Origin of the sequence: Amycolatopsis echigonensis, assembly GCF_014174495.1 — a bacterium.
GTDB lineage: Bacteria > Actinomycetota > Actinomycetes > Mycobacteriales > Pseudonocardiaceae > Amycolatopsis > Amycolatopsis echigonensis.
The window spans coordinates 55,043-110,832 of the sequence record NZ_JACJHR010000008.1 but is presented as its reverse complement, the minus strand read 5'-3'; the positions used below and the strand labels follow the sequence as shown (position 1 = coordinate 110,832).

The following is a 55,790-nucleotide window of genomic DNA, read 5'->3' as shown; positions in this document are numbered from 1 at the left end:
CGTCGATGGTCGTGGCGACGCTCGTGATGGCGAAACTGGCCGCGGTCACCAACGTTTTCTTCGCCTTGCTGGCCGGAGTCGCGCTGACCGTCGTCGTCGGACTCTTCATCGGCACCCTCGCGACGCGGATCAAGCTGCCCGCCTTCATCATCACGCTCGGCACGTTCACCGGCCTGACCGCGGTGGCGAAGCTGATCGCGGGCGGCCAGGCGGTTCCGGTGTCCGAGGGGCTGCTCACCTGGCTCGGCACGAAGCGGTACCTCTTCGGCGGCATCCCGATCACCTACGGCATGACGCTCGCGCTGCTGATGTTCCTCGCCGTCTGGTACGCGCTGACGAAAACCGCTTGGGGCAAGCACGTTTACGCGGTCGGCAACGCACCGGAGTCCGCGCGGCTGTCCGGGATCAAGGTCAACCGCACCGTGCTGTCGGTCTACCTGGTCGCCGGGCTGTGCTTCGGCATCGCCGCGTGGCAGGCGCTCGGCCGCACGCCGAACGCCGACCCGAACCAGTTCCAGCTCGGCAACCTCGACTCGATCACCGCGGTGGTGCTGGGCGGCACGAGCCTGTTCGGCGGACGCGGTTCGGTGCTGGGCACGCTGTTCGGCGCGCTGGTCGTCGCGGTGCTGCGCTCGGGTCTGACGCAGATGGGCGTGGACGGCAACTACCAGGACCTGGCGACCGGCGCGTTGCTGATCGCCGCGGTGGTCGTGGACCGGATCGCACGGAGGCAGCAGCAGTCATGACTTCCTCGAATTCGCAGCAGCCCACCCTTTCCGCGCGCGGCCTGGTGAAGCGCTACGGCCGGGTCACCGCCATCGACGGCGCCGATTTCGACCTCTACCCCGGCGAAGTGCTCGCCGTGGTCGGCGACAACGGAGCCGGAAAGTCCAGTCTCATCAAGGCGTTGTCCGGTGCGGTGGTGCCGGACGCCGGAGAGATCAAAGTGGACGGCAAGACGGTCCACTTCCGGTCCCCGCTGGACGCCCGGCACTACGGAATCGAGACGGTGTACCAGGATCTGGCGGTCGCGCCGGCGCTGGACATCGCGTCGAACATGTTTCTCGGCCGGGAAAAGCGGCGGAAGGGACCGTTCGGCATCGGGCTGCGCAAGCTCGACACCGCGACCATGCGCACCGAGGCGCAGCGGATCCTCGACGACCTCGGCATCAAGGTCAAATCCATTACCCAGCTGGTGGAAACGCTGTCCGGCGGGCAGCGGCAAGGCGTCGCGGTGGCGCGCGCGGCGGCGTTCGGCACCAAAGCGGTGATCATGGACGAGCCGACGGCCGCGCTGGGCGTCGCGGAATCCGCGAAGGTGCTGGAGCTGATCGGCCGGATCCGCGACCGCGGCCTGCCGGTGGTGCTGATCAGCCACAACATGCCGCACGTGTTCGAAATCGCCGACCGGATCCACGTGCACCGGCTCGGCAAGCGCGTCGCCGTGGTGTCGCCGAAGACGCACAGCATGAACCAGGTGGTCGGCTTGCTGACCGGTGCGTTGAAGCTCGACGAGAGCGGTGAAGTCGTCGAGGTCGCGTCCACCACGCACGCCGGGTTGACCTGACGTGCGAGTGCTGCTGGCGGGGTTGTGCACCGTCGATGTCGTGCAGCGGGTCGCGGAATTCCCGGAGCCGAGCGAGAAAGTGCAGTCGCTGCAGGTGGACGTCGCGGCCGGTGGGCCGGCGACGAACGCCGCGGTGACCGTCGCGGCGCTCGGTGCCGAAGCGACCCTCGTGACGGCTCTCGGTACACACCCGCTGGCCGCGCTCGCCCGCGCGGACCTCGAAGCCTGCGGCGTCGACCTGGTCGACCTCGCCCCGGAGCGCACGCAGGCACCGCCGGTCAGCGCGGTCGTGGTGCGGGACGGCGACGGCGAACGCACCGTCGTCTCCCGCAACGCCGCCGCCGACAAGCCGCTCGAACTGCCTGACCTCGCCCCGATTTTCGAGCGCGTGGACGCCGTCCTCGTCGACGGGCACCATCCCGAGCTAGCGCTTGCTGTCGCCCAGGAAGCCCGCACCCGCGAGGTGCCGGTAATCCTCGACGCGGGCAGCTGGAAACCGGTACTGGACCAGTTGCTGCCACTGGTTCACGTGGCGGCCTGTTCAGCGCGGTTCCGTGCTCCCGCACCGAGTTTGGCCGAACGCGGAGTGTCAGTGACGATCACGACGGCAGGCCCGGAGCCGGTCGCCTGGAGCACTACGGAAGACTCTGGGCAGGTCCCCGTGCCGCTCATCGAAGCGCGGGACACCCTGGGGGCCGGAGACGTGTGGCACGGTGCGCTCGCGTACGCCGTGGCGACGAGGGAAGGCGCGGTCCCCGACTGGATCGGATACGCGAACGCGGTAGCCGCGGAACGTGTCCGGCACGTCGGCCCGCGTTCGTGGACCACGCCGGTCGGGAAGCTGGCGAAGAGCAGAGAAGAGGGAGTGCGATGACGGCGTTCGAGGATCTGCTGGCGCGGGCCGAGAAGCTGGCCAAACCGCGGGAACGGCACGTGCTCGGCATCATCGGCGCGCCCGCCTCCGGCAAGACCACGCTGGCCTGGGCGATCGCCAACGCGCTCGGCTCGCGGGCCGCGGTCGTCGGGATGGACGGCTTCCACCTGGCCCAGGTCGAACTGCAGCGGCTCGGCCGCACCGACCGCAAGGGCGCGCCGGACACCTTCGACGCGGCCGGCTACGTGCACCTGATCCGCCGGCTCGCCGAAGGCCGCGAGACGGTGTACGCGCCGGAGTTCCGCCGCGAGATCGAGGAGCCGATCGCGGGCGCGGTCCCGGTGGCGCCCGAGGTGCAGCTGGTCATCACCGAGGGCAACTACCTGCTGCTTCCGGACGACCCGTGGAGCGGCGTGCGGCAGTACCTCACCGAGGCGTGGTTCCTCGCGCCGGACGAGCCGGAGCGGATCGAGCGGCTGGTGTCCCGGCACCGGCGCTACGGCCGTTCGCTGGTCGAGGCCCGGCAGCGCGCGCTCGGCTCCGACCAGCGCAACGCGGACCTGATCGCGAACACCCGCGACCGCGCCGACCTGGTGCTCGAGAACCTGCCGCTGACGAATTTCGCCCTCTGACCAGGTGATGTTCGACGACCCGGCGACGACGGACCCCTACGCCGGCGCGGTCACCTGGGACCGGGCCGGCGACGCCCGGATCGCCGTGCTGTATCCGCCGTACGTCCCGCTTGTGCGCACGCATCTGAACGGGCTGCGGGCGCTGGTCGACCGACGGCTGTCCGAGCCCGCGGCACCCGTCACGGACCCGAGGCTGGCGCTGCTGGTGGAGCGGATGCGCGAAACCACCAGCGAACCGCAGCGCGAGCCGGAGGTGCTCGCGGACGTCCGTACCCGGCTGGACTGGGCGTTGTCGGTGCTGCCGGAGTACGGAGGGGTCCTCGAACTGCACACGCCGATGCACCAATGGTGGTGGGGCCGCGCGCTGCTCGACGTGTGCACGGCGATCACCGCGCTGCTGGGAGCGTGGCTGCGAGGCGAAGCGGTCGACGGGCAGCACTGTCCGGACGACGCGACGTGGTGGATGTGGATGGCGCAGATGCGCTGGCTCGACGCCCAGTTCGTCGAACCGCTCAAACCAGGCTGAGGTGAGGAGTGACCTGTGGGGGTTTTGGTCGTCACCGGCGGCAGCCGGGGCATCGGCGCGGCGATCTGCGAACTGGCCGCGACTCGCGGTTACGACGTCGTGGTGAACTACTCCGGCGACCCGGCCCCGGCTGAGGAGGTCGCCGAAAGGGTGCGTTCGCACGGTGCGCAAGCGCTTGCGCACCGCGCCGATGTGTCTGACGAACAGCAGGTCAGCGGCCTTTTTTCGGCGGCGGCCGAGCTGGGCCCGCTCGACGGTCTGGTGAACAACGCGGGCATCACCGGCAACACGCCCGGCAGGCTCGACGAGCAGAGCGTCGAGACCGTGCGTCGCGTGCTGGACATCAACGTCACCGGCGTTTTCCTGTCCTGCCGCGAGGCGGTGCGGCGGCTGTCGACGCGCTACGGCGGTCCTGGTGGAGCGATCGTGAACGTCTCGTCCACGGCGTCGCGGAACGGGTCGTCGGGCGAATGGGTGCACTACGCGGCGTCCAAAGCGGCGGTCAACACGCTCAGCCTCGGCCTCGCGCGGGAGGTCGCCGACGAGGGAATCCGGGTCAACGTCGTGTCCCCCGGCCTGGTCGAGACCGGTTTGCACGCCGCGGCGGGGATGCCGGACCGGCTCGACCGGCTCAGCGCCGCCATCCCGCTCAAGCGCGCCGGCCAGCCGGAAGAGATCGCCGCGGCCGTGCTCTGGATGTTGTCCCCGGAGGCGTCCTTCACCGTCGGCGCGGTGCTGGAAGTCGGCGGCGGCCGCTGATCCATCTCGGACAGTGAGACGCCCGGCGACGGGCAGATCACGATTGACCCCGGAACTCGGTCAACTCGCCCGTAGCGGTCAGCCCGGTATGCGAGTCTGGGGCGAGGGGTTGAAAGGACGGCCGCGAAAGTCATGCCCAAGCTCACGTCTGTGCACCATCTGGCGCTCACCGTGACCGATGTGGACCGAAGTGTTCCCTGGTACGTCCGGGTGCTCGACCTCGAGGAAAGCCATCGGCGCGAAGACCCGGAAACCGGGGTGCGCAAAGTAGTTCTGCGTTCGGCGGGAGACGGATTCTCCGTGGTGCTGGTCCAGCATCCGGACACCGAACGTCCCGCTTTCGACGAACGCCGCACTGGTCTGGACCACGTCGCGTTCTCGGTGTCGTCGCGCGCCGAGGTCGCCGAATGGGAGGACCGCCTGCGGGAGTACGGCGTGTCCTACCTGCCCGCGACGGAGTCGCAGACCTTCGAGGGTTCCGCGGTGATCGTGTTCCGCGATCCGGACGGCATCCAGCTGGAAGTCTGGTCCGACCCGGCGTGAGAACTCAGGCGTGCGCGTCGTCGGGTTCTTCGACCGGACGCCGCATTTCCTGGCGGTAGCGCAGCACGCCGTACGCGGTGCCGAACACGAAGAACGCGATGCTCACCCACAGTGCCGCGGTCTTCACCCAGGGGATGGCGTCGAGCAGGCCGGCTCCGTAGTAGCCGAGCAGCACCAGCGTCGGCACCCACAGCAGCCCGCCGACCGTGGTGGCCAGCAGGAACCGCCGCGCGTCCATCCGTGCGGCGCCGGCGATGAGCGGCGCCAGCGTGCGGATCCACGGGATCCACCGCGCCGCGACGATCGCGAAGAATCCCTTGCGGTCCAGGAAGGCTTGAGCGCGTTCGAGGTTGTCCCGGTTGAGCATCCGCCCGCCGCGCCGGGCGATCAGCGTGGTGCCCGCGCCGCGGCCGATGTAGTAGCCGATCTGGTTGCCGACCACGGCGGTGAGCAGCGCGGCCGCGGACAGCAGCCACGCGTTGAGGTCCGAGCCGTGCTGGGCGAGCACCACGCCCGCGCCGAACAGCAGGGAATCGCCTGGCAGGAAGAGCCCGATGATCAGCGCGCATTCGATGAGCACGAACGACAGCACGATGACCCAGACGAGCACCGGGCCGGCGGTGTCCAGCCAGCTCAGGCCGATTCCCGCGGCGTGCGCGGGCTGGGCGGCGTCGAGGTTCACGCGAAGAGCCTACGTGGCTGGGACCGGCTGCAGTACGCAACCATCGAATCCTCCGCATACGGTGACTTTGGGTATTCCTGGGGTAACCAGACTGTTCACCCTTTTCGCCCAGGCAACGAACAGGCCGCCCGGAACAGTTCCCGGGCGGCCTGTCGCGGTCGTTCTCTAGAACTGCGGCAGGGACTCGCCCTGCACCGCCTCGATGTCCAGCTCGACCTTGACGGTCGTGCCGATCGCGGCCACGCCTGCCCGCACCATCGCGCTGTAGTTGATCGCGAAATCGTTGCGGTGCAATTGCGTTTCGGCGTGGAACGCGGCACGGACGCCGCCCCACGGGTCCGGACCGTGCCCGGTGTAGCGCAGGTCCAGCGTGACATCGCGGCGTTCGCCGTGCAGCGTGAGCACGCCGCGCAGCGCCCAATTATCCGTGCCCAGCTGGGAAAGCCCGGTGCTCTCGAACGTGATGAGCGGATACGCGTCGACGTCGAGGAATTCGGCCGAACGCAGGTGGTCGTCCCGCATCTTGATGCCGCTTTCGATGCTGCCCGCCTTGATCTCGGCGCGCACCGTCGACCGCTCGACCGGCCGGGCGACCTCGATCCGCCCGGCCACGTCCGGGAACCGCACCTTGATGCTCGCGATGCCCATGTGCCGCGCGGTGGCGACCACCGACGAGTGCATCGGGTCGATCGTCCACGGCCCCTCGGGCGGCAGCTCGACCGCGCCGGAAACCGGCACGAGCGCGATGTCGCCGAGCAGCCCGGCCCCGTCGGAGCCGATCTGCACCGTACGGGCCAGCGGCGTGTACCCCGGCGCGGTGATCACGGCGGTGTAGACGCCCGGGGGCAGCGGGTCAGTGACCACTGCCCCCTTCGCGTCCGTGACCTGCCGCGCGACCTGGCGACCGTTCAAGTCGGTGACTGTGAGCACCGCGTTCTCGACCGGCCACCCGCCGTTCGAGCGCAGCTGTGCGCGCAGGCCCCCGCTCATGCGCGATCGACCAGCTCGTCGAGCGCCTGGTCGTAGCCCAGCCGCACGTCGTGCTGGGCTTCGCCGTCGTTCAGCGTCACCTGGCTGGTGGCGGGCGGGTAGCCGCTCGCCACGACCGTGTAGGAGCCGATCGGCAGGTCGCTGACCACGTACCGGCCCTCGCTGTCGGTGCGGGCCACCGCCGCGACGTTGCCGTTCGCGTCGAGCACGGTGATCCGCGCGTCCGGCACGATCCGGTCGCCCTCGGTGCGCGCGACGCCCTGGAGCAGCACCGCGCCGGCGAGTTCGACGTCGTGGCGCAGCACGCCGCTGTCCGGCACCGTCAGCGTGACCGCGACCGGGCGGTAGTGCGGGCCGCTCGCGACCAGCGTGTACTGCCCGGCGCCGACGCCGCTGAAGGTGTAGACGCCGTCCTCGGCGGTGATGAACGCGCCGTTGACCTCGCCGCGCGAGTCGGTCAGCGTGACCGTCGCGTTCGCCAGCGGGGTCGCGGTGCCGATCGAACGGACCACGCCGGTCAGCTCGCCGGAGCCGGTGAGCGTCACGTCCAGGTTCGCCGGGTGCCCGCCGACCACCACGCTGGAGGCCTGCGGCTGGTGCCCCGGAGCGGACACGATCAGCACGTACGTTCCCGGACCCTGGGTCGGGATCGAGTAGCTGCCGTCGCCGTTGCCGGTCGCCCGCGCCACCTGACGGCCCTGCTGGTCGATCAGGGTCAGCGCGGCCGCGCTCACGTGGCTGCCGTCCTGACGGCGCACGTGGCCGGTGACCGGGACGCCGCCCGAGCCGGCGGTCGTGCCGAATTCGGCGTCGGCCACCGAGTTGGTGATCGGCATCGGCCGGGCGCCAGCCACCGCCTGTGCATCGCCGTGGCCGTTGGTCAACGCGTGCTTCCCTCCTGCTCCGACGAGCACTGGCTCCTTCGGTCCTTCCTCGAACAGCGAACCCGCGGTCTTCAGCTCCGCGGTGTCGTCCGCGGCCGGGGCGGGCTCGTCCAGGCCTTCCAGCAGCGCCTCGCCGCCTTCGACCGCGGCCGCCGCCGGGTTCATGCCCGCCAGCGGGATCTCCTTCATGAACAGCAGCACCAGCGTGGCCAGCAGCGCGACGCCGCCCGCGACGTAGAAGACCGTGGTGATGGACTCGGTGAAGCCGATCAGGATCGGCGTGCGCACCGCTTCCGGCAGCGTCTGGATGACGCTGGTGTTGCTGGACACGTCGCCGATCTTGCTGCCCGCGCCAGGGGGCAGGTGCCCGCCGAACGCCTTGGTGATGTTGTCCGGCAGCACGTTGAACAGAATCGTCAGGAACACCGCGACACCGGCGGTACCGCCGATCTGGCGGAAGAACGTGGCCGACGCGGTCGACACGCCCATGTCCTTGCGCGGGCCCGCGTTCTGCACCGCGATGATCAGCGTCTGCATGCACTGGCCGAGGCCGAGGCCGATGATCAGCGCGGCGACCAGCGGGTGCCAGATCGGGGTGTCGTACTTGACCTGGGCGAAGAAGAACGCGCCCGCCGCGATCAGCAGGGTGCCGATGACCGGGAAGATCTTGTAGCGCCCGGTCTTCGACGTGATCCGGCCGGAGATGATCGACGCGGACATGATGCCGACCATCAGCGGCAGCATCAGCAGGCCCGACTGGGTCGGCGTGTAGCCCTGCACGACCTGCAGGTACTGCGGGATCATCGTGATCGCGCCGAACATCGCCACACCGACGATCACGCCGCCGATGATGGCGACGGTGAAGGTCGAGTTCTTGAACAGCCGCAACGGGATGAGCGCGGCGTCCTTCATGAGTTTTTCGACGACGATGAACAGCACCACGCCGACGCCGCCGATGCCGTACATCCAGATCGACTTCGTGTCGCCCCAGCCCCACTTCTGGCCCTGTTCGGCGACGATCAGGAACGGCACCACGGCGATGACCATGGTGAGCGCGCCCCACCAGTCGATCTTGTGGTCGTGGCGGTTGTGCGGGACGTTCAGCACCTTCGCGACGACGAACAGCGCGATGACGCCGATCGGCACGTTGATCAGGAAGACCCAGCGCCAGCCGTGCAGGCCGCCGAGGGTGTCGAAGCCGGCGAAGAAGCCGCCGAGCACCGGGCCGAGCACGGTCGAAGTGCCGAACACAGCGAGGAAGTAACCCTGGTACCGCGCGCGTTCCCGCGGCGGGACCACGTCGCCGATGATCGTCATGGCCAGCGACATCAGACCGCCGGCGCCGAGACCCTGCACCGCGCGGAACGCGGCCAGTTCGTACATCGACGTCGAGGCCGACGCGGCCGCTGAACCGACGACGAAGATCGCGATCGCGGCGAGGTAGAACGGCTTGCGGCCGTAGATGTCGGACAGCTTGCCGTAGATCGGCGTGGCGATCGTCGACGTGATCAGGTACGCCGTGGTCGCCCACGCCTGCAGGTCGAAGCCGTGCAGGTCGTTGGCGATCCGGACGATCGAGGTTCCCACGATCGTCTGGTCGAGCGCGGCGAGGAACATGCCGCACATCAGGCCGCTGATGATCGTGACGATTTGGCGGTGAGTCAGCCGCGGACCGCTCTCGCTGTTTTCAGCGGGCGCTCCCCCTCGCGACTGAGGTTGTTTTTCAACGGTGGACGTCATGCGTTCGAGGCCCCCTTGGCCTGTGCCGTCCCTGCGGTGTCGGACAGGGACGGATTGTTCTTTTCGATACCTGTGTTGAGCCGCGCGAGAAGCTCGTTGAGCGTCTCGCGCTCCTCCTGGCTCCAATCGCCGAGTACTTCGGCCAGCCACCGGGCGCGGTGCTTGCGGTTTTCGTCGAAGACCCGGAGGCCTTCGGCGGTCGGGGCGAGCAAGCAGGCGCGGCCGTCCTCGGGGTCGGCCTGCCGTTCGACGAGTCCGTGCTGCACGAGCGAACTGGACTGCCTGCTGATCGTGGAGATTTCGGAGTGCAGGGACTCGGCCAGCTTGCTGGTGCGTTGCGGGCCTTCGTGGACGAGGCAGAAGAGGATCGCGTACGCGGCCCTTTCGATCCCGTCCGGCCCGTGCTTGGCGACCTGGGACTTCGCCTTGGTGATCAAGCGCATGAACCGGACCAGCTCGTGCCCGAGCTGGTCGGCAAGGTCGAGGTCGGCCTCTGGCCTGACGGCGGAGTTCTGAGGTGCCATGTGGGTCTTCCTTGGGGTGGAGCAAACCATTGGTTGGCGACTGCAACTAGTTGCCTTAAGCAAGAGTGTGCCCGTACGGCGTATTTCGCAAGCGGTCGGCCCATGGTTGTGTCACAAGACACTTTAGTTGCCGCATGCAAGCAGATTTAAACCGGAGGGGTAACGTCCGGTTTCTCCCGATTGGCGACGCCGCTGGTCATCCGGGGTGCGCGGCGGGAACAGATCCCTCGCGGCGGGCCTTCATAGGGGTATGACTGACGACACAGCGCTCTACGACCTCATTGCGGCGGGCAAGCAAGGCGTCCTGGCGACCCTGAAACGAGACGGCCGCCCGCAGCTGTCGACGGTGACGCATTACTTCGACCGCGACGCTCGCCAGTTGCAGGTGTCGATCACGGACACGCGCGCGAAGACGAAGAACATGCGCCGCGATCCGCGGGTGAGCTACCACGTGGCGTCGTCGAACGGCTGGTCGTACGCGGTGGCGGAGGGGCGCGCGGTGCTGACGCCGGTCGCTTCGTCGCCGGACGACGAGACGGTGGAGGCGCTGATCGCGCTGTATCGCAAGGTGGCGGGCGAGCATCCCGACTGGGCGGAGTACCGCGCGGCGATGGTGGCGGATCGGCGGCTGGTGCTGACGGTGGAGATCGAGCGGGTTTACGGGCTGGTTCGCTGAGTTTTCCCGGCTGGGTTCGGCCTCGCGGGATCGTGCTTGCCTCGATCTTCGGGCTCCGGTCCCGAGAGGAGGCTGCCGTGAACGGTCCCGGGCGAGGGTTGATCCGGCAGCCCTGAGGGTTCGCTTCGGCGGGGTGCCAGCCTGGCCGCCTTCAGCCGGTTTAGCTGGTGCCCCTGGGGCTTTCGGCTCGGCCTCGGGCCAGCCGAATCGCGCTCGTGCTTCGGTATGCGGGATGGCTCGGATTCGGGCTGCCTTCTCGCCGTGTCATCCCCCGGCGGCTCAGTCCTTGCGGCGTCCTGCCGCGACGGTCGCCGTGGCCGGTGCCCCGGCCTCGATCCGGTCCGCGATGTCCTCGATCTGCGCCAGCAGGCGGTCCGTCACCTCTTCGCCCAGCGCCGCGCGCATGTAGAGGCCCTCGCCGACCAGCATCACCAGCTCCGCCGTCACCGGATCTTCGACGTGCTCCAGCATCAGCTCGCGCGTGCGTTCGGTGCAGCGGCGCGACACCTCCGCCGCGACCGGGTCGTTGAGCACCAGGCGGAGCGCCGCCATCGTTGTGCGGTGCAGTGCCAGGTCGCGCGTGACGTCGGTGATCGACGAGCGCAGGTAGTGCCGGACCACGCCTTCCGGCGCGTTGCGCGCGCGTTCGAGGTCTTCGTCGGTCAGTCGCTCCAGGCGTTCGAGCAGGCCGTCGCGCAGAGCGTCCTTCGACCCGAAGTGGTAGAGCAGGCCGCCCTTGGACACCCCGGCGTGCGCCGCGACCGCGTCGAGCGTGATCTCGGCCGGGCCGCGGTCGGCGAGGATGACTTCGTACGAACCGAGGATGCGTTCGCGTGCTGAAGGTTTAGGCATCGCCTTGACTATACCGTCCAGACGGTTTACCTTCTACCTCAGGAACGAAACTGTACCGTCTGGACGGTACAAGAAAGGAAGAGTGCGCCATGGTGCGGCGCGGAGGCCAGTGGTGGGCTTTGGCAGTTCTGGTGCTGCCGGTCCTCTTGATCAGCGTGGACACGACAGTCCTGGGGTTCGCCCTGCCCTACCTCAGCGAGGACCTCGCGCCCACGGGCGCCGAGCAGCTGTGGATCGTCGACGTCTACTCGTTCGTCCTGGCCGGATTGCTGGTCTTCATGGGCACGCTGGGCGACCGGATCGGCAGGCGGCGGCTGCTGCTCATCGGCGGTGCGGCGTTCGGCGCGGCCTCGGTGCTGGCGGCGTTCGCCACGTCGCCGCTGATGTTGATTGTCGCGCGGGCCCTGCTGGGCGTCGGCGGTGCGACGCTGATGCCGTCCACGCTGTCGCTGATCCGCAGCATCTTCACCGAGGACCGCACGCGGCGCACCGCGGTCGCGATCTGGAGCGCGGCGTTCTCCGGCGGGATGGCGGTCGGCCCGGTCGTCGGCGGCTGGCTGCTCGAGCACTTCTGGTGGGGTTCGGTATTCCTGATCAACGTGCCGGTGATGGTGCTGCTGCTCGTCGCGGGACCGCTGCTGTTGCCGGAATTCCGCGACCCGAACCCGGGCCGCTTCGACCCGTGGTCGGCGCTGCTGTCGCTCGGCACCATGCTGCCGGTCGTCTACGGCGTGAAGATCGCCGCGACGGAGGGGATGAGCTGGTCGGCTGGTGCCGCGATGGTGCTCGGGCTCGCGCTGGGCGTGGCGTTCGTGCGCCGGCAGCGGCGGCTTGATCAGCCAATGCTGGACCTCGGGTTGTTCGCCAACCGCAAGTTCGCCGGTTCGGTGATCACAAACCTGCTGGGCGTGTTCGCCCTGGTCGGGCTGCTGTTCCTGCTGCCGCAATACCTGCAGCTGGTGCTCGGGCTGACCCCGCTGGTCGCAGCGCTGTGGATGCTGCCCGCGACGGTCGCCGGAGTCGTCGGTGCCCTCGCTGCCGCCTGGCTCGCCCGCCGAGTCCGGGTGCCGGTCCTGATCAGCCTCGGCCTGCTGCTCGGCGCGGCCGGCTTCCTGGTCCTGACCATGATCGGTGCCGACGCCGGACTTGCCGCGGTCGTGGTGGCGTTCGTCCTGGTCGGCGGCGGGGTGTCGCTGTCCGAAACCCTCACGAACGACCTCGTGATCTCCGCCGCCCCGGTCAACCGTGCCGGTGCCGCGTCGGCGATCTCGGAAACGGGCTACGAACTGGGCGGCGCACTCGGCACCGCCCTGCTGGGCAGCCTCGCCACGGCGGTCTACCAGTCCGGCCTGCCCGCCACCACCCCAGCCGCGGCCCACGACACCCTGGGCGGCGCCGTAGCCACCGCACACACCCTGCCCGCCGCCGAGGGCGCGGAACTGCTGAGCACCGCCCGAGAATCCTTCGTGACGGCACTGCACACGAGCGCGTGGGTGGGCGCCGCGATTCTCGTGTACACCGCACTGCAGGCGTACTTCCTGTTGGGCCGTCGGCGAAACCGCCCGCAGGAAGCTCAACCGGAGGAGCCCGCGATGTGCGCATGATCTGGTCCCGTCAGGCAGGCGAATGAGTCGCCTGCCTGACGGGCAGCACAGGTTGGCTACCTCGCAGGTGAGGGGTTCTGGTTGCCGCGCAAGGGAAATCCTCCAGACCGAGCTGCTGCCGTCACTGCTTGGCCGATGCGGATCGCATCCCGCCTGATCCGAGCCGGGCGGAGACGGCCGCCGGGACGCGTGGGTTCGTGGTGCCCCGTTTCGGCTTCTGCCCAAGCCGGTGCGCTCGTCTCCGAAGTTTCTCCTGCGCACCCGCCAGTGCTCTGCGGGAGTCGGCTCCTGGAGCTTCATGCTGGTCGCGGTCTTCACCCGAGGACGAGAGCCGCCAGCCTGACGGCCAGCGCGGGTTGCCTACTGCGCCGGTGAGGATTCTGGTTGCTGGGCATGGGCATGCTTCAGGCCGAGCGACTTCTGTCGGTGCTTGGCTGGCAGGCAGGACGGTAGCCGGGATGCGTGGGTTCGCGGGAGCCCGTTTTGGTTCTTGCCCAGGCCGGTGCGCTCGTCTCCGAGGCTTCTCCTGCGCGGTGCCAGGTGTTCCGCAGGCGTCGGCTCCTGGAGTTGCGTGCTGCGGCCTTCACCCAGGCGTCTGTCTGCCGGGCGACGAGGACTGGCTACAGCACCGGTGCTTGTCCGACAGGGAGGACGGTCGCCGGGACACGTGGGTTCGTGGCAATCCGCTTCGGCAGTTGTCCGGGCGCTCGTCTCCGAAGCTTCTCCAGCGCGGCCACCAGACGGGATCGACTCAGGTGACCCGACGATCTTCCGGAAGGAACTTTGCGGTTCCGGCAAAGAACCTTGTCGTCCGGCTCAGTCAGCGGAATCGTGAACGGCGGAGGTGGTAACGACAATGGCTCCGTCCGGGGAATCCGAAACCACGCAGTTCTGGGAAGACCTCTACCGCAGCCGTGAGCAGGTGTTCAGCGGCGAACCCAACGGGGTGCTCGTCACCGAGGTCGAGGGGTTGCCGCCGGGGCAGGCGTTGGACGTCGGGTGTGGCGAGGGGGCCGACGCGCGGTGGTTGGCGGCGCGTGGCTGGCAGGTGACGGCTATCGACATCTCGCGCACCGCGTTGCGGCGAGCGGCCGCCGCCAATGCCGGGATTGCTTGGGTGTGTTCGGATCTGGCCGCGAGTCCGCTTCCGGCCGGGGCGTTCGACCTGGTCAGCGTCCAGTATTTCCCGCTCCGCAAGGACGACCGCGTGGTGCGGAAGCTGCTCGACGTCGTCGCGTCCGGTGGGACCTTTCTCTTCGCCAGTCATGATCCGCGGGACCTGGGGCCGGAGCACTCCGGCTATTGCCAGCCTGACGACATCGCGCGGGTTCTCGGCGACGGATGGACCGTCCTCGTCAACGAGAGCCGGCCGCGGGTTGCACCAGCCCCGCCGGGCACGGCGCACACGCGCGACACCGTGCTGCGCGCCCAGCGGACCAGGCAAGATCGGAATTAATATTCCGCACTGCGGAGATCTCGGTTTACCATGCGGAGATGAGCAACGACGCCCTCCTCCAGCGGCTCCGGGACGACCTCGGCCCGGCCGCGGTGCTCACCGACGCTGACGTCACCGACGCGTACGCGCGCGACATGATGCCGCTCGCTCCCTCGGGCAAACCGCTGGCGGTAGTGCTTCCGGCGGATACCGCGGGAGTGCAGGCGACTGTCCGTGCCTGTGCCGAAGCGAGAGTCCCCATCGTGCCGCGCGGGGCGGGTAGTGGGCTTTCCGGCGCGGCCAACGCGATCGACGGCTGTGTCGTGCTTTCGCTGACGAAGCTGAACGAGATCGTCGAGGTCGACCCGGGCAACCGGCTCGCCGTCGTGCAGCCGGGCGTCGTCAACCTCGACTTCCGGTCCGCCGTCGAGAAGCACGGCCTGTTCTATCCGCCCGACCCGTCCAGCTACGACTGGTGCACCATCGGCGGGAACCTCTCCACCAACGCCGGCGGCCTCTGCTGCGTGAAATACGGCGTGACCACCGATTCGGTGCTCGGCCTGGAAGTCGTGCTCGCCGACGGATCGCTGCTGAAAACCGGCCGCCGCACGGTCAAGGGCGTCGCGGGGTACGACCTCACCAAGCTGTTCATCGGCAGCGAGGGCACGCTCGGCGTGATTACCCAGGCGACCGTCTCGCTGCGGCCGCTTCCGCAGGCCCCGGCCACTTTCGTCGCCGGATTCAACACCACCGAGGCGGCCGGCGAGGCGGTCGCGCGGGCGGTGCGCGAGGGGTTGGTGCCGTCGCTGCTGGAGATCATGGACGCGGCGTCGATCAAGGCCTCCGAGACCTACCTCAACACCGACCTCGGCGCGGGCTCCGACTGCCAGGCCCTGCTCCTCGGCCAGTCCGACGCCGGCGGCGAGGCGGCCCGGCGCGAACTGGCGCTGCTCGAGCAGATCTGCACCGACTGCGGCGCCGACCTCGTCTACGCCACGGACGACCTCGAAGAGGGCAAGATGCTGCTGCAGGCCCGCCGCGTCGTGCTGACCGCGCTGGAGACCTACGGCGTCTGGCTCACCGACGACGTCAGCGTGCCCCGCACCCGGATCGCCGAACTGATCCGCGGCTGCGAACGGATCAGCGAAAAAGTCGGGCTCAAGATCGCCGTCGTCGGCCACGCCGGGGACGGGAACATGCACCCGACCATCGTGTACGCCCCCGATTCCGAGGACGAGTTCGCGCGCGCCCAGCAGGCGTTCGACGAGATCCTCGACGTCGGCCTGTCCCTCGGCGGGACGGTGACCGGCGAGCACGGCGTCGGCAAGATCAAGCGCGAATGGCTCGCCCGCGAGATCGGCCCGGTCGGGATCCGCGTGCACCGGCAGATCAAACAGGCCCTCGACCCGGAAAACCTCTTCAACCCGGGTTCGATGTTCTCGATGACCGACTGACCCTCCGCACGACCCCAGTACGACGAAGCGGCGTCCGGGAATCCGGACGCCGCTTCGGTTTCAGAGCTCGGAAGAGTCAATCGCGCACGCGCGGGATCTGCTGCGTGACATCGGCCGAATTGTCGGCGGCGCGAGCCTTCTTGCCGCGGCGGCCGCGCAGGTACTCGATGGCGATCGGCACCACCGACACCAGCACGATCAGGACGAAGATCGCGTCGACGTTGTCCCGGATGAAGCCGATGTTGCCCAGCAGCGACCCCAGCACGGTGATGCCCGCGGCCCAGAGGATGCCGCCGATGACCGTGTAGGTGAAGTAGCGCTTCGGGTCCATCCGGCCGATGCCGGCGATCCAGGTGATGAACGTCCGCACGAACGGCACGAACCGGGCCAGCACGACGGCCTTCGGACCGTGCTTCTCCAGGAACGCGTGCGTCTTGTCGACGTACTCCTGCTTGAAGAACTTCGAGTCCGGCCTGCTGAACAGCTTCGGCCCGACGAAGTAGCCGAGGTAGTACCCGCCGACGTTGCCGACCAGCGCGGCGACCGTGACCAGCACGCACACCAGCCACAGCGGAGCCTTCAGCGTGCCGTTCGCGATGAACAGGCCCGCGGTGAAGAGCAGCGAGTCACCGGGCAGCACCGGGAAGATGCTGCTCTCGATGAAGATGATCAAGCACAGCACCGCGATCACGGGCACCGTCAGGCCGTTCAGCAGATGCTGCGGGTCCAGCCACGACGGCAGCAGGGACATGGTGGTCACTGTGTTCTGGGCGAGAATCACACCGAAAACGGTACAGGGTGACTCAGTGCGACCTCATCGGGCAAGGAATCGCAGGTCATCGGTGTGGGATCGGAGTGAAGAACTCGGCCCGGGAATGCCGTGCCGGAGCGGCCGTCCGGGCAAGCCGGGGCGGAACCGGCTCAGATCAGCGTCAGCAGGCCGATGACGGACCCGGCGGCCAGGCCGAGCAGCACCGCCAGCAGCAGGACCCAGTGCGCGGGCAGGGGGCCGTTCTGCGGCGTCTGGGCCGGGCGGCGGACGGTCGTGTCGCTGGCCCCGACCGGCGGGATCGAGCCGGTGGTGCCGGGCGAGGTGTGGTCGGCCGCGTCGAGGGCGGCGCGTTCGCGGGCGAGCGAATCGGCGCCGGCTCCGGACAGCAGCCCGTAGTTGGGCGGCAGTTCGGTGGTCGGGCCGGTTTGCGACGGCGCGCCGGCATCGGCCGGGGCGCTGAACGACGCGGAGCCGAACGAGCCGGAGCCGGAGATGCCGGGCCCGCCAGCGGCTCGGAACGAGCCGGAAGCGCCGGGCTGGACCGCGCCCTGCGAGCCGGTGCCCGAAGCACCGGAAGCGGCGTCGGAGCCAGCCTGCTCCTCGACCGGGTTCGGCAGGACGTGCGGAGCGAAGACGGCTTGTGCACGCAGCGCGTCGGCCAGTAACCGTTCCGGGTCTTTCGGCTCGCTCATCCGCTCCGTCCGCCTGTCGAAGTGCTAGCTCGTCACGTACTCAAGGTAGCCCGGCCCGCCTCGGCCACCCATTCGCCCCGGTGCAGGACCCGGGTCGGGCGCAGGTCGTCGTCCAGGATCACGGCGTCCGCGGCCAGGCCGGGACGCAGCGCTCCGGTGCGGTCGGCGATGCCGAGCAGTTCGGCCGGTCGCGCCGACGTCGCCCGGACGGCGTCCAGTACGTCGAGTTTGGCACCCTTCACCAGGTTGCGGAAGGCGTTGTCCATGGTCAACGTGCTCCCGGCCAGGGAACCGTTGTCCAGGGTGGCGACGCCGTCGTGGACGTCGACCTCGAGCCGGCCGAGGGTGTAGCGGCCGTCGGCGGCGTCGGTGGCCGACATGGCGTCGGTGATCAGCACGGTCCGTCCGCGGCCCGCGTGCTGCGCGGCCAGCCGCACGACCGTGGGGTGCAGGTGGACCAGGTCGCAGATCAGCTCGACCGTCACGCGCTCGTCGTCGAGCAGCACACCGACCGGGCCCGGCTCGCGGTGGTGCAGCGGGCGCATGCCGTTGAACAGGTGGGTGGCGACCGTCGCTCCGGCGTCGATGGCCGGGACCAGTTGCTCGGCGACCCCGTCGGTGTGGCCGATCGCGGCGGTCACGCCGGACTCGGCGAGCTGCCGGACCGCCTTGACGCCGCCGCTGAGCTCCGGGGCGAGCGTGACCATCCGGATGGAGCCGTGCCCGGCGCGCAGCAGCTTCTCGACGGTGCCGGTGTCCGGTTCACGCAGAGTGTCCGGATCGTGGGCGCCGCAGCGGGCGCGCGAGATGAACGGACCCTCCAGGTGGATGCCCGCCAGGTCGCCCTCCTGCACGAGCTCGCGCAGCGCGGCGATCTGCTCGGTGAGCAGGTCGATCGGGTCGGAGACGAGGCTCGCGAGCATGGTGGTGGTGCCGTGCCGCCGATGCGCGCGGATCGCGGTGCGGATCTCGTCCGGGTCGAGCGTCGAGAACGACGCGCCGCCGCCGCCGTGGCAATGGGTGTCCACGAAACCGGGCACGACCAGTGCCCCGGCGACGTCCACCGTCGCGGTATCCGGGCTGCTCGGGGGCGTTCCGATGCCTACCGCGGCGATCTGTCCGCCGGACACGGCGAGCCAGCCGTCGTCGAGTACGCGGTCCGGGGCCACGACGCGGCCGCCCGTGATGACGAAGTCTCCGGGGTGCTTCACGGGGACCAGCATATATTGGTCTGGACCAGAGAGGGCCGACGCGCGCGAGATTGGTCCGGCCAGGTCACTGTGGCGGCTGCATTGCCTTCTGCAATGCCTCCAGCGCGCGGCTGGCGGTCGACTTCACCGTGCCCTTCGAAATGCCCGCCGCCTCGGAAATCTCCGCTTCGCTCAACCCGCCGTAGTAGCGCAGCACGAGCACCTCGCGCTGGCGCGGCGGAAGCTTCGACAGGGCGTTGACGACGGCCTGGTGCTCGCTGGAGAGCATGGCGAGGCTTTCCGCGGACCGGGCGTTCACCGCGTGCGGGGGCACGTACTCGCGGGCGGTCTTGCGGCGGCGCAACACGCTGCGCGATCCGTTGACCACGGCGGTGCGCAGGTAGCCGACCGCCGCCGCGGCGTCGCGCAGCCTGCCCCAGTTGCGGTGCAGGCCGGTGAACGCCTCCTGCACGACGTCCTCGGCCGTGGCCGGCTCGTCGACCAGCAGGATGGCGAGGCGCACGAGCCGCATCCGGTGCTGCCGGTAGAGGTCCTCCAGGTTCAACGGGGCGGTCGGCGGCTGCGCCGGGACCGGTCCGTCCATGGTCCGCAGGTGGCCGAGGGTCGCCTCGACGCTGCGTTCCGCGTTCCCCTCCAGCATGTATCCCCGCCTGTCCTCGACGTGTCCGCTCCGCAGGCCCCAGCGCGTGCGCGATAGGCACAGCGTGCACACAGGTTCCGCCCGCACCTAGCCTATCGGGTTGGCCTCCCGCTGCCACCGCTCGCATGGTGCGTCCGCCCGGCCGTCACCGGTAGCGTCTGCGGCGTCACTGTCGTGCTCATCCCGGGAGTAAGCGCATGGCCTGGTACCTCGTCGAAATCCGCTATGTCCAGGAGAAGCTGGCCGATGTCCGGCCGCGGCACCGGGACTACCTGAAAGAGCACGCCGCGGCGGGTCGCGTCGCGGTGGCGGGTCCGCTCGCCGACGACTCCGGCGGGCTGACGCTGTGGCAGGCCGAGGACGAGGCGGCGCTGGCCAAGCTGATCGACAACGACCCGTACGCGCTCGAAGGCGTCGTGGCGGAGCGGACGGTGCGCGAGTTCAAGCCGGTGCTCGGCGACTGGGTTCCGGCGCGGGGTTAAAGCTCCAGGACGGCGGGCCCGCGGTCTACGCAGATCCGCACGCGCCCGCCGTCTTCGGCCGCCACCTCGCAGGTGCCGCAGAAGCCCTGGCGACACGAGTACGGCACGTCGGGCAGCACCTCGCGCACCACGTCGAGCGTGGAGCGGTCGGCGGGCACGTCGAGGGTGAGCCCGCTGCGGCGCAGGACCACGCGGAATGGTTGGCCGTCCACAATCGGCGGCGGCGAGAACCGTTCGAAGTAGACCGCGGCAGCGCCCGTGCGGGCCAGGTCGACGCGGACGCCGGTGATCATCGGCATCGGGCCGCAGCAATACACCGAAGCTCCGTCGGGCATCTCCTCCAGCAATTCCGCGCCGGATGCCGGAATGCCGAACTCCGTGTCCGGCCGGATCCGCACTCGCTCGGCCGGAAGTTCGTCGAGGAACGGCATCGACTCCCGATTGCGGCCGGTGTAGACCAGCCGCCAGTCCGCGCCGCTCGCTTCCGCGCGATGCACCATCGGCAGAATCGGCGTGATCCCGATTCCGCCTGCCACGAAGTGGTACGCGGGCGCGGCGACGAACGGGAAAGCGTTGCGTGGTCCGCGTAGTGTGACGCGGGTTCCGGCGGTGAGCGCGTGCACCTCGGCGGACGCGGAACCGATGCGCCGCACGGCAATCCGGTAGTGCGACAGGTCGGAAGGCGAGCCGCACAGCGAGTACTGCCGCACCATTCCAGAAGGCAATAGCAAGTCGATGTGCGCGCCGGGACGCCAAGCGGGCAGCGGATTTCCGTCCGGATGCACGAGCCGGAGACTCACCACGCCGTCGGCCTCGGTGCGCACGGCTTCAACGACCAGCTGCAGCCGACGGTCGACCTGTCGCACCGGCGGACGGCGTCGCCCGGAAATCTCGGCCAGCCTTCGATAAGCCGCGCCGACCGCGACCAATGTGGACATCAGCCGGTCGCGTCTGCCGCTGCCGTCGAGCCGGGGCGGGAACTGCGGTGCGGTCATCGCGGAGCGTCGGCGGCCTGGGCCGCGGGCGAACTCGCCAGGTACGCCACCGCCTGGTCGGTGTTGCCGGTTTCGGTCGGGTGATAGGACTTCCGGAAGTACGGCCGGATTTCGCGCAGCAGTTCGCGCGGTCCCGGCAGCAGCCCTTGGCGGGCAGCGCGCCGGTAAGCCCGCCAGCTGGTGCGGCCCGGGCGAGTCGGGTCGTTCTTCATCAGGAATCGGGTCCCGCGCACGAAAATCCACGCCAGCACCGGCGTCACCACGAGCATCGAACGCACCCGCCGGCCGTAACGGCCGTCGAGGTGGCAGAACAGGTCGTACGCCACCGAGCGGTGTTCGACTTCCTCCGCGCCGTGCCAGCGAAGGAGATCCAGCATCGTCTCGTCGGCGCCGGCCGCGTCGAGTTCCTTCGCGTCGAGGATCCACTGACCCAGAAACGCGGTGTAATGCTCGATCGCCGCGACCATCGCGAGCCGTTCGATCAGCCATTCCCGGCTCGATCCGGGCCGGTCGCCGAGCAGCCGCCGGAACATCCACTCCATCTGCGCGATGTACGGCCGCACCGCGACTCCGGCGGACTCCAGGTGCGCGGCCGCGCCGTCGTGTGCCTGCGCGTGCATCGCCTCCTGGCCGATGAACCCGAGCACGTCCTCCTTGAGCCGCTCGTCGCGGATCAGCGGTACGGCCTGCTTGAACACCTCGACGAACCAGCGTTCGCCCTCGGGCAGCGCCAGATGCAGCACGTTGATGCTGTGCGTGGCCTGCGACTGCCCGGGAATCCAGTGCATCGGCAGCTTCGACCAGTCGAACTCCACGTCGCGCGCGTGGAGCACGATCTGCTCGTGCTCGGCACTCATGACCGGCCGCTCAGCTCGTAGTCGCTCGGCTCGACGCGCCGGGTCTCCAGCCAGTACCGCCACGTGAAGCCCGGCCAGATCGTCCGGTTGACGCCCTTCGAGTCGAGATACCAGCTCTTGCAGCCGCCCTGGGTCCACACGCCCTTGACGAGTTTTTCCTGGATCTGCTCCTGGAATTCATCCTGCACCGACGGCCGCACGTCGAGCGCCGCCGCGCCGCGGGAGTCGGCCAGCCGGATCGCGTCGACCACGTAACGGGACTGCGATTCGATCATGAACACCACGGAGTTGTGGCCGAGCGCGGTGTTCGGGCCGAGCAGGAAGAACAGGTTGGGGAACCCGGACACGGTGATCCCCTTGTGCGTCTGGATCCCTTCGGTGGCCCAGGTTTTCGCGAGATCGCGGCCGCCGACGCCGGTGATGTCGAGGTACTCCAGCGCGTCGGTCACCTTGAAGCCGGTGCCGTAGATGATCGCGTCGACCTCGTGCTCGACTCCGGCGGTGTCGACGATGCTGTGCGCGCGGACCTCGGCGACGCCGTCAGTGACGACATCGACGTTCGGCCGGTCCAGGGCCGGGTAATAGTCATTCGACAGCAGGACGCGTTTGCAGCCCATCGTGTAGTCGGGCGTGACTTTCCGGCGCAGCGCGGGGTCTTTGATGCCCTTCGCGATGTGCCGGCGCGCGAGGATCTCGGCGGCCTGCATGAGTTTCGGGTGCCCGTTGAAGCCGATCGCGCGGGATTCGAGCATCCAGTACAGCGCGTTACGGTACAGCCGCTGCGTGCCGGGCACGCGCTTGAACAACTGCTTGGCCCAGCCCGGCATCGCGTGGTCCGGCTTCGGCATGATCCACGGCGGCGTGCGCTGGAACAGCGTCAATTCACCGACCTCGGGCGCGATCTTCGGCACGAACTGCACCGCGCTCGCGCCGGTGCCGATCACCGCGACCCGCTTGCCGGTCAGGTCGAATTCGTGGTTCCACTGCGCCGAATGCCAGGTCTGGCCCTTGAACTTGGAGATGCCGGGCAGTTTCGGGATCTGCGGAATATGCAGTCCGCCGACGCCGGCGACGACGAACTGCGCGGAAAACTCGGTGCCGCCCTTGGTTTCCACCGTCCAGCGGCGTTCGCCCTCGTCCCAGTGCGCGCCGGTGATCTCGGTGCCGAACCGGATCTTGTCGCGCAGCCGGTATTTGTCGGCGACGCCCTTGAGGTAGTCGAAGATCTCCGGCTGCGGCGAGAACGACCGGCTCCAGTCCGGGTTCTGCGCGTAGGAGAACGAGTACATGTGCGACTGGATGTCGCACGCGCAGCCTGGGTACGAGTTGTCCCGCCAGGTGCCGCCGACCTCGTCGGCCTTCTCCAGGATCACGTAGTCCCGGATGCCCGCTTTTTCGAGCTGGATCGCCTGGCCGAGCCCGGAAAACCCGGTGCCCACGATCACGACCTTGAACCGCTCGGTCATCTTGTCGGCCTCCGCTGCGCTGGGGGTCTGGCAGCGTTGATGTTACCTCAGGTAACAGTTACTCGAAAGTACTTCCTACTCGTCAGTACCACTCGGCAGGCGGTAGACCACCAGCGTCTGCTCCGGACGCTCGGCCACGTGGAACGCGGCGTGCGTCGCGGTGACCACGCCCAGCCGGGGATGCCGAAAGCGCTTGTGACCTGCGTGGCTGAACTGGATTTCGTAGTGCGGCCACCACTCGCGCACCTCGGGGCTCGCCTCGGTCAGCTCGGCCACCAGCCGGGTCACGCGCGGGTGGCCGGGATGCCGTCCGGCGATCGCCCGCAGCCGGGCCAGGATGTTGCGCGCCTCCTGTTCCCAGTCGACCAGGACCTCGCGGGCAGCGGGCTCGGTGAACATCCAGCGGACGACGTTCGCGCCCGGCTCGATGTTCCGGAACAGCTCCGCGGCGGCGTCGTTGCAGGCGAGCAGGTCGTAGCAGATGCCGGTGACGTACGCGGGGTTGTCGCCCAGCAATGCCGGGACGCCCGCGACCTCCGGCGCGGCCTCTTCGGCAGCGTCTTCAGGGGGTGCCCCGCCATTGGCGAGACGGCGCAGGTGTTCCTGCTCGGCGCTGGTCAGCCGCAGTGCCCGGGCCAGGGCGTCGAGCACCTGGTCGGACGGGCGGACGTCGCGGCCCTGCTCGAGATAGGTGAGCCAGGTGGCGCTGATCCCGGCCAGCAACGCCAGCTCCTCACGGCGCAACCCGGGCGTGCGGCGGCGTCCGGTGACCGGCAGGCCCGCGTCGGCCGGGGCGATCCGCTCACGGCGGCTGCGCAGGAACGTGCCCAGTTCGACGCTCACCCTAGAACCTCCAGTACCAGAATAACGCGATTCTGGATACCAGCTTAGCGGCGCGCGAGGCTGGATTCATGCGAGCTTGGACTGTTGACGCACAAGGCCTGCGCCTCTCCGAGGTGCCGGAACCCGCGCTGCGAGGCGGCGGAGTGGTCGTGGAGGTGCTTGCCGCGCACCTCCCGGCGTACACGAATGTGGTGGTGTCGGGAGGACGCGGCGACCTGCCGAAGCCGTTGATCCTCGGACCGTTGTGCATTGGCCGGGTAACCGCGGTCGCGCCGGACGTTTTCCATGTCGCGCCGGGTGATCTCGTGGTGGACACCGCGCTGCTCGATGCGGGCGACGGCGACGAGATCCTGGTCGGCTGGGTCGGCCTCGGCGCCTCTGGCGGCACCGCGCGCACGGACCGCATGCGCGAGGTGTGGCGCGACGGTGCCTTCGCGGAAAAAGCCTTGTGCGCCAAGGAAACGATAGTCAAGCTGCCCGGAGCCGAGAATTACCCGGACCCGGCGCGGCTGGCGTTTCTGCCGTGGCTCTGCGTGGCCGCCGCGGGCCTGCACACCGCTGGTCCGCTGGCCGGACGCGACGTCGCGGTGATCGGTGCGACCGGGCAGATGGGCGGTGCCGCGGTGCTGCTGGCGCTGGCCGAAGGCGCGGCAACGGTGACGGCGGTGGGCCGCAACAAGGTCGCGCTCGATCGGCTGGCCGAACTCGGTCCGCGCGTGCGTACTCACCAGCTGATCGGCGATCGCGCGACCGACGCGGCGGCAATCGGGCCGGTGGACGTGGCCCTCGACGCTCTCGGTGCCACGCCGACGGCGGACGCGACGATGGCCGCCTACGACAGCCTGCGGGTGCGCGGCACCCTGGTGCTCGTCGGCGGCGTACGCCAGGACTTGACCATTCCGTACGGCGAGTTCATGCACCGCAGGCTCACCCTGCGCGGCTCCTGGATGAGCGACGACGAAACGGTGCGGACGGTGTGGAACCTGATCCGCTCAGGCGCGCTGGACCTTTCCGCAGTCGAGCTGCTGAAGGTCGGCCTCGACGATCCGGAATCCGCTCTCGACCTGGCGGAACGCACGTCGGGCCTCAGCTTCGTCGCCCTCGTGCCCTAGTAGACGCCGCCGAGTTTCGAGTGGTCCCAGCTCGTGATCTTCGTCGGACGCAGGATCAGCCCGACCCGCTTCGGGGCCTGCCGTTCGACGAGGGTCCGCAGCTCGTCGGGCACCGGCGCGCCCGGCTCGACCCCGGAGTAGCGCATCATGAGCGCGGTCCCCATCGTCGTGACCTGGTCGGTGTCGTCGACCAACTCGACGTCCGCCTCGAAGGAAAGCCCGCGCAGCTGGTCGTACGAATCGCCGCTTTCGATCAGCACGGTCGCCTCGGGCAGCCGGCGCAGGTTCTTCGCTTTCTGCGAGGCGCCATAGGTCCACGTCGCGACCCCGCCCTCGTACGGGTAGTACCAGAGGGCGGTGAGGTGCGGCCTGCCGTTCGGGCCGATCGAGGCCACGTTGATGACCTTCTGCTCGGCCAGATAGGCCTGCACCTCGTCCGGCGTCATCCGGATCTGGTCGCGACGGGACATGGCTCTCCTCAGCTGCGCTTGGTGGCCGCGCGCCCGCCGTGGCCGTTGACCGACGACTCGAACGCGCCGCGTTCCTCGACGTCCTTCAGCGCGGCCCGGTCCGCCGCCGGCACCCGGGTCCGCGCGCCGAGTTCGACGATCGGCGGCAGGAACGAGCGCAGCAGCTTAAGGCCGCCGACCCAGCGTGGCACGTGGATCGTCCGGGCGCGGCGCAGAATCCCGGCCTCCAGGTCGTCGAGCGCGACGTCCAGCGGGTACGTCTTGCCGAGCAGGCCCGGCATCCCGGCCCGCAGCTTGCCGAACACCGGGTGCGCGTCGGCGCTTTCGACCAGGTCGGTGCGGATCCAGGTGGGGTGCGCGACCCCGACCTTCACGCCGAGGTGCGCGACCTCCGCGCGCAGGCTGTTGCAGAACGCCTCGACGCCAGCCTTCGCGGCGGCGTAGTTCGCCATGCCCGGCGCGTGCGTGATCGCGGCGAGCGAGGAGATGCCGAGCAGGTAGCCGCGGCGTTCGATGACGTGCGGAAGCGTGACGCGGAACGTGCGCCACACGCCGAGCAGATCGACCTCGATCACCCGCTCGAACGCGGCGCGGTCCACCGAGCGCACGAACCCGGCGGTCGCGATGCCCGCGTTGGCGATGACGATGTCGATGCCGCCGAAGTGCTCGACCACGCCCGCGGTGACGCGCTCGAGGTCGTCCCAGCTGGTCACGTCGGCTTCCCAGGACTTCGCGTTCGGCCCGATCCGCTTGGCGACCGCTTCCTGTTCGCCGGCTTCGAGCCCGACGAGCGCGACCTTGGCTCCGCGCGCGGCGAGCCGCTCGGCCAGGCCGGCTCCGATCCCGCGAGCGGCTCCGGTGATGAGCACGACCTTGCCGTCGACCTGCTTCTGCTGAGCCACGGTGCCCTCCTGAGCCGGTTTTTGCCTGTTCGGAGGGCACCGTACAACAACCTACCGGCAGTAAGCTACTACTCGGTAAGTATCAGCTCGACGCTTCGCCCAAAGCGGTGAGTTCGGCGTCGGTCAGCGTCAGCTCGACCGAGGCGAGCAGATCGACGAGCTGCTCGGGGGTGCGCGCGCTGGCGATCGGCGCGGCGACGGTCGGCTGCTGACGGAGCCACGCGAGCGCGACGCTAGCGACCGAAGCCTGGTGCGCGGCCGCCACTTCATCCAGTGCGGCAAGGACTCGTTCGCCCCGGGCGTCGAGGTATTCCAGCGCCCGCGGAGCGCGCGGCGAGTCGCCGGGCTCGTCCTTCGAACGGTACTTGCCGGTGAGGAATCCCTTGGCCAGCCCGAAATACGGCAGCGTGACCAGGTTCTCGCGGGCGACGAGCGGGGCCAGCTCGCGCTCGTAATCGCGCTCGACCAGGTTGTAATGCGGTTGCAGGGCAACGTATCGGGCGAGGCCGTTCTGGTCCGAAATGGACAGTGCGGAGGCGAGCCGGTCCGGTTCGTAGTTGGACGCCGCGATGTAGCGGACCTTGCCGTCGCGGACCAGCTGGTCGAACGCGGCGAGGGTTTCTTCCAGCGGGGTGTCGGGATCGTCCTTGTGCGCGTAGTAAAGGTCGATGTGGTCGGTCCGCAGGCGGCGCAACGATTCCTCGGCCGCCGCGGCGATGTTCTTCGCGGAGAGGCCGGGGCGCTGGTCCCCCATGCCGACCTTGGTGGCGATGACGATGTCGTCCCGTCGGCCGCGTTGGGCGAGCCAGTTGCCGATGATCGTTTCGGAACCGCCTCCGCCGCCGTAGGTGTTGGCGGTGTCGAGGAAGTTGCCGCCGGCCGCGGTGTACGCGTCGAGAACAGCGAATGAAGCCTGTTCGTCCGCGGTGTGGCCGAAGACGTTGCAGCCGAGGTTGAGGCCGTGGATATCCAGTTCCGTGGAGCCGAGCTTGGTCATGCTTTCGAACCTAATCCGGCCGGGGCGGGAGGAAAACCGGGTTCTCGCGCGTTGGGCGGGACATGGCTATCGAATTGGGCAAGCTAGGCGTGTGGCGGATGTCGGCCCAGGTGGACAGCGCGTTCGCCGCCGAGGTGGAGAAACTGGGCTACGGGACGATCTGGCTCGGCGGTTCGCCCGGCGGCGACCTGGCGATCGTCGACGAACTGCTGGCCGCGACCGACCGGATCAAGGTCGCCACCGGGATCGTCAACATCTGGGCCGACGCGCCGGAGGGCATCGCACAGGCGTTTCACCGTATCGAGGGCAAGTACCCGGGCCGGTTCCTGCTCGGCGTCGGCGCTGGACACCGCGAGCACACGCAGGAGTACAAGAAGCCGTACGCGGCGCTGGTCGAGTACCTGGACGCGCTCGACGCGGCCGGGGTGCCCAAGGAGTCGCGCGCGCTGGCCGCGCTCGGCCCGAAGGTGCTCGAACTCGCTCGCGACCGCACCGCGGTCGCGCACCCGTACCTGACCACGCCGGAACACACCCGGGCCGCGCGGGAGATCGTCGGCTCTTCCGCGGTGCTCGCGCCGGAGCAGAAGGTCGTCTTCGACACCGACCCGGAGCGGGCGCGCGCGACCGGCCGCAAGACCGTGCAGTTCTATCTCGGCCTGTCCAACTACACCTCGAACCTGCGCAAGCACGGTTTCTCCGACGAGGACCTGGCCGACAGCGGCAGCGACCGGTTGATCGACGCGCTCGCCGTCCACGGCGACGGAAAAGCGCTGGCCAAGGGCGTGCAAGCGCACCTCGACGCGGGCGCTCAGCACGTCAGCGTGCAGTCGCTGGACGAGGATCCGTTCCCTGCCTACCGGGCAATCGCGGCCGAGCTGCTCTGAATCGCTCCAGTCGGTTTCGTCTCGTGTGAGGTAGGACCGGTCGGCCCGGCCGGTCCACCTCGTACGATGCCGCTGTAGAAGCCAGTCGTCTCGAGGAGGAACCGATGCCCATCGCCACCCCCGAGGTGTACGCGGAGATGCTCGACCGGGCGAAGAACGACGAATTCGCCTATCCGGCCATCAACGTGACCTCGTCGGAAACCGTGAACGCCGCGATCCGCGGGTTCGCCGAGGCGGAAAGCGACGGGATCATCCAGTTCTCCACCGGCGGCGCGGAGTTCGCGTCCGGGCAGAAGGTGAAGGACATGGTCACCGGCGCGACCGCGCTGGCCGAGTTCGCGCAGGTGGTGGCGGCGAAGTACGACGTCAACGTCGCGCTGCACACCGACCACTGCCCGAAGGACAAGCTGGACGGTTTCGTCCGCCCGCTGATCGAGATCTCCGCCGAACGCGTCCGCGGCGGCGGCCTGCCGCTGTTCCAGTCCCACATGTGGGACGGTTCGGCCATCGACCTGGACGAGAACCTGCAGATCGCGCAGGAACTGCTCGCCAAGGCCGCGGCGGCGAAGATCATCCTCGAGGTCGAAATCGGCGTTGTCGGCGGCGAGGAAGACGGCGTCGCCCACGACATCAACGAGAAGCTGTACACCGCCGAAGGCGACTTCGTGAAGACGGTCGACGCGCTCGGCGCCGGCGAGAAGGGCCGCTACCTGCTGGCCGCGACGTTCGGCAACGTGCACGGCGTGTACAAGCCGGGCAACGTGAAGCTGCGCCCGGACGTGCTCAAGCGCGGCCAGGAAGTGGTCTCCGAGAAGCTCGGTCTCGCAGCCGGCTCGAAGCCCTTCGAACTGGTCTTCCACGGCGGCTCGGGCTCCCTCCCGGAGGAAATCCGCGAGGCGGTGTCCTACGGCGTGGTGAAGATGAACGTCGACACCGACACGCAGTACGCGTTCACCCGCCCGATCGCGGACCACTTCTTCAAGAACTACGACGGCGTCCTGAAGATCGACGGCGAGGTCGGCAACAAGAAGGTCTACGACCCGCGCAGCTACCTGAAGGCCGCGGAAGCCGGCATGGCGGCTCGCGTTGTCGAGGCCTCGCAGGCCTTGGGCTCGGCGGGCAAGAAGCTCGGCTGACGGAGTTTCTGTTGAGGGAGGCCGCCTCGATCCTTTGGGTCGGGGCGGCCTTTCCGTTGTGAAGTCTCAAGCCCGGTTGACGGCTCTCCCTCGCCTCGGTTGGCTGGACCGGTCTCAGTCGGCACGATCGACAACAACGCGTACCTCCTGCGCTGATCGGCGACGGCGGTCTCGCGTCGATCGTGACGACGCACCAGCACTGGGACCACTGGATCGCACTGGAGGAAGTCGCGGAGGCAGCATCGCGCTCGTTTACCCCGACCCGGAAGGCATTCCGCACCTCTTCACCGGGGATTCGCTGTTCCCGGGCGGGATCGGAAACACTGAGAAGGACCTGGCTCGTTTCGCGTCGCTGCTCAAGGACGTGGAGGAGAAGATCTTCGGCGAGCTGCCGGACGAAACCTGGTTCTATCCAGGCCATGGCGGCGATTCCACGCTGGGTGCGGAACGCCCGAAGCTCTCTGAGTGGCGCGAACGCGGCTGGTGAAACAGCGATGGGCGGGCCGCTCAACTTCCGAGGAGGCCCTGCACGAGGCTCATCACGAAGTCAACCTAGCCGCCAAAACGCGGAATCTCTAGCCGACAAAACGCGCCAACGCTAGCTGGCATAACGCGACGGACCTGCCGCGGCGGCTGGGTGTACCTGCGGTTGCGGCTACCAATCCGTCACCGAGAGGACCGCCGGGAACTCCTCCGTAAAGCCGTCCGTGCGACGACGGGGCACCTCGATCACGATCCCCTGCTCCGTGCGGGTCCACGGCAGGGGCCCGGAATGCCCGCCCAGTAACCGGATCCGTGAGCGGGCACTGATCGGGACATCGTCTGGCACGAGGAGCCGACCGTCGGGCCAATGGAGCGGGATCAGATTGAACGCGCCGCGCGTGCGGGTGTAGCAGAGGTCGCCGTCCATGGCTCGGGTCCAGGGCGTCGAACCGTAGATCGCGCGGCCGTTGAGGCGCAGCCAGCGGCCCATGTCCAGCAGCCGCGAACTCATCCAGTCCGCGATCGTGCCGTCCTCTCGCGGGCCGATGTTGAGGAGCAGGTTTCCGTTCTTGCTGACGACTTCGGCGAGCAGCCGAAGCAACTGTACCGAAGATTTGATCTTCGCCGGATCCTCGTTCTCGTTGTAACCCCAGGACTTCCCGATGTTCAGGCAAGCTTCCCACGGATCCGGGCGCAGGACGTACTTCTTGTTATCCCCTTCTACGGTCGCGAAATCCGCATGTGACGCCTCGAAGCGGTCGTTCGCCAGGACGCTCTTCGGGCGCGGACGGTCGGCGGCGTTGCGGTAGTAGTAGGACAGGATTTCGTCGCTGCGCCAGTCCCAGGTCTTCGGCCGGAAGATCGGGCCGCCGCCGAATTCGTGGTAGCCCTGGCCGTCTGCCCATAGGACGTCTGGATCATAGTGGTCGATCAGGGTTTTCAGGTGTACATGCTCGTATTGGGTTACGTAGTCGGTGACTGGGCGGTAGCCGGTGTAGGGGATTTCCGCGCCGGTGTAAGGGTTTCTGGGTGCGGTGCCGAGCGCGGGATTGTAGAACTCGCCCAGCGAGTAGTAGAGACCGCGCTTGAGCGGGGAGTGTGCGGCGGCCGAGAAGAGTTCGCCGACCAGGTCGCGGCCCGGGCCTAGGCGGACGGAATTGCGGTCGGACGCGGTGTTGCGGAACAGCTGGAAACCGTCGTGGTGCTTGGAAGTCAGCACGAAATACCGGGCTCCGGCTTGCTCGAACAGGCGTACCCAGGAGTGCGGATCGTAGCGGCGAGCGGTGAAGCGCCGGATGAATTGGTCATAGGCGAAATCCGCGCCGTAGGTTTTCAGGTGATGGTCACGGGTTCCGGTGCCGCGGGCGGGGTCCGTGACGTTCATGGCGTACAGGTACCACTCGGCGGCGTGTTTGGCGTCGCCCCAGGCAGCGGCCGAGTAAACGCCCCAGTGAATGAAGATGCCGAATTTGGCTGAGGGGTACCACGGGGTGGCGGCGGGGGCGGCTTGCGCGTGGGTCGCGGCCAGTCCGAGCAGCCCGGCGGCACCCGCCGCGGCGAGCACGCTGCGGCGGCTGATTCCTGCCTGGTCCATGACGCATCTACTCCCGTCGCGGCGGCGGTCATCAGATGTCTTGGCCATTCAGGGGTACCAGTTTCCGAGAGGCCGAGGCAAGGATCCTGTCCACCTAAGACAGCTGTTCACATGCATGAACGCGGCAGCTGGCCGATTGACTCGGTAAAAGGCCTTTCCTATGGTCGAGCGAATACATCAGATCTATGGAGGGTGGCGGCAATGGGTGCAGCGTGGGAAACCAGTCGGCGGACGGCGTTGCGCGGCGGGGTCGCCCTCGCGGCACTGGCCGCCACCGCGGGGACCGCGTTCGCCGATCCGAAACCCGCCGGGCGGCGGTTGCCGTTCCTGCTCGACATGGTGCAGAACAACCCCGGCGAACCGTTGTTTTCCAGTCGTTTCAACGATCCCTTGACACTGAAAAGCTACGGCTACGACGGCCAGGTGATCAACGAGTTCACCCCGCCGCAAACCGCGATCACCTTCGAAACCTTCGACGCGCGCATTTTCCCCGCTGGATCCCCAGGCCGCGCCTGGGTCGAAGCCACCGCGAAGAAGATCGACGCCCACATCGCGCGAGCGCACGCAGCGGGCATCGCGGCGTACTTCTTCACCGACATCATCGTGCTGCCGAAGCGTCTGGTCGAACTCTACGGCGACCAAATCCTCGACAGTCAAGGCAGAATCAGCTTCGACCGCCCGCTCACCCAGCAGATCCACCGGCTGATGCTGCGCGAGATCTGCGCGCGTTTCCCTGGCCTGGACGGAATTGTCGTGCGCACCGGCGAGACTTACGTGCAGAACGTACCGTTCCACACCGGAAACAACCCGATCACCAACGGTGCCACCAGCCATCTGACCCTGCTCGGTATCCTCCGCGACGAGCTGTGCGTGCGCGCTGGCAAACGGGTCTTCTACCGCACCTGGTCCACCGGCAGCGACAAGCTGACCAGTGATCCGGACTTCTATCGGCAGGTGACCAACCAGGTCGAAACGCACGAGAACCTGGTCTTCTCGATCAAACACACCGCGAAAGACTTCTGGCGGACCATCCCGTTCAACCGCACCATCGGCGTCGGAAAACACCGGCAGATCATCGAAGTGGAATGCCAGCGCGAGTACGAGGGTAAAGGCGCGTTCCCGAATTACGTGATCGACGGCGTAGTCAACGGTTTCGAGGAATTCCGCACGCAGCCGCGCACCGGCCCGATCGGACTCGCCGAGGTCGTCGACAATCCCATCATCGCCGGAATCTGGACCTGGTCCCGCGGCGGCGGTTGGCGCGGACCTTATCTGCGGAACGAGCTGTGGTGTGACCTCAACGCCTGGGTGATCGCCCGCTGGACGCGCGACACCGGCCTCGGCGAGGAGGGCGCGTTCACCGAATACGCGACAACGCGGCTCGGCTTGCGCGGCGACCAAATCCGCCGCTTCCGCCGGTTAGCGTTGCTGTCGGCGGCCGCCGTACTGCGCGGACACTACAGCGTGGTGCACCCGATGAGCAGGCTGATGTGGACCCGCGACCAGTTCCTCGGCGGCTCCGACAAGGACCTGACCAGCGATTACGCCGCGATCGTCGCAGCTGGCCGAGTCGAAGAGGTGCTCGCCGAGAAAGCCGGCGCGGCCCGGATGTGGGATGAAATCGTCGCGCTGTCCGGCACTATCCCGCTGCGCAACCACGCCGACCGGACGTACCTGCGAGTGTCCGCACGCTATGGGCAATCCTGGCACCGCGTCGTGCACCACGGCTGGCAAGTAATGCTGCGCGGCTACGCCGGCGGGTACGACAAAGCCGTACTCCGCTACCACCTGGCCCGCTACGACGCGGAATGGCAAGGCTGGCAACAACTTGCCAATGCCGAACCATCCTGCGCGACGCTGTACCAGCCGTACAGCTTCGGCCCGAAAGGCCCCGACGGGTTGTACAACGCCGACCCGGACCACGGCATGAAACCGGCCACCGACTATTACCGCCGCCTTCTGTCCAGTTAGGACCGAACGACTCCCCACCACAGAAAATCCCGCGCCCGGGTAGCCGCGACGAGCCGTTGCCGGTTCCGCAGCTCGCGGTTTTCCTGCTCGGTGCCGGGTTCCTCCGGCTCTGGCCGCACGAAGTCCACGACCAGCACCGCACGAAAGTCCAAGCCTTTCGCCTTGTGCACGGTCCCCGCGTACAGCCGGTCACCTGTTTCGCCGGTGTGCTGTTCGATCGGCCGGGTGGCGATACCGGCCGAGTCCAACAGCTTCCGGCACGTAAGCGCATCCTTGTTGCTGAACGTGATCAGCGCGGTCTCGCCGTGCGGAATGTCGAGGTCCCGCACCGCGGCGGCTAATGCGTCCGGAAGCTCGGATTCGGAGCCCTCCCACGACTTCGCGATTCCGCCGTCGTTGACCGCGGCCGCGTCGCGCAGCGCCACCCCAGCCGCGCCGTCGAGGTCGTCGACCTCGTTGAGCGCGGTGATCCGCCGGGCGAAATCCAGGATGCCGGTGCGGTTGCGGTAGTTGACCTTGAGCACCTCGCCGCGGCCCTGAACGGGGATTCCGGCGTCGGAAAGCCGCCAGCCGCCCGGGTAGACCTGTTGCTGCCCGTCCCCGACGAGCAGCAGCTGATTCGGTCCGTCGCCGGCGATCTTGCGAAGCAGCCGCAGACCGGTCAAGGTCATGTCCTGCACTTCATCGACGACCACGGCGGCGTACGGTTCTTCGAGTGGGTGCCGTTCTAGCTCTTCCAGCGCCCGGGTCAGCAGATCGTCGAAGTCGTGGGCGTCTCGCTCCGCGAGGTTCTTCTGGTAGTCCTCATACACCTGCCAGACCGTCGCGCGCTGGCGGTTGTCGAGACGGCGTCGCCGTCCCCGGCGGATCACCCGTTGATACTCGGCGAGGGTCTTGATGCCCCTGCCTTTGATCACTCGGTGCACCTCGTCCGCCCAATAGCGCGGCACGTTGTCCGGCAGCTCGCTGCTGTGCGCTTTCCAAGCAAGGTTGAACGAGGTTTCGAACGAGATGTTCAGGCGGATTCCCCGGCTGGCGAGGAACGCGCTCGCCACCGAGTGCAGGCTGATGAACTCCGCACGATCCGCCATCTCCGGGGCCAGCCGTCGAAACGCGGTCTCGTTCACTGGCGGCAAATTCCGCACGAAGGTCGTGAACAGCAGCGGGCCGGTGCTCCGCCGTCCCGCGTGCCGAAGCCGATGCAGCGCCACGACGGTCTTGCCGGTACCGGCTGGTCCGCTGATCCGGGCAGGACCGCCGTAGTTCCGCGTCGCCAACGCCGCCTGGTCCGGGTGGAGGAACGTCATCCAGGTGTCGAACGGCCGCTCCACCGCTGCCGCCAGCTGATTCTCGGCGACGCTCTCCGCGGAGAGCAGCTCGAAGGGCTCCTCGTCCGCAGCCGGTATCTCGATTCGCGGCCAGTCGTACTCGTCCAGCAGCGTTCGCAGCTCCTCGGCGATCCGGGCCACTTGTTTGGTGGTCAGATGCACGGCGTCGCGCCGGAAAAGCTGATCGAGCCGGGACGCGGGAAGCGACCAGAACGGCCCGGCATCGCGCGGTCCGGCCGCGGAGTTCGGCGCACCGATCACGACCGGGGTGACCGCGCTCGCGGCGATGCGCCGTCCGCCGGGAAGCGACAACGCGGCGAACTGTTCGTCGACCTGGCGCAGCACCGCCTGCACCGCCTGCACCGTCTCGGCGTCCGGTGCTGGATCAGCGACAACAATGGCGAACACCCCGACCCGGCCGATCAGGTAAGCATCCGCGGCCGAGGCCGATCCGGTGTGCACCGCGAGCCGCCAGCCTTCCGCGGTGCGCGCGGCCAGCTCGGTGAAGACGGTGCGCTGCAAGGAAGTCAGCCTGGGATACCGCTCCGACACCAGGTTTGCGGCGAGCTGTCGCTTTCGGGCGTGCGAACTGAGCGCCACTGAACCCCTCCCCGAGGTTACTGCTGGTATCCGCAGTATTCCGGAAAGGAATCAAACCCGGGGCGATCGTGATCGCGAATCACTCGAATGGCAGGCGGTCCTATGCCGCGACTGCACGCCGCGAAGCCCACCACTCCTTCGCCGGACCAGCCCCAGCCCACAACGCGAACACCGCCACCACAGCGACCAAAGCCGTCCAATACGCGATCGGCGGTGCCGACTCCGTCTGCTGTTCCCCGAGCAGCCAAGGCCGCAGTTGAGACTGCACCCAGAACGCGCCATACCCGAGCACGGTCACCAAAACCGCCCCCGCCAGCGCAGGTCGCGGGAGCAGGAACGCCACATCGACCGCGAACCCGACGGCCAGCAGGTAGAACGGCACCGTCGACACCGGGAAGCTCAGCGCCAGCAGCAGCGGCCACATCACGCACCGGTACGCGACATACGCGCCGGCCACGGTCAACCCGGCCCAGCGCCGTCCGACGGTCTTGTGCGCCAGCACCAGGATCAGTGCCGAAACCCCGATGCCCCACAGCGGGTACACCCACTCCGGGATCGGCATCGTGAAGTGCACCACCGCGGCCCGGTCGACCGGGTGGCCGATCTGGTTGGCGGCGAAGGAAAGCAGCGACGGCTCCGCCTCGGGTGTGCCGCGTTCCCAGGCACGCAGGCCGAGGATCCCGTACTCCTGCTGGCCGTTCGGGAAGAAGGTGTTCTCCAGGAAGAACGCCCACAGCGCGAGCAGCACTCCGGTGCGGAAGCGGCCCGGCGGGGCCAGCCGCAGCCAGCCGAGCAGGACGCCTGCCTGCATGATGCCCGTGCCGAGGTACAGCATCATGTGCGACGGGCTCCACGCGGTCAGGTCGAGGCCGTTCACGCGGTGGTTGATCACGTCGAGCGGAGCCGCGACCAGGAAAACGATCAGCCCGGCCTGCATGAGCCGCAGCGAGCGCCGGTCGCAGCCGAGGCCGGTGTAGCTGTGGATCGCCACCAGCACGATGATGATCACCGTGCCGACGGTGTTGATCAGGTGCGGCGGGGCGAGGTCGTCGCGCAGCCACTTGAAGTGCCACGACATGTCCCACGACGACCCGACGAGCTTGAACGCGAACGCGGTCAGCCACATGCCGTAGCAGAACCGCAGCACCCACGCCGGGGTCGGCTGTCCCGGGGCGCCGCGGTGCCAGTGCGTCGCGAAGAAAAGCCTGGTCTTGCCCACCGGTCCGCGCGGGACCACGGGGCTGGCGACGCCTTCAACCGCCTTCGTCATAGGCGCCATCATTCCCTGCCGCAAGAGCACGCGGCGGGAGAAGGGGCAAAAACCGGGGTTCACCCCTACGGGTGGCGGACTTGCCCTCGCGCCGCACGGCACGGCAGGGTGTCGGCCCATGATGCCGAAACGAGCCGTCGCCGCCGTGCTGATCGCCGCACTCGTGCTGGCCGGCGGAGGCGTGCTGACCAGCCTGTTCCTCTGACCGAGGGCACCGTGGGCACAATGGCGGCATGACGCACAACCTGCTAGGCCCCGAGCCCACGCTGCTGCCCGAGCACACCGACGCGCAGGCCGCGCTCGACTCCGGGACGGACCCGTCCGCCGTGGCCGCCGAACACCCCGACTACAGCGAAGCCTGGGCCGCGCTCGCCGAACGCGCGCTCGCCGACGGCGAGATCGTCGCCGCGTACGCCTACGCCCGCACCGGCTACCACCGCGGCCTCGACCAGCTCCGCCGCGCCGGCTGGAAGGGCTTCGGCCCGGTGCCGTGGGCACACCGGCCGAACCAGGGTTTCCTGCGCGCGCTCGCCGCGCTCGGCATCGCCGCGGGCCGCATCGGCGAGTCCGAAGAGCACGAGCGTTGCAAGACGTTCCTCGCCGAGTCCGACCCGGCGGCTGCCGAGGCGACCGGCCTGAAGTGACGCGGGCCGCCCGGCGCGCCCAGGAAAACCGGGCGCGACCGGGCCGTCTGCCCACCTTCGGGTGACAGCTTGAGGTGTTCGCATTTGGTGACACCTACAAAGGCGGCCATGCGAGGCACGGCCATGCTCACCCCCCGGATCCGCACCCTCGGCACCGCGCTGCGCGAGGCCCGGATCGACGCCCGTTTCGGACTGCGCGAACTCGCCCGGCGAGTCGGCACCAACCCCGCTCTGGTGTCGAACTGGGAGCTGGGACAACGGGTTCCCGCGCTGGAGGACGTCGCGGGCATCCTCGGCGCGCTCGGTGTCGTGGGTGCGGAGAAACAACGGATCCTGCAACTGGCGCGCGGCACCGCCGAACCGGGCTGGGTCGCCCGCGGCAAGCAGTCCGACCCGGACCACCTCGGCGGGCTGCTCGCCTGCGAACGCGCCGCGACGTCGGTCGTCGAATGGCAGCCGCTCCTCGTGCCGGGGCTGCTGCAGATCCCGGACTACGCGCGAGCGCTGTTCCTCGCCGACGGTTTGCCGGTGAAGGACGCGGAACGCCAGGCGGAGATCCGGATGATGCGCCGGCCGCTGGTGGTCGGTCCCGGTGCGATTCCGTGCGAGGTGCTGCTGGGCGAGGCGGCGTTGCGCAATCCGATCGGCGGGCCCGCGACGATGGCCCGGCAGTTGCGGTTCCTCGCCGATCTGATGGCGACGTCGGCGAAGCTGTCGGTCCGCGTCGTGCCCGCGAGCAACGGGGGGCATCCAGGACTGGCTGGGCGGTTTTGCGTGTACCACGTGGAGGTCGGCGACCCGATCGTCTACTTCGAGCACCAGCACTCGGGGGCCTTCCTCCTCGACGAGGGGAACGACACCTACTGCGAGGTCGCGGACCGGATCCGCGAGATCTCCCTGGACTCCCGCAGGTCGGCTGCGTTCGTGCAGCAGGTCGCGCAGGAATTCCGGGAGATCGCGCAGGGGAAAAAGCCGGAGGAGTCTAGGAATTCGTCCGGCTAGCCGGTACGTCGATCACGCTCTGCAGCAGGTTCTTCGACACCGAGAAGCCGTGCCGCAGGTAGGCCGGGATCGCGCGGTCTGAGGAATGCACGGTCACCCGCTCCAGTCCGAATCCCGCGGCCAGCCGCAAGATCGCCTCGATCAGGAGCCCGCCGACGCCGCTGTCGCGTGCTTCCGGCACCACGTACACGCATTGCACGTCGCCGCAGATCCGCGAAAAGTCGTGCGGCGTCGGCACTCTGGGGGTGAGCGCGAGGAACGCCATCCCGAGCACCTGCTCGTCCCGCACCGCCACCAGACAACGATGCGTTTCGGCGTGTGCTCGAGCCCAGGCGGCGAACTCACGCACAAACTCGGCCCGATCACCTTGCGGCAGCCCATCGCTGTCCTCGACCCACCGCCACCGCAACGCGGCGACGGCGGCGAGTTCGTCGTCGCGGGCTAAGCGGATCCCGGTGACCGGCACAGGTTTCACTCCCGATTTCCCGGATGGTCGCGAAGGAAGGACCCGGCCGGCCGGGGGAGGGTGCCGGCCGGGTCCCAGGTCGTCAGGCGACCGCTGCGAGTTCTCGGGTTGGCGTGACCGAGCCGACGACGCGGTTGCGGCCGCTGTTCTTCGCCGCGTACACGGCTGCGTCGGCCGCGGCCATCACTTCGTCGATGCTCGTCCCGTCCAGCGGGAACGCGGCCACCCCGATCGACGCCGTGCGGTTTTCGATCGCGACCGCTTCGCCTTCGTTCGTCTGCGTCGGGATCACCAGCTCGCTGATCCGCTGCCGGATCCGTTCCGCTGTCACGATCGCGTCTTCCTTCGACGTCGACGGGAGCAGTGCGACGAACTCCTCGCCGCCGAATCGGCCGACGAGGTCGTGCGCCCGGGTTTCCTGTTTCACCACGGCGGCCACGGCTTTGAGGACGTCGTCGCCCGCGAGGTGGCCGTAGGTGTCGTTGATCCGCTTGAAGTGGTCGAGGTCGATCATCAGCGCGCCGAAGCTGCCGTTCTCGCGCTCGGCGCGGGAAATCTCGCGCTGCGCGCCCTCCTGCCAGGTGGTGGCGTTGAGCAGCTGCGTCTTCTGGTCCGTGGTCGCGAGTTCCTCGAGCCGCTTGATCAGCATCGACCGCTGCAGCACGTACAGAGGCAGGATGACCAGCACCGACAGCAGCGGTTCCTGGTTCAGCACCATCACGAGCAGCCCGCCGACGCACAGGGTCGCCAGTTCCAGCAGGTTGTCGTCCATCGTGCCGAGGCACGATTCGGGCGTCGCCTTCGCCGGGTCGGTCAGGTACAGGCCAAGGCCGGTCAATGCGGTGTTGACCAGGAAATAACCGAGCGCGCCCGCCACCACGGTGGTCACGCTGTGGCCGTCCACGAGGTGTCCGGCCAGCGCGGCACCGAAGCCGGACAGGATCATCGTGGTCGCGTTGGCCGCGACGCGGTGCGCTTCACCGGGGCGCGTGCCGTTCCAGCTGCGGAATGCCAGGTAGACGTAGATGATCACGCCGAGGGCGGCCACCAGCTGCGGCGGCACCAGCAGCGCCGCCGGGAGCAGCCACACCGAGGTGACGGTGATGTGCGGGCCCTGGCTCAGCATCCGGCGCTGCCGCTCGATCTGCCGCGTGACCTCGGTCTGCGCGATCGCCAAGCCGGCGAGCATCGCGAGGATGCCGAACTGGCCGAGGCTGACCGGGAACACCAGCGTGCTCACCACGGTGAGCACCGCCGTGACGGCCATGCTCGTCAGCGTGACCGCGACCCACTGCCGCGGCCTTGACCAGATCGACCACCGGGAAACCGCGTCGCGCAGCCCCAGAGCTGAAAATTCCCCCAATGTGACCATTCTTCCCCCCGGGTCTTGCGCGGATCTCCAGTGACACTCGCCTTACGCACAGTTTCAGACCGTTTGCCGCCTGTCCACAAGGGCCTTAGGTGTGTACATTTTTCCCGAACACGCCGGATGAAGGGTGACCAGCGATGCGCAGCAAGGAACAGTGACCGCGTAGCAGCACCGCAAGGTCGCGCAGGTCAGAGCCTCACGCGCGGGGCATGCCGGGGTAGCTAGGCATGTTCAGCGCGTGTGGCTTCCTTCGCTGACCCGTCTTCGGCATGTCCGGAAAAGGTCCGCTGCCACGCGATCGCGAGCGGAATCGTGATCAGCAGGCCGGCCAATCCGAAGATCCCGACGGTCGTCTGGGCGCTCACGTGGTCCGCGATGACCCCGCCGATCAACGGCGTCACGCCCATCGTCGTGGTCAATCCGGTGTTCGACAGGCCCATCGTCTGCGCCCGGCTCTCGTCCGGAACCGCGACCGTCAGCGAGGCCGTCGCCTGCAGCAGCGCGATCGTGCCGAAGCCGCCGGAGATCACGAACAGGATCACCGAGACGATCGGGCCCGGCTGCAGGAAACAGAGCAGCAGCGGGATCGCGGCGAGCGCGGTCAGCGGGCCGATCAGCTTCGGCCGGATCTCGGCGGGGACCCAGCGCGTGTAGACGAACGTGAAGATCACGCTGCCCACCGGGTCGGCGGCGAGCAGGAAGCCGATCATTTCGGACCCGCCGCCCGAGGAGGCGACGTAGGGCGCGGCGATGCCTTCGTACACCGGCATCAGCCCGGCGAGCCACGTGAAGACCATCAAGGACCGCAACGCGCTGGTCGCGAAGGCGACCCTGCCGCCCGCGCTCAGCGAGGAGAAGAACGGCTTGCGTTTTTCGCCGCTGGCAGCAGCGGGGCGGGTCTTCAGTCCGAAGCGGAGGAAGAGCGCCGAGAGCACGAAAGTGCCCGCGTCGAGCACTAGGGCAAGGTGGGCGTCCACCGCGAGCAGCAGCGCGCCACCGCCGGCGAAGCCGAGCAACTGCGCGGACTGGACGGTCATGCTCCGGATGCCCATGCCGACCACGAATCGGTCGCCTTCGAGCACCTGCGGCAGCAACGCCAGCTGAGACGCCTTGAACGGCGGATTCAGCAGCGAAACACAGCCGACGAGCACGCATAGTGCCCAGAACGGCAGTCCGGGAATGGCAACGCACAGAATCAGCACCGCGCGCGTGAGGTCGACGGTGACCATGACCGCCCGGCGCGGGAAACGGTCGGCGAATCCGGTGAGGAAGATGCCGCCCAGCAACGACGGGAAGAACGTGAGCGCGTAGGTGAGGCCGGTCAGCGTCGCCGAACCCGTATTGGCGTAGACCAGGACGGACAGCGCGACCCGGGCCAGCTGGTCACCGGCGATCGACAGCAGTTCGCCGAACCACATCGCGCGGAACTCGGCGACTCCGAACACCTCGCGGAACGTGACCCGGTGCGGTGCTGTCGTCATGCGTGTTCTCCCCGCTGCTGTGCGCGGACTGTGCCGCACTAGTGACCAACGGGTGACCCTAGAACCTCCTGGTCACGGGTCGGTCACACGAAGTGAGTTGTCAAGCTCAGTGTCTCGTGACTGTTGGTGATTCTCTAGGTTCTTTCGCCGGTATCCGACAGGTCACGATCAGTTCGCCACGTGTCCAGACGATAGCGCTCCGCACTCCCCGCCGGGGCCGGATCGATCTTTGTGGTTTGTGACACATCCGTTCAGGTGGCCGTCCGCAGAGTGGAACGTCCGCCGCGGCGTCGTCCAGCCGCGTAGCTTCGCCCGGGTGACCGCTCTCCCGACGTTCACGCTCGCCATCGTGGGCGCCGGACCTCGCGGGGTCGGCGTCCTCGAACGGCTGTCCGCGAACGCCGACGACCTGCTCGGCGACCGGCGCGTCGAAGTCCACCTCATCGACCCGTTCCCGCCCGGCCCCGGCCGCGTGTGGCGGTACGAGCAGTCGCCGCTGCTGCGGATGAACTCGATGCCCGAGGACGTCACCGTGTTCACCGACGACACGGTCCGGATCGATGGTCCGGTGCGGCCGGGTCCGTCGTTGATCGAGTGGGTGCGAAAGGTGCGCGCGGGCACCCTGGAGTACCCGGTGCCGGACGACGTCCGCGCCGAGTTCGAGACGCTCGCGTCCACGGATTTCCCGACCCGGCGGCTGCAGAGCCGGTACCTGGAGTGGTTCTACCGCAAGGTGGTGGCCGAACTGCCGCCCGGCATCACGGTGGTCGAGCATCTCGCCACGGCCGAAAGCATTGGCGACGACGAGACCGTGCGGCTTTCCGACGGCACGACCGTGAGCGCCGATGCCGTAGTGCTGACGGTCGGTCACCTCGACGCGGTCCCCGACTCCCGGGAACGCGAACTGGAGGCGTTCGCCGAGCAGCACGAGCTGTCCTACTACCCCGCCGGCTACACCGCGGACGTCGACTATTCCGCGGTGCCCGCCGGAGAACCGGTGCTAGTGCGCGGTTTCGGGCTAGCGTTCGTGGACCTGATGCTGTTGCTGACGGAGGGTCGCGGCGGCCGGTTCGAGGAACTGCCGTGCGGCGGTCTGCGTTACCGCCCGAGCGGCGCCGAGCCGGTGCTGCACGTCGGTTCCCGGCGCGGGGTGCCGTACCACGCGAAGACCGGCTACCGGTTGCGCGGGAAACCGTTGCAGCTGCCCAGATTCTTCGACCAGCGAGCCATCGACGGGCTGACCGGTCCGCTCGATTTCCGCGCGGACGTGTGGCCGCTGATCGCGAAGGAACTCGCCTGGGCGTACTACACCGAGCTGTTCACCGGACATCCGGACCGCGTGCGCATGGATTTCGCGGTTTTCGCGGACAAATTCGCCGACCTGCCGTGGGGAACGTCCGAAATGGACGCTCTGGTCACGGCTGCGGTGCCCGCTCTGGAGGACCGGCTCGACCTGGAGCGATTGGACCGCCCGTTCGCCGGCCGCCGCTTCGATTCCGGCGAGGAATTCGGGAAAGCGGTGCGGAAATACATCGAGTCCGACCTCGCACGCCGAGCGGACGCGCACCACAGCGCGGACCTCGGCGCGTTCATGGCTCTGTTGTCGGTGATCGGCCAGCTGCCCACGCTGCTCGCGACCGGACGGCTGACCGCGGCGTCGCAAGTGTCCGATATGGACGGCTGGTTCCACGGCTTCTTTTCCTACTACGCAAGTGGTCCGCCGCCGCGTCGTCTCGATGAACTGCTCGCGCTCGAGGACGCTGGCATCGTGTCGTTCCTCGGCGCGGACATCTCGATCGCAGCTGACGAAACCGCCGGAACGTTCGTCGCGTCCAGCGCCAGCCATCCGGACACTGTCGCCGCGCGTACGTTGATCGAGGCGCGGCTGCCGGACGCGAGCGTCCCCCGAGTGTCCGATCCGCTGTTGCGCAGCCTTCGGGACACCGGTGCGCTGGCTGAGGAAACCGTGCCGGATGTCGACGGTGCGACCCTGCCGTCCGGACGGATCGCCACGACGCTCAGCGACTTCCGACTGCTCACTGTGGACGGATCGCCGCATCAGCGGCGGTTCGCGGTGGGCCCGCACACGAGCGTCCGTTCGGCGGGGGCCTTCACGCGTCCGCGCACGAACGCGATCTCGTTCCGGCAGAACGACGCACTGGCAAGAGAAATCCTGCGGCTGGCTAACCCTTGACCGTCGGCGCGATCTGCTGCGCCCATTCCCACGGTGCGGCGGTGTCGCCGGGCAACGAGTTGAAGTACTCCCAGCCGTCGATGCCACCGAAGTCCGAGTACTTCTGGACGAGACTGCTGACGGTGTTCTTCAGCGTCGGCATGTCGACGTAACCGTTGCAGTTAGCGGGATTCGTGACCGTTCCGGCGACGACCTTGCTCGCCGGGACGACGCCGTGGCCGATGATCTGGTCGTAACCCGACGTGTCCGCCAGTGATCCCCAGCCGCAGTAGAACTGGGCGTTGAACCAGGAAATCTGGTCGCCGCGCTCGCGGTAGAGCCGGTCGTAGTCGAGGCCGGAAAGGCCGCCCCCGCCGCTGAGTTCGGTCGCGACCGGCGCGAGGGTGATCAGGAAGTCCGGGCCGAAGTCGCTCCGCAGCGCGTCGATCACCCGGTTCAGCGCGTCGTTCGACATCTGCTCCTCGACGTCGAGGTCGATGCCAGACAGCGAATGGTCGCGGATCAGGTTGCGCAGCAACGGATAGTAAGTGTCGAAGTCCTGCTCGAGACGCTGGAAGCTGCCTTTCGCGGCACCGCCGACGAAGGCGAGCGTGTGCACGCCTTTGCTTCGCATCGTGGCGAGATCAGCCCACATCTGCGTGAACTTGGCGTCCGACGGCGGATCGTCGTTGAGCGTCATGGTTCCGCCGTCGTTGAGGTGCACGGCTCCGACGATCACGTCAGTCACGCCGGTGTCGTGGTCGGTGAGGCCCAACGGGGAGAGGTACGACCCGTTTTGGTGCGTCGTTTGGTAGTAGACAACAACTCTGCGCCCGGTCGCCGCCGTGGCCGGGGCTGCTCCGCAGGCCACCAGGAACACCGCCAGCACCGCCGCCGTGATCTTCCTCATGGTCCGGACCATAGGACGGCGGCGGCGCCCGCGGTAGGGCCGATCGGCTCAGCAGCGGCCCAGCATGTCCGTCAGCGCAGACTTTTCGGCCGAATTCACGGTGAGCTTGAACTTGTACTTGACCGTCACCCACATCTTGGCGTAGGTGCACCAGTATCCGGTGGACGGCGGCTTCCACTGGTCCGGCGACTTGTCGCCCTTTTCCTGGTTCACGTTGTCGGTCACCGCGATCAGTTGCGGGTCGGACAGGTCATTGGCGTAGGCCTGGCGCTGCTCCTGGGTCCAGGACGAGGCACCGGTGCGCCACGCGTCGGCGAGCGGCACCACGTGGTCGATGTCCACATCGGACGGTGAGCTCCAGGTCGCCCCGTCGTACGGCGAGGTCCACTTGCCGGACGTCGGATAGCAATCGGAGCCGACCTGGACGTTCGTGCCGTCACGCTTGAGCACCATCTCGCGCGTGTTGCAGCTGTTGCCCTGGTCGATCCAGTGCGGGAACTTGTCGCGGCTGTAGCCGGTCTGCGAGCCGTCCGGTTTCACCGTGAGACCGGCGAGCTGGCTCTTCGCGGTGTCCGCCGACGGAATGCCCGGCGGGGTGGCGTCGGCGACGCCGACCGTGATCGAGCCGAGCAGCGCGACGCCGGCCAGGACGGTCAAGGAATTGCGAACTGTACGAGTGGTCGGCATCTTGCTGCCTTCCTGGTCAGATGTGGGACTGATTCACCTTTGACCACGAAAGTGGCGTGTGCAACACCGTCAGGTGACAGCAAGCCGACCTTCTGTAAACGGAAGGTCACCGAGAGTCCAAGTTCGCTTGAATCTCGCCCGGTGCCGCCGGGTCAGCCGCGGACCGCGCGGAGGTCGGCCGTGTGCCGGTACCAGGTCCGCCGGGTGATCTCGCGATCCTGCGGGACACCGTCGATGACCAGCGAAGACGTCGGCACGCAGCCGAGCTGGAAGGCGCGGCCGCGATACGTCGCGGACCGTTTGAGGAGCTTGCCGCGGGTGATTCGGGCGGTGACTCCGGAGTCGTCCGGTGCGACCTCAATGCCGGAAACTGAACCGTCGAAAGCCACCTGTTCGTCGCAATACGCTTGGCCCTTGACATCGCGCAGGGTCGCGTGCCCGAGCAGCACGCCGCCGGTGTCGTCGCGGACGAGGGAGATCTCGGCGTCCTCACCCTTCCAGGCGAGTGCGAACGCCTCGTCCGGGTCCGAAGGCAGCCGCCAGTGCGCGGCGACGCGAGAGCCGGACTCGGCGGCGACGAAACCCACTGACACGCCCGGGAGGAGTTCGCGGCGCATGAGACGCACCACCACGGCGGCGAGGTCGGCGTCGGTGCCCAGCACGACGAGCCGGTCGTGTTCCCCCAGCAAGGGGTCGATTTCCGCCTTGCCGGGACGGGGTCCGGCGTGCACCAGCGGGACGTCGCCGAGCCGCGCGGACAGATCCGCCGAGGCGCCGCAGGCCACCACTATTCCGCGCACTCCGGCGTCCTCCGTTAAAGTCATGCACCGGCATTTACCAGCGCCACCCGTGCCCCCGTCCGGGGTCACTATTCCTATTGCCGAACACCTGGAGTGTCACATGCCGGCCATCGTGCTGATCGGTGCCCAGTGGGGGGACGAGGGCAAGGGCAAGGCCACCGACCTGCTCGGCGACCGCGTCCAGTGGGTCGTCCGCTACCAGGGCGGCAACAACGCGGGCCACACGGTCGTGCTGCCGAACGGCGAGAACTTCGCGCTGCACCTCATCCCGTCGGGGATCCTGACGCCGGGCGTGACCAACGTCATCGGCAACGGCGTGGTCATCGACCCGGGCGTGCTGCTGGACGAGCTGGCCGGTCTCGAGGAGCGCGACGTCGACACCAGCAAGCTGCTGATCTCGGCCGACGCGCACTTGATCATGCCGTACCACGTGGCGATCGACAAAGTCACCGAGCGCTACCTCGGCAGCCGCAAAATCGGCACCACCGGCCGCGGCATCGGGCCGTGCTACCAGGACAAGATCGCCCGCGTCGGCGTCCGCGTCCAGGACCTGCTGGACGAGAAGATCTTCCGGCAGAAGGTCGAAGCCGCCTTGGAGTTCAAGAACCAGGTGCTGGTCAAGGTCTACAACCGCAAGGCGCTCGACGCCGACCAGGTCGCCGACGAGGTGCTCGCGGCGGGCGAGAAGTTCGCGCACCGCATCGCCGACACCCGGCTGCAGCTGAACCAGGCGCTGGAGCGCGGCGAGACGGTGCTGCTGGAAGGCTCGCAGGGCACGCTGCTCGACGTGGACCACGGCACGTACCCGTTCGTCACGTCGTCGAACCCGACGTCCGGCGGCGCGAGCGCGGGCTCGGGCATCGGCCCGGGCCGCATCACGACCGTGCTGGGCATCCTGAAGGCGTACACGACCCGTGTCGGCTCCGGCCCGTTCCCGACCGAACTGGACGACGAGTCCGGCGAGTACCTGCGCAAACAGGGCGGCGAATTCGGCGTCACCACCGGCCGCTCCCGGCGCACCGGCTGGTTCGACGCGGTGATCGCCCGCTACGCGGTGCGGGTCAACGGAATCACCGACTACTTCCTGACCAAGCTGGACGTGCTGTCCGGCCTGGAAAAGGTCCCGGTGTGCGTCGGCTACGAGGTGGACGGCTTCCGCACCTCGGACATGCCGATGACCCAGACCGACGTGCACCACGCGGTCCCGATCTACGAAGAGCTGCCGGGCTGGTTCGAGGACATCTCGCACTGCCGAACGTACGACGAACTGCCTGCCAACGCGCGGGCCTACGTCGAGCGGATCGAGGAACTGTCGGGCGCGCGGGTTTCGGCGATCGGCGTCGGTCCCGGGCGGGAGCAGACGATCGTGCGGCACGAGTTCGCCTGAGTTCTCGGCTTGAGCGGCCAGGCTGGTTTCGTACCGGCCTGGCCGTTTTCGTCAGCGAACCGTTGTGGTGACTGGGGTTTGGTTGCGGAAAAGGTCGAGCACCGGGCAGTGCTCGTCCACCGCGCGGTGGAGTTGTTCGTAGGCTTCGGGTGCGGACGGGCCTTCGAGTTCGACGGACACCCGCACGTCGCTGAAACCTGGCCGGGTCGATTCGTCGAAGCCGAAGAAGCCGTGCCGGTCTAGGTCGCCGTCCACCTTCACGCGCACGGCGTCGAGCGGGATGCCGAGGCGGGCGGCCCAGAACTGGTACGTGATCACCTGGCAGGACCCGAGCGCGGCCAGCGCGTATTCGACCGGGTTCGCTGCCTGGTCGGTGCCGCCGAGCGCGGGCGGCTCGTCGACGGTGAACGCGTGGTCGCGCACGCGAACGTCCACCACGGTCGCGGTGTTGGCGGCCAGCTCGTGGTCGACGCTGAACGACACCGCCGCGTTGTGCCGGTCTGTCTGCACGGCTTGGCGGGTGCCGTCGATGACGTCGGTCAGGGACATCCGTCCTCCTGGAGTCGTCGGGCGTCCAGGGTGCGGGTCTGCCGGGGCGTCGGGCAGGGTCTCTCGTCGGCTGTGAACGCGGCTGACACAAAGATGCGCGCTTGTTTCGGCTGGTGAGAAACCGGTGGTACGCCTGAATACTTGAAGACATGAGCGTCGGACTGACTTTGCCCACCCTGCCGCGGGCGCACATCGCGGTGACCGAATTGCTGGACCAGGCACGCGAGGCCGAGGAGGCTGGTGCGGCGTCGATCTGGTTCGCCCAATTGCCCTTGAGCCACGACGCGCTGGTGGCGGCCGCGTTGGCCGGACAGGTGACCTCTCGGGTCGAAATCGGCACTTCCGTCGTGCCGATTTACCCGCGGCACCCGCTGGCGCTGGCGTCCGCCGCGCGCACGGCGAGCGAGGCGTCCGGCGGGCGGTTCACACTCGGCATCGGTCTTGGCGCCAAGAACTTCCTCGAACCGGTCTATGGCACGCCGTACCCGCCGCCGGTGCGGCACCTGCGGGAGTACCTGACCGTGTTGCGCGCAGTGTTCGCTGGGGAACAAGTCGACTTCGCTGGCTCGACGGTGGAGGCGCATCTGACGGAGCCCGCGCCGGCGGTGCCGATTTCGGTGCTCGTCGCCGCGATGGGGCCGCAGGCGTTGCGCGTCACCGGTGAACTGGCCGACGGCACGTTGCCGTATCTGGCCAGCCCGCAGGCTCTCTCGAACCTGATCGTGCCCGGGATCGGTCCTGGCAAGCGAGTGGTCGCCGCCGTTCCAGCCGTGGTGACCAGTGACGTTGATGCGGTGCGCGAACTCGCGGCACGGGAACTCGGTTTCTACGGTTCGATCCCGTCGTACCAACGGGTGCTTGCGGCAGGTGGCGTCGAAAACGCGGCGGACCTGGTGCTGATCGGCGACGAGGAGACGGTCGCCGCCGGCGTGCAGCGCTACTTCGACGCTGGCGCGACCGACGTGTTGCTCACCCAGACCGCCCTGCACACCGACGAGGACCGGCGGCGCACCTGGCGGCTGACGGGCGAACTCAACTCATCCGGTTCGTAAGGGTTGTCGTCACGGACATTTCCTCCAGGTCGAGTTCGCGCAGAACCTTCTGCAGGACGTCGTCGTCAAGGCGGCCGGCGCGGTTCTCCTCGATCATCGCCGCACGCTGGGTGATGAGGAGTTCCCGCCGCGCCTTGGCGAACTGCGCCTGCGGGCTGTCGCGGCGCTCCTCGCCGGACAGCGTGATCGCGGCCTGCGCGAACCGGTACCGGGTGTCCACGACGCGTTCCAGCCGTTGCTCGAGCCGCTTCATCTTCTCCGGCTCCATGTCTAATGTGGACAGTTGGTCGCGGACAAGCTCGTGCAGCCGCTCGTGCGCGGCTTTTTGCGCGACCTTGCGCGCGGCCAGCTCTTCGGCCTGGTCGCGGGCATCCTCGTCCGGGTCTTGGACTTTGAGCAGCCGGATCAGCGGTGGCAGCGTGAGGCCTTGGATCAGCACGGTCCCGACCGCGACGGCGAACGCGAACAGCTGGATCTCGGCGCGACCAGGAGTGTCCGCGGGCACGCCGGACGCGGCGGCGATGGTGACGACACCGCGCATGCCGGTCCAGGAGATCACCGCCAGCGACCGCCAGGGCGGCGGATCATGCTTGGTGCGCCGGAGAAGTTGCAGTGACCGGGGCAGGTAGCTGGACAGGAAGACCGCGGGTATCCGCACGAACATCGTAGCGAGCAACACGATGATCGCGGACAACGCGAGCGTCCCGTTGTCCCGCGCGGCATGCTGCGCCCCGTCGAGCACGAACGGCAGTTGCAGCGCCATCAACGCGAACACCAGTGCCTCGAGCATGACGTCGATCGACGCCCAGACAGATCGGTCCTGCACCCGCGTCGCCGGCGATGCGCGCAACGACCGGTGCCCGAGGAACAGCCCCGCCGTGACGACTGCCAGCACGCCGCTCCCGCTGAACTCTGAGCCGAACGGATGCAGATGTTCCGCGGTGACGTACGCCGCGAACGGCACCACGATCCCGAACGCCGATTCGAGCAGCGGATCGTCCAGCCTCGTGCGGATCAGCTCGACGACCCCGCCCGCGACCAGTCCGACGAGGACGCCGACCACCGTCGCGACGGCGAAGACCGCGAACCCGTGCCCGAGCGATCCCGCCGTCCCGGCCACCGCCGCGAGCGCGACCTTGTACAGCGTGAGTGCGGCCGCGTCGTTGACCAGGCTCTCGCCGGTGAGCACCGTCATCACGCCCCGGGGCAACCCCAGCCGCCGTCCGATCGCGACAGCAGTGACCGCGTCCGGCGGAGACACGACCGCCCCGAGCACCAGCGCTGAGGCCCACGGCAAATCGGGCAGCAGCAGGTGCACGACGAACGCGATCACGAACGCGGTGGCCACCACGAGCAGCACGCCGAGCGTGATGATCGGCCTCAAGTTCGCACGAAAGTGGGCGATCGAACTCTCCAGCGACGTCGAGTACAGCAACGGCGGCAGCACGACAGTCAGGATCAGTTCGGGTTCCAGCTCGACCCGCGGAACGCCGGGAATCAACGCGACCCCCAGCGCGACCACCACGATGAGCAGCGGCGCGGACAGGTTGAACCGCCGGGCGATCGCAGTCAGCCCGAGCGACCCGGCGAGCACGCCGACCAGCGTCAAGGTCTCCATGCTTCGCATCTTGACTCATGGGTCGGAGGAGGCACGGATGGTGTGGGTTCGTGTCGGGACTCCCTTCGGGACGAGGTGGACGGGTGGGTTGCGGGCGGAGGGCGGCTTGTTGGTGGGCTTCGTGAGGCGTTGGTGAGCGGGTCCTTTCGGGTCAGCGGTATCGGGCTCGGCGGCGGTTGGCGGATGGTGATGGGCGGAGGCGGATCGACGCGGGCATCGCGCCCCGCCGTTCGGGGGGCAGCACCTGCGGCCTGGTGGCCGGGTCGGGTGGCGACCCGGCATCGACGCGGTGGCTTGGCGGACGGCGACGGCCAGGAAGCGTCGCGCCCGGGTGGGTCACGGGGTGGACGGGACAGCCGCCTTGCATTGAGGCGGAAACCGTGGGCGGCGCGAACGTCGGAATGGTTGGTCGTAGTGAGTCAAGCCGCCCGGCGACACCGCAAGTAGCGGTTGACCGTGGGCAAAACGGCTCTGCCGAGGCAGTCGCGGGCAGGCGACGGCGGGCGAGCCCAGCGATGCTGTGGCAGCCGGTCCGCCTCGCCGCGGATGAACCGGTCGGGCGACGCGGTCGGCACACGGCGGTTCGGCGAGCGGCCGACCAGACTCCCGTTCGCAGGCTCCGATCAGGCGCTCGGCGGAGCGATGTCGGACCGGACGACGCCGCTGGACCGTGCGATGCCGGACGGCGCGCCGCTGGACTGAACGCCGCTAGACGGCACGCTGCCAGACCGTGCGATGCCAGACGGCACACCGCCGGACCGTGCGACGCCGGACGGCGCGCCGCTGGACCGAACGCCGCTAGACGGCACGCTGCCAGACCGTGCGATGCCAGACGGCACACCGCCGGACCGTGCGATGCCAGACGGCACGCTGCCAGACCGTGCGATGCCAGACGGCACGCTGCGGGGCCAAGCGAAGCCGGGCAGACCGGCACCAGGCGAAGGGACGCCAGGCGAAGCGACGCAGGGTGGAGAACGGTCGGCAGTCTCGAGAACTCGCGGGACTAGCCGAGCTCCTTCAGTTCCTTTTCCACGGCGGCCAATTCCTCCGCCGAGCCCTGCACCTTCGGGCCGGTGAACCACTTCCGCGCGGACAAGACCCACCACAGGGCCGCTCCTCCCAGCACCACCAGGAAGGCGATCGGCGTGTAGTTGAACGTGTCGACCGTGATGGGACTTGCTTGCGGCAGCATGAAGAGCACGAAGATCACCACGACCCACGCCGTCGCGACGATGCCGATCGGTTTGCCCCAGCGGCCCAGGTTCCACGGGCCTTTCTCGAAGCTGTCGCCGCGGCGGACGCGGAGGAAGACCGGGATCACGTACGCGACGTACAGGCCCACTGTCGCGATCGAGGTGACTGCCGCGTAAGCCGTCGCGCTCCACAGGTACGGCAACGCCAGCACCAGTGCGCCACCGGCCGCGAGCCATACTGCGTTGGTCGGGGTTTGGGTTCGTTTGTTGATGTTGTGCCAGATCTTCGAACCCGGGATCGCGCCGTCGCGGGCGAAGGCGTAGATCATGCGGGAGTTCGCGGTCACTGACGCCATGCCGCAGAACAACTGTGCGCCGATGCAGATCAGGAGCAGGAATTTGCCGGTCACGGCTCCGGTCGCGTCGATGAAGATCTGTGCCGGCGGAACACCCGTGGCCGAATTGACGGCTCCGTCGTAGTCCTGGATCGCGAACGTCAGGCCGATCAACAGGATCCAGCCCGCGACCAGCGACACGAGGATCGAGTTGATGATTCCGCGCGGTCCCGCTTTCGCGGCGTTCTTGGTTTCCTCCGTCATGTGCGCCGAGGCGTCGTAGCCGGTGAGGGTGTACTGCGCCAGCAGCAAACCCAGCAAGAACACATACGGCGCGGAACCCCAGCCGGTCTGGTTCACGAAGCTGCCGAACACGAACGACGCTTCCTGATGCTTCGCCGGCACGAACACGAGCACGCCCACGATCACCAGCACGCCCAGCAGATGCCACCACACGCTGACGCTGTTCAGCACCGCCACCACTCGCACGCCGAAGGTGTTCAGCGCCCCGTGCACGACGAGAATGACGGCCAGCAGCAAAATCGTGTGCCCCGGCGTCGCGCTGAAGCCCCACTGCAGATCGAGGAACGCGTTCAGGAAGAGCGCGGCTCCGAAGTCGATGCCAGCGGTGACCGCGATCTGCCCGATCAGGTTGAACCAGCCGGTGAACCACGACCACGCCGGGCCGTTGCGGGTCGCCAGCTTCGCCGCCCAGTAGTAGAGCCCGCCCGCGGTCGGGTAGCTCGAGCACACTTCCGCCATGCCCAGCCCGACCAGCACCACGAACAGCCCGACCAGCGGCCAGCCCCAGATCATCGCCGCCGGGCCGCCGGTCTTCATGCCGAAGCCGTACAGCGTGAGGCAGCCGGACAGGATCGAGATGATCGTGAACGACACGGCGAAGTTGGAGAACGCCGACATCGTGCGTTTGAGTTCCTGCGCGTAGCCGAGCGCGTGCAGGCGAGCGCTGTCTTCGTCGGGTTGGCCGGTCTGCTGGTCGGAGACATCCATCGGGCACCCACCTGAAAGGTATGCGGACAGACCATTGAGAGTGGGCAGAAGTTAGCCCTCTCCGTTCGCGGGTGTCAAGGTTTCGCTGGTAGCTGGGCAAAAGCTCCTCCGAACGGCGCAGGGCGGTCCGGGTTTCGGTGATCATCATGAACCCAGTATGTCGAACTGATGTTCGAGAAAGCATCACTCGAACCGGTCATCTGTGGGTGGGTGAGCACGCAGGCCATGATTCGCCGGTGAACGCCGAAGACTTGGTGGCGATTGAACTCGCTGAGGACGAGCGCGAGGTGCTGCGGTGCGGGCTGGCTGAATGGGGCGGACCAGCGCACTGCAGCGAGGCGCTCGCGGTCGCGATGGACTTTCGGAGCGTGGCTGATCTGCACGAGGAGAGGCTCCGGCTGCGAGCGGCGCTCGTCGCTGGTGATCCGCTGAGTCTTCGGGACTGGCGGCGGCTGGTGGCAGCTACCGAAATCGTGTTCGCCAGCGACGGGTTCGGGTCCGGGATGGATTGGCCGATTACGACCGGGTTCTCGGATGAGGAGACGATCAAGATCCTGCGGCGATTGCAACGGACTGTCGCCCGCGCGCTCCGCGGAGCACTCCATCGTCACGATGATTGAGCATCTCGTCCTGGGCGGCACGACGATGCCGACGGGCAGCCTGTCCACCGTTCCCGGTGTGAAAGGCCCGCCGGTGAACACGAACGTCACCGGCGGGCCGAGAAGAAACCTAAGCCTGCAAACGAAAATCAGCGACCAGTGAAGTCCCGCACCGACTCCAGCGCGGTGTCCGGCTGGTCGGCGAAGAACCCGTCGACCCCGGCCTTCAGGAACGCCGCTTCCTCCGCGAACACGTTGCCGAACGCACTCGGGCTTGCCGAGGAGCGCAGGTTCGCCGGAAGGAACGGGTTTTCGTTGCGGAAGGTGTAGGGCTGCACTTCAAGCCCGGCGCGGTGCGCGTCGGCGATCAGCGTGGTCGGCTTGCCGAGGTTGTCCTGCGCGTCCCGCGGGATGACCTGCCCCTTCTCTGGGCCGAGGTACTTCGCGTACTTCGCGATCTCGCGCAGACCGGCGGGCGTGACCAGGTCGGCGTAGGTGCGCTTGTCGCCCTTCGCGACGAAGTCCGCCGGAGCGCCCTTCGCCTCCGTCAGCTGCAGCAGCGGCACCCGCACCTGCTTGTGCAGCGCCTGCAGGTTCGACACCTCGAACGACTGGATGATCACCGGCGCGTTCGGCCGGTTCAGGCCGTTGCGGTCGAGGATCGACACCAGCTTCGGCTCGGTCGGGTTGCCGATCGACGAGAAGTAGGTCGAGTGCTTGACCTCCGGGTAGGTGCCCAGCGTCCGGTGCAGCTCGCGGCCGAGCCGCTGGGTCAGGTCGAGCACCTCCTGGTACGTCGCGATCCGGTAGCGGCCGTCGTAGAGCTGGTTGTTCGGCCGGTTCTGCGGGATCCGCTCCTTGGCGTAGAGCGTCTTCAGCTCGGCGAGCGTGAAGTCCTCGGTGAACCAGCCGGTCATCGTGGTTCCGTCGATGACCTTCGTCGTCTTGCGCGAGGCGAACTCCGGATGGGCCGCGACGTCGGTGGTGCCGCCGATCTCCGGCTCGTGCCGGGCGACGAGCTGGCCGTCCTTGGTCGGCACCAGGTCGACGTCGACGTAGTCCACGCCCATCCGGTAGGCGAGTTCGTACGACGCGAGCGTGTGCTCCGGGCGGTAGCCGGGCGCGCCCCGGTGTCCGACGATCACCGGGTCATCGTGCCGGGGACCGTGCGCGGCCGCACCCGCGGCCGTCTCCTCGCTCGCGGCGGCCGGGCCGATCGCGAGGCCGGCGACGCCGAGCAGGGCCAGGCCGGACAGGGCGAGCACGCCGAGGCGTTTGCGCTTCATGGGGGACCTTTCTCTACCGGGCGATCCGCAGCTCGCCACGACTACCGCGTCACCCTCACCGCCGCAAGCGTCGGGCGCACGGCACCAGCCGGACGAGCGGTTGACAACCGGGTAAACGGTCGATGGCACCCGAATCCGGACAACCTTCGCGCCAGGCTGAGCGCGCACCGGACCAGTCGCGCGTCTGGTCCAGGCCGGGGTCGCGGACGGCGCGCTGCCGCCGCGCGACACGCACCGTTACGCTGTCCCGCGTGCGCGTACTGGTAATCGGCTCCGGCGCTCGGGAGCATGCACTCGTCCTCGCGGTGGCAGGCGACCCCGCGGTCACGGCGCTCGCTTGCGCCCCCGGCAATGCCGGCACGACTGCGGTCGCGGAGCAGCTCGGGGTCGAGCTCGCCGAGCCGGAGGCCGTAGCGGCCCTGGCCAAGGAGTGGAAGGCCGACCTCGTCGTGATCGGGCCGGAGGTGCCGCTCGTCGCGGGCGTCGCCGACGCGGTGCGCGAAGCCGGCATCGCCTGCTTCGGACCGTCTGCCGCAGCTGCGCGCATCGAGGGGTCGAAGGCGTTCGCGAAAGACGTCATGGCGGCCGCGAAGGTGCCGACGGCTCGCAGCGAGGTTGTCGACACTCCCGCGCGCCTCGACGCCGCGCTTCAGCGCTTCGGGCCCACCTGGGTCGTGAAGGACGACGGTCTCGCCGCGGGCAAGGGCGTGGTCGTGACGCAGGACGTCGAGGTCGCGCGCAAGCACGCGCTGATGCTGCTCGACGGCGGGCACCCGGTCCT

54 protein-coding genes and 1 pseudogene (2 of these 55 running past the window's edge) are annotated in these 55,790 nt (G+C 68.4%); 26 read left to right on the top strand and 29 right to left on the bottom strand.

Annotation, left to right across the window (positions count from 1 at the left end; all coding sequences use genetic code 11):
• The 7 genes from H5411_RS08125 to H5411_RS08095 all read left to right on the top strand — a co-directional run.
• On the top strand, window positions 1-746 hold the 3' portion of the coding sequence (locus H5411_RS08125) for an ABC transporter permease (RefSeq protein WP_101436890.1). Its footprint begins 244 nt before the window's first position; only the last 746 of its 990 coding nucleotides appear in the window; the start codon falls outside the window, past its left edge; it ends in the stop codon at window positions 744-746.
• On the top strand, window positions 743-1,567 hold the full coding sequence (locus tag H5411_RS08120) for an ATP-binding cassette domain-containing protein (RefSeq protein ID WP_101436891.1): 825 nt from the start codon (window positions 743-745) through the stop codon (window positions 1,565-1,567). The genes H5411_RS08125 and H5411_RS08120 overlap by 4 nt, the downstream gene beginning before the upstream one ends.
• A 7-nt stretch (window positions 1,568-1,574) precedes the next feature.
• Complete coding sequence (locus H5411_RS08115; RefSeq protein ID WP_312877916.1) at window positions 1,575-2,441, top strand: PfkB family carbohydrate kinase; 867 nt, start codon at window positions 1,575-1,577, stop codon at window positions 2,439-2,441.
• A complete protein-coding gene (locus tag H5411_RS08110) occupies window positions 2,438-3,073 on the top strand; it encodes a nucleoside/nucleotide kinase family protein (protein WP_009084950.1) in 636 nt (211 codons plus the stop codon). The genes H5411_RS08115 and H5411_RS08110 overlap by 4 nt, the downstream gene beginning before the upstream one ends.
• A 7-nt stretch (window positions 3,074-3,080) precedes the next feature.
• Entirely contained in the window at window positions 3,081-3,599 is a 519-nt protein-coding gene (locus tag H5411_RS08105) for a hypothetical protein (RefSeq protein ID WP_220816672.1), read from the top strand.
• Between the two features lie 15 nt (window positions 3,600-3,614).
• Window positions 3,615-4,358, top strand: a complete 744-nt coding sequence (locus H5411_RS08100) for an SDR family oxidoreductase (RefSeq protein WP_183123429.1) — start codon at window positions 3,615-3,617, stop codon at window positions 4,356-4,358.
• 132 nt (window positions 4,359-4,490) lie between these two features.
• A complete protein-coding gene (locus tag H5411_RS08095; protein WP_101436894.1) occupies window positions 4,491-4,901 on the top strand; it encodes a VOC family protein in 411 nt (136 codons plus the stop codon).
• Window positions 4,902-4,905: 4 nt separating this feature from the next.
• On the opposite strand, the gene H5411_RS08090 is transcribed toward H5411_RS08095, so the two are convergent.
• The 4 genes from H5411_RS08090 to H5411_RS08075 all read right to left on the bottom strand — a co-directional run bounded on the left by H5411_RS08090 (window position 4,906) and on the right by H5411_RS08075 (window position 9,721).
• Window positions 4,906-5,583: a DedA family protein gene (locus tag H5411_RS08090; RefSeq protein ID WP_101436895.1), complete on the bottom strand. Its 678-nt coding sequence runs from the start codon at window positions 5,581-5,583 to the stop codon at window positions 4,906-4,908.
• Between the two features lie 165 nt (window positions 5,584-5,748).
• A complete protein-coding gene (locus tag H5411_RS08085) occupies window positions 5,749-6,573 on the bottom strand; it encodes a YceI family protein (protein WP_183123428.1) in 825 nt (274 codons plus the stop codon).
• The gene (locus H5411_RS08080; protein ID WP_183123427.1) at window positions 6,570-9,197 is read right to left on the bottom strand and encodes an MFS transporter; all 2,628 of its coding nucleotides are present in this window, start codon (window positions 9,195-9,197) and stop codon (window positions 6,570-6,572) included. Before H5411_RS08080 ends, H5411_RS08085 begins: the two co-directional genes overlap by 4 nt.
• Window positions 9,194-9,721, bottom strand: a complete 528-nt coding sequence (locus H5411_RS08075; RefSeq protein WP_101436898.1) for a MarR family winged helix-turn-helix transcriptional regulator — start codon at window positions 9,719-9,721, stop codon at window positions 9,194-9,196. The genes H5411_RS08080 and H5411_RS08075 overlap by 4 nt, the downstream gene beginning before the upstream one ends.
• A 250-nt stretch (window positions 9,722-9,971) precedes the next feature.
• On the opposite strand from H5411_RS08075, the gene H5411_RS08070 reads away from it, so the two are divergent.
• Window positions 9,972-10,397: a PPOX class F420-dependent oxidoreductase gene (locus H5411_RS08070; protein WP_101436899.1), complete on the top strand. Its 426-nt coding sequence runs from the start codon at window positions 9,972-9,974 to the stop codon at window positions 10,395-10,397.
• A 279-nt stretch (window positions 10,398-10,676) separates the two neighbouring features.
• On the opposite strand, the gene H5411_RS08065 is transcribed toward H5411_RS08070, so the two are convergent.
• Window positions 10,677-11,249, bottom strand: coding sequence for a TetR/AcrR family transcriptional regulator (locus H5411_RS08065; RefSeq protein WP_101436900.1), 573 nt, complete (start codon window positions 11,247-11,249; stop codon window positions 10,677-10,679).
• Between the two features lie 89 nt (window positions 11,250-11,338).
• On the opposite strand from H5411_RS08065, the gene H5411_RS08060 reads away from it, so the two are divergent.
• From H5411_RS08060 to H5411_RS08050, 3 genes are all read left to right on the top strand, one after another.
• On the top strand, window positions 11,339-12,853 hold the full coding sequence (locus H5411_RS08060) for an MFS transporter (RefSeq protein ID WP_101436901.1): 1,515 nt from the start codon (window positions 11,339-11,341) through the stop codon (window positions 12,851-12,853).
• An 856-nt stretch (window positions 12,854-13,709) separates the two neighbouring features.
• Window positions 13,710-14,309 carry a class I SAM-dependent methyltransferase gene (locus H5411_RS08055; RefSeq protein ID WP_183123426.1) on the top strand — a complete coding sequence of 200 codons (600 nt, stop codon included), beginning with the start codon at window positions 13,710-13,712 and terminating at the stop codon, window positions 14,307-14,309.
• 38 nt (window positions 14,310-14,347) lie between these two features.
• Window positions 14,348-15,742: an FAD-binding oxidoreductase gene (locus tag H5411_RS08050; protein WP_101436903.1), complete on the top strand. Its 1,395-nt coding sequence runs from the start codon at window positions 14,348-14,350 to the stop codon at window positions 15,740-15,742.
• Between the two features lie 76 nt (window positions 15,743-15,818).
• Here H5411_RS08050 and H5411_RS08045 read toward each other — a convergent pair whose 3' ends face one another.
• The 4 genes from H5411_RS08045 to H5411_RS08030 all read right to left on the bottom strand — a co-directional run bounded on the left by H5411_RS08045 (window position 15,819) and on the right by H5411_RS08030 (window position 19,057).
• The gene (locus H5411_RS08045) at window positions 15,819-16,523 is read right to left on the bottom strand and encodes a DedA family protein (RefSeq protein WP_101436904.1); all 705 of its coding nucleotides are present in this window, start codon (window positions 16,521-16,523) and stop codon (window positions 15,819-15,821) included.
• Between the two features lie 140 nt (window positions 16,524-16,663).
• Window positions 16,664-17,206, bottom strand: a complete 543-nt coding sequence (locus H5411_RS08040) for a hypothetical protein (protein WP_183123425.1) — start codon at window positions 17,204-17,206, stop codon at window positions 16,664-16,666.
• Between the two features lie 32 nt (window positions 17,207-17,238).
• Window positions 17,239-18,429 (bottom strand): N-acetylglucosamine-6-phosphate deacetylase, encoded by a 1,191-nt coding sequence (gene nagA / locus H5411_RS08035; RefSeq protein ID WP_183123424.1) that lies wholly within the window; start codon window positions 18,427-18,429, stop codon window positions 17,239-17,241.
• Window positions 18,430-18,481: 52 nt separating this feature from the next.
• A complete protein-coding gene (locus tag H5411_RS08030) occupies window positions 18,482-19,057 on the bottom strand; it encodes a SigE family RNA polymerase sigma factor (protein WP_051172562.1) in 576 nt (191 codons plus the stop codon).
• 197 nt (window positions 19,058-19,254) lie between these two features.
• On the opposite strand from H5411_RS08030, the gene H5411_RS08025 reads away from it, so the two are divergent.
• A complete protein-coding gene (locus H5411_RS08025) occupies window positions 19,255-19,539 on the top strand; it encodes a YciI family protein (RefSeq protein WP_183123423.1) in 285 nt (94 codons plus the stop codon).
• On the opposite strand, the gene H5411_RS08020 is transcribed toward H5411_RS08025, so the two are convergent.
• The 4 genes from H5411_RS08020 to H5411_RS08005 form a co-directional block, all read right to left on the bottom strand.
• Window positions 19,536-20,534 (bottom strand): PDR/VanB family oxidoreductase, encoded by a 999-nt coding sequence (locus tag H5411_RS08020; protein WP_183123422.1) that lies wholly within the window; start codon window positions 20,532-20,534, stop codon window positions 19,536-19,538. The two genes, H5411_RS08025 and H5411_RS08020, sit on opposite strands and share 4 nt — an antisense overlap.
• Window positions 20,531-21,391, bottom strand: a complete 861-nt coding sequence (locus tag H5411_RS08015; RefSeq protein WP_183123421.1) for a metal-dependent hydrolase — start codon at window positions 21,389-21,391, stop codon at window positions 20,531-20,533. The genes H5411_RS08020 and H5411_RS08015 overlap by 4 nt, the downstream gene beginning before the upstream one ends.
• Window positions 21,388-22,857, bottom strand: coding sequence for a flavin-containing monooxygenase (locus H5411_RS08010; protein WP_183123420.1), 1,470 nt, complete (start codon window positions 22,855-22,857; stop codon window positions 21,388-21,390). Before H5411_RS08010 ends, H5411_RS08015 begins: the two co-directional genes overlap by 4 nt.
• A 75-nt stretch (window positions 22,858-22,932) precedes the next feature.
• On the bottom strand, window positions 22,933-23,700 hold the full coding sequence (locus tag H5411_RS08005) for a helix-turn-helix transcriptional regulator (protein WP_101436911.1): 768 nt from the start codon (window positions 23,698-23,700) through the stop codon (window positions 22,933-22,935).
• Between the two features lie 68 nt (window positions 23,701-23,768).
• On the opposite strand from H5411_RS08005, the gene H5411_RS08000 reads away from it, so the two are divergent.
• Entirely contained in the window at window positions 23,769-24,812 is a 1,044-nt protein-coding gene (locus H5411_RS08000; protein ID WP_101436912.1) for a zinc-binding dehydrogenase, read from the top strand.
• Here the strand turns inward: H5411_RS08000 and H5411_RS07995 are convergent.
• From H5411_RS07995 to H5411_RS07985, 3 genes are all read right to left on the bottom strand, one after another.
• On the bottom strand, window positions 24,809-25,282 hold the full coding sequence (locus H5411_RS07995) for a pyridoxamine 5'-phosphate oxidase family protein (RefSeq protein WP_101436913.1): 474 nt from the start codon (window positions 25,280-25,282) through the stop codon (window positions 24,809-24,811). The two genes, H5411_RS08000 and H5411_RS07995, sit on opposite strands and share 4 nt — an antisense overlap.
• 8 nt (window positions 25,283-25,290) lie before the next feature.
• The gene (locus tag H5411_RS07990) at window positions 25,291-26,184 is read right to left on the bottom strand and encodes an SDR family oxidoreductase (protein WP_101436914.1); all 894 of its coding nucleotides are present in this window, start codon (window positions 26,182-26,184) and stop codon (window positions 25,291-25,293) included.
• 82 nt (window positions 26,185-26,266) lie between these two features.
• On the bottom strand, window positions 26,267-27,181 hold the full coding sequence (locus H5411_RS07985) for an aldo/keto reductase (protein WP_183123419.1): 915 nt from the start codon (window positions 27,179-27,181) through the stop codon (window positions 26,267-26,269).
• A 62-nt stretch (window positions 27,182-27,243) separates the two neighbouring features.
• On the opposite strand from H5411_RS07985, the gene H5411_RS07980 reads away from it, so the two are divergent.
• From H5411_RS07980 to H5411_RS07970, 3 genes and pseudogenes are all read left to right on the top strand, one after another.
• A complete protein-coding gene (locus tag H5411_RS07980; protein ID WP_183123418.1) occupies window positions 27,244-28,065 on the top strand; it encodes an LLM class F420-dependent oxidoreductase in 822 nt (273 codons plus the stop codon).
• 104 nt (window positions 28,066-28,169) lie between these two features.
• Window positions 28,170-29,201, top strand: a complete 1,032-nt coding sequence (gene fbaA / locus H5411_RS07975; RefSeq protein WP_183123417.1) for a class II fructose-bisphosphate aldolase — start codon at window positions 28,170-28,172, stop codon at window positions 29,199-29,201.
• Window positions 29,202-29,424: 223 nt separating this feature from the next.
• Window positions 29,425-29,688: pseudogene (locus tag H5411_RS07970) on the top strand (MBL fold metallo-hydrolase); the annotation flags it as partial.
• A gap of 168 nt (window positions 29,689-29,856) precedes the next feature.
• On the opposite strand, the gene H5411_RS07965 reads toward H5411_RS07970, so the two are convergent.
• The gene (locus H5411_RS07965; RefSeq protein WP_183123416.1) at window positions 29,857-31,326 is read right to left on the bottom strand and encodes an alpha-L-fucosidase; all 1,470 of its coding nucleotides are present in this window, start codon (window positions 31,324-31,326) and stop codon (window positions 29,857-29,859) included.
• A 153-nt stretch (window positions 31,327-31,479) separates the two neighbouring features.
• On the opposite strand from H5411_RS07965, the gene H5411_RS07960 reads away from it, so the two are divergent.
• Complete coding sequence (locus H5411_RS07960) at window positions 31,480-33,249, top strand: hypothetical protein (protein WP_220816646.1); 1,770 nt, start codon at window positions 31,480-31,482, stop codon at window positions 33,247-33,249.
• Here H5411_RS07960 and H5411_RS07955 read toward each other — a convergent pair.
• Both H5411_RS07955 and H5411_RS07950 read right to left on the bottom strand, forming a co-directional pair.
• The gene (locus H5411_RS07955) at window positions 33,246-35,099 is read right to left on the bottom strand and encodes a UvrD-helicase domain-containing protein (protein WP_246368849.1); all 1,854 of its coding nucleotides are present in this window, start codon (window positions 35,097-35,099) and stop codon (window positions 33,246-33,248) included. The genes H5411_RS07960 and H5411_RS07955 overlap by 4 nt on opposite strands.
• Window positions 35,100-35,277: 178 nt before the next feature.
• Window positions 35,278-36,447 (bottom strand): hypothetical protein, encoded by a 1,170-nt coding sequence (locus tag H5411_RS07950; protein ID WP_183123414.1) that lies wholly within the window; start codon window positions 36,445-36,447, stop codon window positions 35,278-35,280.
• Window positions 36,448-36,680: 233 nt separating this feature from the next.
• On the opposite strand from H5411_RS07950, the gene H5411_RS07945 reads away from it, so the two are divergent.
• Both H5411_RS07945 and H5411_RS07940 read left to right on the top strand, forming a co-directional pair.
• Window positions 36,681-37,091 (top strand): DUF3151 domain-containing protein, encoded by a 411-nt coding sequence (locus H5411_RS07945; RefSeq protein ID WP_101436918.1) that lies wholly within the window; start codon window positions 36,681-36,683, stop codon window positions 37,089-37,091.
• A gap of 108 nt (window positions 37,092-37,199) precedes the next feature.
• Complete coding sequence (locus tag H5411_RS07940) at window positions 37,200-38,093, top strand: helix-turn-helix domain-containing protein (RefSeq protein WP_183123413.1); 894 nt, start codon at window positions 37,200-37,202, stop codon at window positions 38,091-38,093.
• On the opposite strand, the gene H5411_RS07935 is transcribed toward H5411_RS07940, so the two are convergent.
• From H5411_RS07935 to H5411_RS07925, 3 genes are all read right to left on the bottom strand, one after another.
• Window positions 38,074-38,568: a GNAT family N-acetyltransferase gene (locus H5411_RS07935; protein ID WP_183123412.1), complete on the bottom strand. Its 495-nt coding sequence runs from the start codon at window positions 38,566-38,568 to the stop codon at window positions 38,074-38,076. The genes H5411_RS07940 and H5411_RS07935 overlap by 20 nt on opposite strands.
• A 73-nt stretch (window positions 38,569-38,641) precedes the next feature.
• Window positions 38,642-39,826, bottom strand: a complete 1,185-nt coding sequence (locus H5411_RS07930) for a GGDEF domain-containing protein (RefSeq protein ID WP_183123411.1) — start codon at window positions 39,824-39,826, stop codon at window positions 38,642-38,644.
• A gap of 323 nt (window positions 39,827-40,149) precedes the next feature.
• Window positions 40,150-41,409, bottom strand: a complete 1,260-nt coding sequence (locus H5411_RS07925) for an MFS transporter (RefSeq protein ID WP_183123410.1) — start codon at window positions 41,407-41,409, stop codon at window positions 40,150-40,152.
• Between the two features lie 316 nt (window positions 41,410-41,725).
• On the opposite strand from H5411_RS07925, the gene H5411_RS07920 reads away from it, so the two are divergent.
• Window positions 41,726-43,603: an FAD/NAD(P)-binding protein gene (locus tag H5411_RS07920; protein WP_183123409.1), complete on the top strand. Its 1,878-nt coding sequence runs from the start codon at window positions 41,726-41,728 to the stop codon at window positions 43,601-43,603.
• On the opposite strand, the gene H5411_RS07915 is transcribed toward H5411_RS07920, so the two are convergent.
• The 3 genes from H5411_RS07915 to H5411_RS07905 all read right to left on the bottom strand — a co-directional run bounded on the left by H5411_RS07915 (window position 43,593) and on the right by H5411_RS07905 (window position 46,003).
• Window positions 43,593-44,492, bottom strand: coding sequence for a glycosyl hydrolase family 18 protein (locus H5411_RS07915; RefSeq protein WP_183123408.1), 900 nt, complete (start codon window positions 44,490-44,492; stop codon window positions 43,593-43,595). The genes H5411_RS07920 and H5411_RS07915 overlap by 11 nt on opposite strands.
• 48 nt (window positions 44,493-44,540) lie before the next feature.
• Entirely contained in the window at window positions 44,541-45,179 is a 639-nt protein-coding gene (locus H5411_RS07910; protein ID WP_183123407.1) for an HNH endonuclease family protein, read from the bottom strand.
• A gap of 152 nt (window positions 45,180-45,331) precedes the next feature.
• Window positions 45,332-46,003 (bottom strand): hypothetical protein, encoded by a 672-nt coding sequence (locus H5411_RS07905; RefSeq protein WP_183123406.1) that lies wholly within the window; start codon window positions 46,001-46,003, stop codon window positions 45,332-45,334.
• 76 nt (window positions 46,004-46,079) lie between these two features.
• On the opposite strand from H5411_RS07905, the gene H5411_RS07900 reads away from it, so the two are divergent.
• Window positions 46,080-47,366 carry an adenylosuccinate synthase gene (locus tag H5411_RS07900; RefSeq protein WP_009084870.1) on the top strand — a complete coding sequence of 429 codons (1,287 nt, stop codon included), beginning with the start codon at window positions 46,080-46,082 and terminating at the stop codon, window positions 47,364-47,366.
• Window positions 47,367-47,417: 51 nt separating this feature from the next.
• On the opposite strand, the gene H5411_RS07895 is transcribed toward H5411_RS07900, so the two are convergent.
• Window positions 47,418-47,915, bottom strand: a complete 498-nt coding sequence (locus H5411_RS07895) for an OsmC family protein (protein WP_183123405.1) — start codon at window positions 47,913-47,915, stop codon at window positions 47,418-47,420.
• Between the two features lie 149 nt (window positions 47,916-48,064).
• Between H5411_RS07895 and H5411_RS07890 the strand changes: the two genes are divergently transcribed.
• Window positions 48,065-48,967, top strand: coding sequence for a TIGR03564 family F420-dependent LLM class oxidoreductase (locus H5411_RS07890; protein WP_183123404.1), 903 nt, complete (start codon window positions 48,065-48,067; stop codon window positions 48,965-48,967).
• Here the strand turns inward: H5411_RS07890 and H5411_RS07885 are convergent.
• Window positions 48,948-50,585: a Na+/H+ antiporter gene (locus tag H5411_RS07885; RefSeq protein WP_183123403.1), complete on the bottom strand. Its 1,638-nt coding sequence runs from the start codon at window positions 50,583-50,585 to the stop codon at window positions 48,948-48,950. The genes H5411_RS07890 and H5411_RS07885 overlap by 20 nt on opposite strands.
• A 546-nt stretch (window positions 50,586-51,131) precedes the next feature.
• Between H5411_RS07885 and H5411_RS07880 the strand changes: the two genes are divergently transcribed.
• Window positions 51,132-51,287 carry a hypothetical protein gene (locus tag H5411_RS07880; RefSeq protein WP_158242483.1) on the top strand — a complete coding sequence of 52 codons (156 nt, stop codon included), beginning with the start codon at window positions 51,132-51,134 and terminating at the stop codon, window positions 51,285-51,287.
• Window positions 51,288-51,588: 301 nt separating this feature from the next.
• Here H5411_RS07880 and H5411_RS07875 read toward each other — a convergent pair whose 3' ends face one another.
• Window positions 51,589-53,124, bottom strand: a complete 1,536-nt coding sequence (locus H5411_RS07875) for an amino acid permease (protein ID WP_183123402.1) — start codon at window positions 53,122-53,124, stop codon at window positions 51,589-51,591.
• A gap of 137 nt (window positions 53,125-53,261) precedes the next feature.
• On the opposite strand from H5411_RS07875, the gene H5411_RS07870 reads away from it, so the two are divergent.
• Together H5411_RS07870 and H5411_RS07865 are read left to right on the top strand one after the other, a co-directional pair.
• Entirely contained in the window at window positions 53,262-53,744 is a 483-nt protein-coding gene (locus H5411_RS07870) for a hypothetical protein (RefSeq protein WP_246368848.1), read from the top strand.
• Window positions 53,737-53,886, top strand: a complete 150-nt coding sequence (locus tag H5411_RS07865) for a hypothetical protein (RefSeq protein WP_183123401.1) — start codon at window positions 53,737-53,739, stop codon at window positions 53,884-53,886. Before H5411_RS07870 ends, H5411_RS07865 begins: the two co-directional genes overlap by 8 nt.
• On the opposite strand, the gene H5411_RS07860 is transcribed toward H5411_RS07865, so the two are convergent.
• The gene (locus H5411_RS07860; protein WP_183123400.1) at window positions 53,873-55,009 is read right to left on the bottom strand and encodes a glycerophosphodiester phosphodiesterase; all 1,137 of its coding nucleotides are present in this window, start codon (window positions 55,007-55,009) and stop codon (window positions 53,873-53,875) included. The two genes, H5411_RS07865 and H5411_RS07860, sit on opposite strands and share 14 nt — an antisense overlap.
• Before the next feature lie 251 nt (window positions 55,010-55,260).
• On the opposite strand from H5411_RS07860, the gene purD reads away from it, so the two are divergent.
• Window positions 55,261-55,790: the start of a phosphoribosylamine--glycine ligase gene (purD, locus tag H5411_RS07855; RefSeq protein ID WP_101436928.1), read on the top strand. 730 nt of this gene lie beyond the right edge of the window; 530 of the gene's 1,260 nt are visible here — the first part of the coding sequence; the start codon lies at window positions 55,261-55,263; the stop codon falls past the right edge of the window.

Coding starts and splice junctions, on each gene's coding strand:
- H5411_RS08120 (WP_101436891.1), top strand. CDS start 743: ATGACTTCCTCGAATTCGCAGCAGCCCACCCTTTCCGCGCGCGGCCTG.
- H5411_RS08110 (WP_009084950.1), top strand. CDS start 2,438: ATGACGGCGTTCGAGGATCTGCTGGCGCGGGCCGAGAAGCTGGCCAAA.
- H5411_RS08105 (WP_220816672.1), top strand. CDS start 3,081: ATGTTCGACGACCCGGCGACGACGGACCCCTACGCCGGCGCGGTCACC.
- H5411_RS08095 (WP_101436894.1), top strand. CDS start 4,491: ATGCCCAAGCTCACGTCTGTGCACCATCTGGCGCTCACCGTGACCGAT.
- H5411_RS08085 (WP_183123428.1), bottom strand. CDS start 6,573: ATGAGCGGGGGCCTGCGCGCACAGCTGCGCTCGAACGGCGGGTGGCCG.
- H5411_RS08080 (WP_183123427.1), bottom strand. CDS start 9,197: ATGACGTCCACCGTTGAAAAACAACCTCAGTCGCGAGGGGGAGCGCCC.
- H5411_RS08075 (WP_101436898.1), bottom strand. CDS start 9,721: ATGGCACCTCAGAACTCCGCCGTCAGGCCAGAGGCCGACCTCGACCTT.
- H5411_RS08070 (WP_101436899.1), top strand. CDS start 9,972: ATGACTGACGACACAGCGCTCTACGACCTCATTGCGGCGGGCAAGCAA.
- H5411_RS08065 (WP_101436900.1), bottom strand. CDS start 11,249: ATGCCTAAACCTTCAGCACGCGAACGCATCCTCGGTTCGTACGAAGTC.
- H5411_RS08060 (WP_101436901.1), top strand. CDS start 11,339: ATGGTGCGGCGCGGAGGCCAGTGGTGGGCTTTGGCAGTTCTGGTGCTG.
- H5411_RS08055 (WP_183123426.1), top strand. CDS start 13,710: ATGGCTCCGTCCGGGGAATCCGAAACCACGCAGTTCTGGGAAGACCTC.
- H5411_RS08050 (WP_101436903.1), top strand. CDS start 14,348: ATGAGCAACGACGCCCTCCTCCAGCGGCTCCGGGACGACCTCGGCCCG.
- H5411_RS08040 (WP_183123425.1), bottom strand. CDS start 17,206: ATGAGCGAGCCGAAAGACCCGGAACGGTTACTGGCCGACGCGCTGCGT.
- nagA (WP_183123424.1), bottom strand. CDS start 18,429: ATGCTGGTCCCCGTGAAGCACCCCGGAGACTTCGTCATCACGGGCGGC.
- H5411_RS08030 (WP_051172562.1), bottom strand. CDS start 19,057: ATGCTGGAGGGGAACGCGGAACGCAGCGTCGAGGCGACCCTCGGCCAC.
- H5411_RS08025 (WP_183123423.1), top strand. CDS start 19,255: ATGGCCTGGTACCTCGTCGAAATCCGCTATGTCCAGGAGAAGCTGGCC.
- H5411_RS08020 (WP_183123422.1), bottom strand. CDS start 20,534: ATGACCGCACCGCAGTTCCCGCCCCGGCTCGACGGCAGCGGCAGACGC.
- H5411_RS08015 (WP_183123421.1), bottom strand. CDS start 21,391: ATGAGTGCCGAGCACGAGCAGATCGTGCTCCACGCGCGCGACGTGGAG.
- H5411_RS08010 (WP_183123420.1), bottom strand. CDS start 22,857: ATGACCGAGCGGTTCAAGGTCGTGATCGTGGGCACCGGGTTTTCCGGG.
- H5411_RS08000 (WP_101436912.1), top strand. CDS start 23,769: ATGCGAGCTTGGACTGTTGACGCACAAGGCCTGCGCCTCTCCGAGGTG.
- H5411_RS07995 (WP_101436913.1), bottom strand. CDS start 25,282: ATGTCCCGTCGCGACCAGATCCGGATGACGCCGGACGAGGTGCAGGCC.
- H5411_RS07985 (WP_183123419.1), bottom strand. CDS start 27,181: ATGACCAAGCTCGGCTCCACGGAACTGGATATCCACGGCCTCAACCTC.
- H5411_RS07980 (WP_183123418.1), top strand. CDS start 27,244: ATGGCTATCGAATTGGGCAAGCTAGGCGTGTGGCGGATGTCGGCCCAG.
- fbaA (WP_183123417.1), top strand. CDS start 28,170: ATGCCCATCGCCACCCCCGAGGTGTACGCGGAGATGCTCGACCGGGCG.
- H5411_RS07965 (WP_183123416.1), bottom strand. CDS start 31,326: ATGGCCAAGACATCTGATGACCGCCGCCGCGACGGGAGTAGATGCGTC.
- H5411_RS07960 (WP_220816646.1), top strand. CDS start 31,480: ATGGGTGCAGCGTGGGAAACCAGTCGGCGGACGGCGTTGCGCGGCGGG.
- H5411_RS07950 (WP_183123414.1), bottom strand. CDS start 36,447: ATGACGAAGGCGGTTGAAGGCGTCGCCAGCCCCGTGGTCCCGCGCGGA.
- H5411_RS07945 (WP_101436918.1), top strand. CDS start 36,681: ATGACGCACAACCTGCTAGGCCCCGAGCCCACGCTGCTGCCCGAGCAC.
- H5411_RS07940 (WP_183123413.1), top strand. CDS start 37,200: ATGCGAGGCACGGCCATGCTCACCCCCCGGATCCGCACCCTCGGCACC.
- H5411_RS07930 (WP_183123411.1), bottom strand. CDS start 39,826: ATGGCCGTCACGGCGGTGCTCACCGTGGTGAGCACGCTGGTGTTCCCG.
- H5411_RS07925 (WP_183123410.1), bottom strand. CDS start 41,409: ATGACGACAGCACCGCACCGGGTCACGTTCCGCGAGGTGTTCGGAGTC.
- H5411_RS07915 (WP_183123408.1), bottom strand. CDS start 44,492: ATGAGGAAGATCACGGCGGCGGTGCTGGCGGTGTTCCTGGTGGCCTGC.
- H5411_RS07910 (WP_183123407.1), bottom strand. CDS start 45,179: ATGCCGACCACTCGTACAGTTCGCAATTCCTTGACCGTCCTGGCCGGC.
- H5411_RS07905 (WP_183123406.1), bottom strand. CDS start 46,003: ATGACTTTAACGGAGGACGCCGGAGTGCGCGGAATAGTGGTGGCCTGC.
- H5411_RS07900 (WP_009084870.1), top strand. CDS start 46,080: ATGCCGGCCATCGTGCTGATCGGTGCCCAGTGGGGGGACGAGGGCAAG.
- H5411_RS07895 (WP_183123405.1), bottom strand. CDS start 47,915: ATGTCCCTGACCGACGTCATCGACGGCACCCGCCAAGCCGTGCAGACA.
- H5411_RS07890 (WP_183123404.1), top strand. CDS start 48,065: ATGAGCGTCGGACTGACTTTGCCCACCCTGCCGCGGGCGCACATCGCG.
- H5411_RS07885 (WP_183123403.1), bottom strand. CDS start 50,585: ATGGAGACCTTGACGCTGGTCGGCGTGCTCGCCGGGTCGCTCGGGCTG.
- H5411_RS07880 (WP_158242483.1), top strand. CDS start 51,132: ATGAACCGGTCGGGCGACGCGGTCGGCACACGGCGGTTCGGCGAGCGG.
- H5411_RS07875 (WP_183123402.1), bottom strand. CDS start 53,124: ATGGATGTCTCCGACCAGCAGACCGGCCAACCCGACGAAGACAGCGCT.
- H5411_RS07865 (WP_183123401.1), top strand. CDS start 53,737: ATGATTGAGCATCTCGTCCTGGGCGGCACGACGATGCCGACGGGCAGC.
- H5411_RS07860 (WP_183123400.1), bottom strand. CDS start 55,009: ATGAAGCGCAAACGCCTCGGCGTGCTCGCCCTGTCCGGCCTGGCCCTG.